Source organism: Pseudoalteromonas sp. CO348 (genome assembly GCF_004208845.1).
GTDB lineage: Bacteria > Pseudomonadota > Gammaproteobacteria > Enterobacterales > Alteromonadaceae > Pseudoalteromonas > Pseudoalteromonas maricaloris.
This window is the reverse complement of the sequence record NZ_SGPI01000027.1, coordinates 1-52541: the sequence shown is the minus strand read 5'-3', so window position 1 is coordinate 52541 and position 52541 is coordinate 1. Positions and strand designations below refer to the sequence as shown.

45 protein-coding genes, 5 tRNA genes and 1 pseudogene are annotated in these 52541 nt (G+C 43.3%); 20 read left to right on the top strand and 31 right to left on the bottom strand.

Annotation, left to right across the window (positions count from 1 at the left end; all coding sequences use genetic code 11):
- The 7 genes and pseudogenes from EXT48_RS13320 to EXT48_RS13285 form a co-directional block, all read left to right on the top strand.
- Positions 1-890: polymorphic toxin type 15 domain-containing protein (locus tag EXT48_RS13320; RefSeq protein ID WP_240703386.1), on the top strand; the 890-nt coding region annotated here is incomplete at its 5' end.
- On the top strand, positions 890-1576 hold the full coding sequence (locus EXT48_RS13315; protein ID WP_130127731.1) for a GAD-like domain-containing protein: 687 nt from the start codon (positions 890-892) through the stop codon (positions 1574-1576). The genes EXT48_RS13320 and EXT48_RS13315, both read left to right, overlap by 1 nt.
- Positions 1577-1968: 392 nt before the next feature.
- On the top strand, positions 1969-2643 hold the full coding sequence (locus EXT48_RS23880) for an HNH endonuclease (RefSeq protein WP_239360966.1): 675 nt from the start codon (positions 1969-1971) through the stop codon (positions 2641-2643).
- A gap of 3 nt (positions 2644-2646) precedes the next feature.
- Positions 2647-3174, top strand: a complete 528-nt coding sequence (locus EXT48_RS13305; protein WP_069023626.1) for an SMI1/KNR4 family protein — start codon at positions 2647-2649, stop codon at positions 3172-3174.
- A 228-nt stretch (positions 3175-3402) separates the two neighbouring features.
- Positions 3403-3504, top strand: a complete 102-nt coding sequence (locus tag EXT48_RS24090) for an HNH endonuclease (protein WP_369410225.1) — start codon at positions 3403-3405, stop codon at positions 3502-3504.
- A gap of 2 nt (positions 3505-3506) precedes the next feature.
- Positions 3507-3980: an SMI1/KNR4 family protein gene (locus EXT48_RS13295; protein WP_039495476.1), complete on the top strand. Its 474-nt coding sequence runs from the start codon at positions 3507-3509 to the stop codon at positions 3978-3980.
- A gap of 321 nt (positions 3981-4301) precedes the next feature.
- Positions 4302-4496, top strand: a pseudogene (locus EXT48_RS13285) (transposase); the annotation flags it as partial.
- A gap of 224 nt (positions 4497-4720) precedes the next feature.
- On the opposite strand, the gene EXT48_RS13280 reads toward EXT48_RS13285, so the two are convergent.
- On the bottom strand, positions 4721-5374 hold the full coding sequence (locus EXT48_RS13280; RefSeq protein WP_130164740.1) for a GIY-YIG nuclease family protein: 654 nt from the start codon (positions 5372-5374) through the stop codon (positions 4721-4723).
- Between the two features lie 146 nt (positions 5375-5520).
- Positions 5521-6030, bottom strand: a complete 510-nt coding sequence (locus EXT48_RS13270; RefSeq protein WP_130164739.1) for a hypothetical protein — start codon at positions 6028-6030, stop codon at positions 5521-5523.
- A gap of 496 nt (positions 6031-6526) precedes the next feature.
- Here EXT48_RS13270 and EXT48_RS13265 point away from each other — a divergent pair, with 496 nt between their 5' ends.
- Entirely contained in the window at positions 6527-7363 is an 837-nt protein-coding gene (locus EXT48_RS13265; protein ID WP_130164738.1) for a hypothetical protein, read from the top strand.
- Here EXT48_RS13265 and EXT48_RS13260 read toward each other — a convergent pair.
- On the bottom strand, positions 7360-7908 hold the full coding sequence (locus EXT48_RS13260) for an RNA 2'-phosphotransferase (RefSeq protein WP_130164737.1): 549 nt from the start codon (positions 7906-7908) through the stop codon (positions 7360-7362). The two genes, EXT48_RS13265 and EXT48_RS13260, sit on opposite strands and share 4 nt — an antisense overlap.
- Positions 7909-8184: 276 nt before the next feature.
- Positions 8185-9303: a DUF1570 domain-containing protein gene (locus EXT48_RS13255; RefSeq protein ID WP_130164736.1), complete on the bottom strand. Its 1119-nt coding sequence runs from the start codon at positions 9301-9303 to the stop codon at positions 8185-8187.
- 229 nt (positions 9304-9532) lie between these two features.
- On the opposite strand from EXT48_RS13255, the gene EXT48_RS13250 reads away from it, so the two are divergent.
- Positions 9533-10285 (top strand): ABC transporter substrate-binding protein, encoded by a 753-nt coding sequence (locus EXT48_RS13250; protein WP_130164735.1) that lies wholly within the window; start codon positions 9533-9535, stop codon positions 10283-10285.
- Positions 10286-10460: 175 nt separating this feature from the next.
- Here EXT48_RS13250 and EXT48_RS23720 read toward each other — a convergent pair whose 3' ends face one another.
- Positions 10461-10604: a hypothetical protein gene (locus EXT48_RS23720; RefSeq protein WP_165384109.1), complete on the bottom strand. Its 144-nt coding sequence runs from the start codon at positions 10602-10604 to the stop codon at positions 10461-10463.
- A 237-nt stretch (positions 10605-10841) separates the two neighbouring features.
- Between EXT48_RS23720 and pdhR the strand changes: the two genes are divergently transcribed.
- From pdhR to lpdA, 4 genes are all read left to right on the top strand, one after another.
- Positions 10842-11591: a pyruvate dehydrogenase complex transcriptional repressor PdhR gene (gene pdhR / locus EXT48_RS13245; protein ID WP_010370324.1), complete on the top strand. Its 750-nt coding sequence runs from the start codon at positions 10842-10844 to the stop codon at positions 11589-11591.
- Between the two features lie 70 nt (positions 11592-11661).
- Positions 11662-14328: a pyruvate dehydrogenase (acetyl-transferring), homodimeric type gene (gene aceE, locus EXT48_RS13240; protein WP_069022893.1), complete on the top strand. Its 2667-nt coding sequence runs from the start codon at positions 11662-11664 to the stop codon at positions 14326-14328.
- A gap of 11 nt (positions 14329-14339) precedes the next feature.
- A complete protein-coding gene (gene aceF / locus EXT48_RS13235) occupies positions 14340-16232 on the top strand; it encodes a pyruvate dehydrogenase complex dihydrolipoyllysine-residue acetyltransferase (protein ID WP_130164734.1) in 1893 nt (630 codons plus the stop codon).
- A gap of 211 nt (positions 16233-16443) precedes the next feature.
- The gene (gene lpdA, locus EXT48_RS13230) at positions 16444-17868 is read left to right on the top strand and encodes a dihydrolipoyl dehydrogenase (RefSeq protein ID WP_010607389.1); all 1425 of its coding nucleotides are present in this window, start codon (positions 16444-16446) and stop codon (positions 17866-17868) included.
- Between the two features lie 82 nt (positions 17869-17950).
- On the opposite strand, the gene EXT48_RS13225 is transcribed toward lpdA, so the two are convergent.
- The 4 genes from EXT48_RS13225 to EXT48_RS13210 form a co-directional block, all read right to left on the bottom strand.
- Entirely contained in the window at positions 17951-18907 is a 957-nt protein-coding gene (locus EXT48_RS13225; RefSeq protein WP_130164733.1) for a cobalamin biosynthesis protein, read from the bottom strand.
- The gene (gene mtnN, locus EXT48_RS13220; RefSeq protein WP_017217969.1) at positions 18907-19614 is read right to left on the bottom strand and encodes a 5'-methylthioadenosine/S-adenosylhomocysteine nucleosidase; all 708 of its coding nucleotides are present in this window, start codon (positions 19612-19614) and stop codon (positions 18907-18909) included. Before mtnN ends, EXT48_RS13225 begins: the two co-directional genes overlap by 1 nt.
- 108 nt (positions 19615-19722) lie before the next feature.
- Positions 19723-20313: a DUF2726 domain-containing protein gene (locus EXT48_RS13215; protein WP_010605979.1), complete on the bottom strand. Its 591-nt coding sequence runs from the start codon at positions 20311-20313 to the stop codon at positions 19723-19725.
- Positions 20314-20523: 210 nt separating this feature from the next.
- Positions 20524-22428: an aminotransferase class V-fold PLP-dependent enzyme gene (locus tag EXT48_RS13210; RefSeq protein ID WP_130164732.1), complete on the bottom strand. Its 1905-nt coding sequence runs from the start codon at positions 22426-22428 to the stop codon at positions 20524-20526.
- Positions 22429-22728: 300 nt separating this feature from the next.
- Between EXT48_RS13210 and EXT48_RS13205 the strand changes: the two genes are divergently transcribed.
- Positions 22729-23724: a YncE family protein gene (locus tag EXT48_RS13205; RefSeq protein ID WP_130164731.1), complete on the top strand. Its 996-nt coding sequence runs from the start codon at positions 22729-22731 to the stop codon at positions 23722-23724.
- 149 nt (positions 23725-23873) lie between these two features.
- Here the strand turns inward: EXT48_RS13205 and nth are convergent, their stop codons facing one another.
- The 12 genes from nth to EXT48_RS13145 all read right to left on the bottom strand — a co-directional run bounded on the left by nth (position 23874) and on the right by EXT48_RS13145 (position 34116).
- Positions 23874-24509: an endonuclease III gene (nth, locus tag EXT48_RS13200; protein WP_039491909.1), complete on the bottom strand. Its 636-nt coding sequence runs from the start codon at positions 24507-24509 to the stop codon at positions 23874-23876.
- A 99-nt stretch (positions 24510-24608) separates the two neighbouring features.
- Positions 24609-25307, bottom strand: a complete 699-nt coding sequence (locus EXT48_RS13195; protein ID WP_130164730.1) for an electron transport complex subunit E — start codon at positions 25305-25307, stop codon at positions 24609-24611.
- Positions 25304-25939, bottom strand: coding sequence for an electron transport complex subunit RsxG (gene rsxG / locus EXT48_RS13190; protein WP_130164729.1), 636 nt, complete (start codon positions 25937-25939; stop codon positions 25304-25306). Before rsxG ends, EXT48_RS13195 begins: the two co-directional genes overlap by 4 nt.
- Positions 25936-26997 (bottom strand): electron transport complex subunit RsxD, encoded by a 1062-nt coding sequence (gene rsxD / locus EXT48_RS13185; protein WP_039491913.1) that lies wholly within the window; start codon positions 26995-26997, stop codon positions 25936-25938. The genes rsxG and rsxD overlap by 4 nt, the downstream gene beginning before the upstream one ends.
- On the bottom strand, positions 26994-29831 hold the full coding sequence (gene rsxC / locus EXT48_RS13180; protein ID WP_130164728.1) for an electron transport complex subunit RsxC: 2838 nt from the start codon (positions 29829-29831) through the stop codon (positions 26994-26996). The genes rsxD and rsxC overlap by 4 nt, the downstream gene beginning before the upstream one ends.
- A 9-nt stretch (positions 29832-29840) precedes the next feature.
- Positions 29841-30395 carry an electron transport complex subunit RsxB gene (rsxB, locus tag EXT48_RS13175; RefSeq protein ID WP_045990466.1) on the bottom strand — a complete coding sequence of 185 codons (555 nt, stop codon included), beginning with the start codon at positions 30393-30395 and terminating at the stop codon, positions 29841-29843.
- A 2-nt stretch (positions 30396-30397) separates the two neighbouring features.
- Positions 30398-30979 (bottom strand): electron transport complex subunit RsxA, encoded by a 582-nt coding sequence (gene rsxA, locus EXT48_RS13170; protein ID WP_010370383.1) that lies wholly within the window; start codon positions 30977-30979, stop codon positions 30398-30400.
- Between the two features lie 597 nt (positions 30980-31576).
- Entirely contained in the window at positions 31577-33520 is a 1944-nt protein-coding gene (locus tag EXT48_RS13165) for an EAL domain-containing protein (protein WP_130164727.1), read from the bottom strand.
- Between the two features lie 187 nt (positions 33521-33707).
- A tRNA-Asn gene (locus EXT48_RS13160) sits at positions 33708-33784 on the bottom strand.
- 48 nt (positions 33785-33832) lie between these two features.
- Positions 33833-33909, bottom strand: a tRNA-Asn gene (locus EXT48_RS13155).
- Between the two features lie 34 nt (positions 33910-33943).
- Positions 33944-34020 (bottom strand) — tRNA-Asn (locus tag EXT48_RS13150).
- Positions 34021-34039: 19 nt separating this feature from the next.
- Positions 34040-34116 (bottom strand) — tRNA-Asn (locus tag EXT48_RS13145).
- A 1263-nt stretch (positions 34117-35379) separates the two neighbouring features.
- Between EXT48_RS13145 and EXT48_RS13140 the strand changes: the two genes are divergently transcribed.
- Positions 35380-36756, top strand: a complete 1377-nt coding sequence (locus tag EXT48_RS13140; RefSeq protein ID WP_130164726.1) for an MATE family efflux transporter — start codon at positions 35380-35382, stop codon at positions 36754-36756.
- The gene (gene uvrB, locus EXT48_RS13135) at positions 36756-38759 is read left to right on the top strand and encodes an excinuclease ABC subunit UvrB (protein WP_010607369.1); all 2004 of its coding nucleotides are present in this window, start codon (positions 36756-36758) and stop codon (positions 38757-38759) included. Before EXT48_RS13140 ends, uvrB begins: the two co-directional genes overlap by 1 nt.
- Before the next feature lie 75 nt (positions 38760-38834).
- Here the strand turns inward: uvrB and EXT48_RS13130 are convergent, their stop codons facing one another.
- A complete protein-coding gene (locus EXT48_RS13130) occupies positions 38835-39428 on the bottom strand; it encodes a porin family protein (protein ID WP_130164725.1) in 594 nt (197 codons plus the stop codon).
- A gap of 384 nt (positions 39429-39812) precedes the next feature.
- Positions 39813-40184: a hypothetical protein gene (locus EXT48_RS13125; RefSeq protein WP_039491923.1), complete on the bottom strand. Its 372-nt coding sequence runs from the start codon at positions 40182-40184 to the stop codon at positions 39813-39815.
- 262 nt (positions 40185-40446) lie between these two features.
- Here EXT48_RS13125 and EXT48_RS13120 point away from each other — a divergent pair, with 262 nt between their 5' ends.
- Together EXT48_RS13120 and EXT48_RS13115 are read left to right on the top strand one after the other, a co-directional pair.
- On the top strand, positions 40447-40965 hold the full coding sequence (locus EXT48_RS13120; RefSeq protein ID WP_130126788.1) for a winged helix-turn-helix domain-containing protein: 519 nt from the start codon (positions 40447-40449) through the stop codon (positions 40963-40965).
- Positions 40966-40994: 29 nt separating this feature from the next.
- A complete protein-coding gene (locus tag EXT48_RS13115) occupies positions 40995-41723 on the top strand; it encodes a Sir2 family NAD-dependent protein deacetylase (protein ID WP_130164724.1) in 729 nt (242 codons plus the stop codon).
- Positions 41724-41741: 18 nt separating this feature from the next.
- On the opposite strand, the gene EXT48_RS13110 is transcribed toward EXT48_RS13115, so the two are convergent.
- Positions 41742-42401, bottom strand: coding sequence for a hypothetical protein (locus EXT48_RS13110; protein WP_130164723.1), 660 nt, complete (start codon positions 42399-42401; stop codon positions 41742-41744).
- Positions 42402-42502: 101 nt separating this feature from the next.
- Here EXT48_RS13110 and EXT48_RS13105 point away from each other — a divergent pair, with 101 nt between their 5' ends.
- A complete protein-coding gene (locus tag EXT48_RS13105) occupies positions 42503-44659 on the top strand; it encodes a tetratricopeptide repeat protein (RefSeq protein WP_130164722.1) in 2157 nt (718 codons plus the stop codon).
- Between the two features lie 200 nt (positions 44660-44859).
- On the opposite strand, the gene lnt is transcribed toward EXT48_RS13105, so the two are convergent.
- From lnt to miaB, 5 genes are read right to left on the bottom strand one after another with little or no spacing between them, the layout of a single operon-like run.
- Positions 44860-46437 (bottom strand): apolipoprotein N-acyltransferase, encoded by a 1578-nt coding sequence (lnt, locus tag EXT48_RS13100; protein ID WP_130164721.1) that lies wholly within the window; start codon positions 46435-46437, stop codon positions 44860-44862.
- The gene (corC, locus tag EXT48_RS13095; protein ID WP_010370418.1) at positions 46415-47293 is read right to left on the bottom strand and encodes a CNNM family magnesium/cobalt transport protein CorC; all 879 of its coding nucleotides are present in this window, start codon (positions 47291-47293) and stop codon (positions 46415-46417) included. The genes lnt and corC overlap by 23 nt, the downstream gene beginning before the upstream one ends.
- Positions 47294-47315: 22 nt before the next feature.
- Positions 47316-47774 (bottom strand): rRNA maturation RNase YbeY, encoded by a 459-nt coding sequence (gene ybeY / locus EXT48_RS13090; protein WP_130164720.1) that lies wholly within the window; start codon positions 47772-47774, stop codon positions 47316-47318.
- Between the two features lie 3 nt (positions 47775-47777).
- Positions 47778-48812 carry a PhoH family protein gene (locus tag EXT48_RS13085; protein ID WP_010370423.1) on the bottom strand — a complete coding sequence of 345 codons (1035 nt, stop codon included), beginning with the start codon at positions 48810-48812 and terminating at the stop codon, positions 47778-47780.
- Between the two features lie 54 nt (positions 48813-48866).
- Positions 48867-50300, bottom strand: a complete 1434-nt coding sequence (miaB, locus tag EXT48_RS13080) for a tRNA (N6-isopentenyl adenosine(37)-C2)-methylthiotransferase MiaB (protein WP_010607359.1) — start codon at positions 50298-50300, stop codon at positions 48867-48869.
- Positions 50301-50530: 230 nt separating this feature from the next.
- On the opposite strand from miaB, the gene EXT48_RS13075 reads away from it, so the two are divergent.
- The gene (locus EXT48_RS13075) at positions 50531-51697 is read left to right on the top strand and encodes an FAD-dependent oxidoreductase (protein WP_130164719.1); all 1167 of its coding nucleotides are present in this window, start codon (positions 50531-50533) and stop codon (positions 51695-51697) included.
- A 117-nt stretch (positions 51698-51814) separates the two neighbouring features.
- Here EXT48_RS13075 and EXT48_RS13070 read toward each other — a convergent pair whose 3' ends face one another.
- Positions 51815-52369 carry a hypothetical protein gene (locus tag EXT48_RS13070; protein ID WP_130164718.1) on the bottom strand — a complete coding sequence of 185 codons (555 nt, stop codon included), beginning with the start codon at positions 52367-52369 and terminating at the stop codon, positions 51815-51817.
- Positions 52370-52455: 86 nt separating this feature from the next.
- A tRNA-Leu gene (locus tag EXT48_RS13065) sits at positions 52456-52540 on the bottom strand.
- Position 52541: the final 1 nt, after the last annotated feature.

Sequence of the window (52541 nt, the reverse complement as noted above, 5' to 3'; positions counted from 1 at the left end):
GGCAAGACCTAGGAAAACAATCCGCCACGGAAGTTAAAAACATCGTCAAAGGCCTGCGCGATTCACTCGATGACATGTCTAGCAGTTGGCACTACGACCTACTGCTTCCAGACGCCGCCATCGAAGGCATGCAAGCCACGGTAAAACGCCTAGACGATGTCACCCCAAAAATCGACCAGCATATGCAACAAGCCGCCCAAGAAATCGGGCAGCGAGTTAATAAAGCACTGGATGAATATCAAGGCCAACCACCAATTCGAGGCGTTACCGACAAACCAACCAAAGCCAAAGCCGATGAGTTGGAACCGCCAAAAGGGAATGAGCTGCCGGGGGCGGCAATAAAACGTATGCCGCAATACAATGTGCCTTGTTTTAAAAAGAATGCCAAAGGAACCGCTGTTGAATATGACCGCCAATTAAAAGGACAAATGGACGGGCTAAATAGCATGACAGTAAAACAGTATCTTGAAAATCGCGATGCTTATAAAAAGATTGGCCGAAAAGGAACTGGTAAGGCGCAGAAGGCGGCTAGAGAAAAGTTTAAGAAAAAGTTAATTGACAAATACAAATTAGAGCTCCAAGAAAGTGGAGAGTACTTCGGCGAAGAAGCTGTTAGAAAAGCTGAAGAATTAGCAAAAAGGGACATGAAAACCCTCAATGCTTTACATAACCCTGATATGATTGCAGGGGGGTTAGATGAGGTAGTTGATTTAGGTGACGCTAGTGTTAACCAATCTATTGGCGCGCGATGGAATAAAAAAGGTTTTGATGACTCAGGTAAAAAGACTAAGTTAAGTCGTGTTGAGCTAATGGATAATGAGGCAGAGAAAGCACTAAAAGCATTGGGCCCAGATGCAAAATTGAATATGAATCTACATAGGTGCAAATAATGAACAAGTTTTTTGACAATTTTTATAACTTTGGTGGGTTTGGTCCAGCGATAGAAGCGATTCAACCAACAGATGAGCAACTCCAGTATTACCAAGGTATTTTACCTAATAATTTACTAGAGTATTGGAAGGAGTACGGCTTTTGTGGTTGGGGGAGTGGTCGCTTGTGGATGGTCAACCCAAGGGATTATCAAGATATCTTGACTGAATGGTTAAGAGGCACGAAGTTTGAAAAAATGCAAAATGACGGTATAGACAGCTTCCATGTAATTGCACTAGATGCATTCGGTGAGATCTATGTCTGGGGAAAGAATTCAGGGAATAGCATTTCAATAACAAGTAGTTATGGCATGATTTTCCCGACCTTTGATAATGAAAAATATGTTAGTAGAGGTGAAACTAGAAGCCTAGACCTTTTCTTTTCTATAAAAACAACTTCAGAAATTGATTTAGACGATATCAATGATCAGCCTCTTTTTGAACGAGCTGTCGAAAAGCTAGGCCCTCTTGAAAATGGAGAGATCTATGGCTTCGCGCCTGCTCTTGCCCTTGGTGGCGAACCTAAGCTTGAGAATCTCCAAAAGGTAAAAGCCACGGAACATTTAGCTTTCCTAGCTGCTCTAGGAGAAAAACGTGTTATGGCTGATATTGTTGCACTCTCGAACCAATTGCCCCATAACCAATAGCACATTTTTAAGTCCTTTAAATACATAGATGTTGTGAGGCTAGGTTCAGTCGTCTTCCTAGCCTACATTTCTCACCACATTTCTTCTGCTGCTTTCGTTTACATTTTTAATTAGAGAAACCGAGGTAGCTAACTTTCAACTGCTTTATTGAAATGGTATGCAGTGGTAAGACAAAGCCGTAAATAAAGACCCAAGACATATCATAACCATAGTCAAAGTTATCTTAAAAAAATACCGGAGAATCGCTCTCTGCTGCGCTTGCCGTTTTACGCAAGCTCGGTAAAGGCGACCCAGTTAAATACCTAAGAGACACCAACTGGCAAGACCTAGGAAAACAATCCGCCACGGAAGTGAAAAACATCGTCAAAGGCCTGCGCGATTCACTCGATGACATGTCTACCAGTTGGCACTACGACCTACTACTCCCTGACGCTGCCATCGAAGGCATGCAAGCCACGGTAAAACGCCTAGACGACGTCACCCCCAAAATCGACCAGCATATGCAACAAGCCGCCCAAGAAATCGGACAGCGAGTTAATAAAGCACTGGATGAGTATCAAGGCCAACCACCAATTCGAGGCATTACCGATAAGCCCACCAAAGCCAAAGCCGATGAATTGGAGCCGCCAAAAGGGAATGAGTTGCTGGGGGCTGGAAACAAGCCCAAAACACTAGTATCTCGTCTACCAAGAAAAAATGGTAAGTGGGCTACAGGTGTGCCCGGTGATGGTACGTGGCAATCAACACTCAAAGAAGTAAATGAAATTACTGGTGGTCAGCCAATCACATTTAAAAATGGTAGGCCTGACTTTACACCATGGTCTAAGGGCCAAATTGCGTTCGCACCAAATGAATTAAATGGTACACGGCAAGACTTTGGTCAAGTATACAAATATATAGCTGATCAAAAAGGCCTGAAAAGTAAAAATGCCGCTAGGCAATTGCTGAGTAAGCTAGATTTAACTCCACACCACGCTAGTGCTACAATAATCCAGCTTATACCTACGAAATTGCATGGTAATATACCTCATATAGGATCAGCTTCTGATTTAAGAAAAGGAAAGTAAGTTATGATTAAGAATGTTCTTGACTCTCTTGGAGCCATGCCTTTGCATGAATGCAGCGATGAAGTTATTGATATCAATGAGCTTGAAAATAGATTTAAGTTCGAAATACCAGATGAACTAAAGGAACTTTATTCACTATTTAATTCATCAGTTATTTTTGATTCAGGTGCAAAAATTAAGCCTAATCAAGCTACCCCACTGACTGATCATGATGGCTATCAGTCGGTGGAAATTCTTTATGGTATTGATAATCAAGATAACAATATACTCCAGAAAAATGCCATGTACGAAGAACTTGAGCAAAAAGGCTATTTTATTTTTGGCTCCTCTTGTGGTGGCGATCAACTTTGTTTGGGAAAAAGAGATCTCAAAGTCTACTGCTGGGATCATGAAAGTGGTGAAAGCGAACAGGAATTTTATGAGGTTTCTACGAACCTATCTTCATTTTTTCAAGCGCTACAGCCGGATGAAGATGAAGCAACTGATCATGCCTCGAAAATAGACGAAGATAAGTCTTTCCTTTCCTTTTAAATGACTAAGAATAGAATATTGTAGTCAGATCAGTACTTTTTAAACTGGCTACATTTGGAGTAAATGATCGGGCAAATAATCGATTATCAATAATGACGATGTACTAGCACCATAATTCACTTAAAAGCTGGAGATTGCCGATGACGTCGTAGTCATTGCTGCGTTATCCAAAGTGATATAAAACTAAAAGCGACACTATCATAAACAAAATCCTTCAGATGGTTTGACATAGCATCATCAGACACTGGCAGAATGCAGCTTATTGACAGAACTACACATGATACATTTAGACATACAGGTGGTATGTCTATTTGGGGAAGAGGATATTAATTATGTTTAAATGTGAACCATATTTGTGGAAAGAAAATAAGCCGACTTATAATCCAAGTTACCTAAAGGAGCTTGAGTTAGAACTTCAGATTAAACTTCCGATAGAGTTTTTGAACTGCATGGAATTATACTTTGGAGATAAGCCTGTTTATTCATCTTTTGAAGTAGGAAAAGGACTTTGTTCAATCGCACACTTCCTTCACTGCCAAAATTTAGTAAATGATGATTTCGAAATTTATAGTATTTCAGATCAAAGAGAAGAAATAGATGAATTTCTATCGGATAAAATAGTACCTTTTGCTATAACTTTTGATTCAAACCTAATCGCTTTTGACTTTCGTCATAAAATAACTGAGCCTGAAGTTATATTTATTATCTCTTCGCAACTTGAAGATGGAGATAAAGCAATAAGGCATATTAGCTCAAATTTCCATGAGTTCTTAGCTATCCTAGAAAAAAATGAAGACGAACTTTGACCTAGCAAAGTAAAAGCCACGGGACACGGCTTTCTTAACAGACTTTGGAGAGAAGCGTGTTATGGTTGATATCGTTACGCTATTTAACCAATTACCCCATAACCAATAGCACCTTTTTAAGTCTTTTAAATTGAACACAGGTTTGATTGTTAAGGCTTAATCAAATCTGACAGTTCGCAACTGATTAATGGCCTACAAGAGCGAATAGCGGACAAACTCGTATTTGGACAGAAGTGAGTTAGAGCCAAAGGACGGCTTCGTGCCAGAAGCAGCCGTTAAATAGTATTATTAAAATCAACAATTGTGACCCCATTGATTCACGGTTATATCAACGAAGCGCAACCCATTCTCACTCGGCTAAATATAGAACCTAAGAATTGGATAAAACTCACCACGCAATTTTCTCGGGTATTTCACGGTGCTGTTGGCCGAGAGCGAGAAATAACCGCTTACTGCCAAACGCTTCAAAAACGACGACGAACAAACCTAGCAAACTGCGAGCGCTTGTTGGCTTAGTAAACCGAACAATCTCAACTCTAAATTTTGAACTGCTGTATTTAAAGTGCGTTGTCGTGGGCGATAAAGCAGTTTTAATGATGGGATACGCTTGAACGCTAAAAGCCCTTCCATTTGTTAGCACTTTTGACCTCTGAGAATGATGTGTTTCAACCCTTTTTTAAAATTTATTTTCCCTGCATAAGTGAAAATAGTGGTGGGTGTCATTGATTCTGTTGTTAGCACTATTTCTTGCTTGGTTTTGCTAATGAGCTATACACCAAATCTACAAACGTTACCCCATGCCAATCCTCATCAAGTGATGGATTAATCGTGTCAGGAGTTTTGCCGAGTAACTTCTTAACTTGCTTATATGCGTTAATACGCTCCGCCAACCTAAGCATTTCGTGCTGATGCTCAGGTGGCAACATTTTGTTTCGATACCAAGTATTAAAAATATGATCACATAGCTCTTGGTTACAAGAAAACCATTCACCTTGGCGTCGTAACCTTGCAAACTTTTTATGTAATTCCGTTTCTCGCTTGGAGCCACCAGGCTCAAGCGCACCAATTACCAACTGACCAAAAGTACCGGTTTGTAAGTTTCTTAATCGCGTCAATACATTTTTTGAGCGCCCGATTTTGACGAACAGTCCTTGAAATGGATGGGTATTTTCATGTGGTCCAGCCCATGTATCAGGGACTTGAATTATGTAGTAAATACTATCAATCGTGCCAAGGCACACATGATTAGCCCAATCTGACCAAGTTGAAATCCAGTTTTCAGCAAGTTCATAAGTCTCAAATTCTTGAGTTGTGAAATAGTATTCTCCACTGTTATAGTGAACATCAGCGACAAACTTACCATTCTGATTCTTTTTGATATTCTGAACGTTCAACGTTACTCCTAATAGTGCTAACGCCCTGTTAAGGTGTGAGCAACGCAATACCGATGCCTCCGCATGCCACCTTAAACACTAAACGCAACGCATTGCAAAATGCCAAGCATTACAAATAACTCTTAAACAGATTGTTAAGCGTCAACTCAAAGCATGCTTATCAATGCCGAAGCTCCTGCTCCAATAACGCTTCCAACAGTACTGTTTTCTAACAATTGTTTAAGTAAGCTTTTTGCTTCAGGATCATTACTTCTTGCAACTTCTTCGACCAACTTTTGGACATTGATAGTAACTGATTGAGTGTTATTGTTACCAACTTGAAGCTGCTCGCCTGAGATACTACCAATATTAAAAGTTGTATTGCTAGAGGAGCTTGTTTTGTGTGGTTGAGAAGTCGAGTTTTCCACATGTAAGGTCAACATATGAGGATGATTAGTACCGATATTTAATGTGCCACCCTCTAAAAATTGAACGTCTAGGACTTTCAAATGGATTTCACGTTTACCGGACTTTTGCGTAATTACATCGCCTATCCCTACATCAGGAGTCTCAGTATAAGGTACCAAAACCTGCCCTTTAGACATATTACGTTGAGCTTTATATTCTTGCCCTTCAATGAAAACCACTTCTGGATATGCCAGTGCATCGAAATCCATAAATACTCCTAGTTTAAAAATTGCCACATTGACGCTTAACTGCTTATTCTGTCCCACTTTGGTAGTTTATAACGCACCAAAACGGCGAGTAATAATGTTATAGGACAAAATCCGGCACTTTGTGTCAAAGTTGCATAACTTTGCTCGCTACTAATGTCCGTTCTTCGCTCAAAGCCACCCTTAGACCATTTACGTTAACGCATTTTGGGGCAGAAACGAGTTGACTGAACGGCCACTTTGTAGGATGAAGGTAACATTGACGACCGTCTTTTGTTCGCTCAAGGCCACATAGCCATAATGATATGCAAGCTCCAGCAGTAGCAGAAGAAATACTTAATTCACTGTCTGGAATTAGTTGACCACTACAACATACAACAACAGCAAATAATTGGATACTTTCCAATAACCGGGAGCTCGTCACCACCAGTTTTCACATTTAAAAATGAGAATGAATGGGCAAAATATATCAATCAATTAAAAAGGATAAACGTCTATAATGGTAAGTAGTAAAGCAGAGCACCTAATTAAATTATGTGATACCTATTGCTCATATTTAGAATCAAACGGCCTAAAAATGAAAAGGGAATTATGTGACGCACTTAATGCATACGGAATGGTTCATCACCAAAAGGCACTTAAAGCCTACTTCGAAGCAGGAACAAATATTTCTATTGAAGTAGATCTGCTTGGAGGAGGGGTTTGCTATGTAAGCGAGATACCACCTAGTAGTGCAGAAGCAGGAGAGTTATGGTTTGATCCTTATGAGTTAGTCTTTATGGTCAAAACTACTAACCCGTTAGGTTTTGGAAAAGGTGTTATAGGTTGGCTGTCAATACACCCAGTATTCTACTGGCAATACCATGTGTTCCAGCGTTTAGTAAAGTATACAGTTAGAGATGACTCGTTTTTACAAGTTGATGATATACTTACATCTCGCCCTTTTGGTATAGATAAGTCTGATTATGCAACGGATATCTATAGTGAAGAGGCAAAAGCCTATGCTAAATGGCATGGTAAATGGCTCGCTTCAAACATTCGGATTGAGGCACTGCTACAATCTTGGAATTATCAAAGTAGCCCTGAAATTTTTGATACTGGTATTTATTACTGGGATAACTCGTTTGGTGGAGATGAATCAAAAAGGTTAGTCTTCGGCTTCAGTGATAAAAATTCTTTGAACCAAGGTCAAGTAGCTGAATGGTTTAGAGGAGATAATATTGGTATTGTCACCGCTATCGTAGACCAAGTCGGGTTGACAAATATTGAGCATCTTCCAAGAGATTCTGGTGAGTGTTTAACTCTTATTAATTGCGCTAAAAAGGTTAACCTTTAAATGCATATTAGTTCCGCGGGTACTTGCTTAGTCAACCAAACTTCATTTTCAGAGAGATAAAATTTAAAACCTGATTCGTACATAGCTCGGGCTTTTATTTTGAGAATTATAGGTTTTCCGTATCGTTGTCCTGCTGCTTTTGCGGTATCAATATTCGACGAAAGGTGAACATACAGGCGTTCTTGGGGGATCAAGCCCTGAGCCAATATGTTATCCAAAAAACGTGTAGCTGAGCCGTGGTACAAAAATTCAGGAGGTTCCATCTGCCTTAGCTGCAAATCAACATCAACAGAGTGACCTTGATTTGCTCGTATGCGTAAATTATCGTCAGAAATTATGAATCGTTTTTTTTCGTTAGTTTCTACAACTTGTTGGATTAGATCAAATGATAAATTACTTAAACCATTTGAGGTATACGCCTTACTTATTAACTCATTAATGTTAGCCCAGCCATATTGATCTAATTCCAATCCAATGGCATCGGGCTTGTGACGAAGTACAAAACTTAGAAATTTACTTACTTTATTTAGCTGATTAGATGTCATTAAGGTACTCTTTTAGCCGTTGCTGGTTCAGCTCAATAGTGTTTGACTTCAGTATTATGTTATAAACATTAACTTTACCCCAGTGGTCTCTATGTTTCTAGAGTTTTGGCTGGAGTTGAATACATAAGTTTATGTGATCTATTTTTTCAATTCGCATTTGTATTTAGCGAGCGCATTTTTGCAAAAAATGAACTCGATACGCATAAATGCGTTTTCAGATATATTGTGATAGGGGGTCTAGTCGGGGTGTTATATAACCTGCGCTCACTCTCGGGGCTATTGCCATGTACCGCTTTGAATTTGGCGAGGTGTGTTACGCCATCCCTCAAATTGTGATTCGACGTTTTCATTAAAATTACGAAAGAGCTGCTCGATATTTTGTGCAGGTACAATATTGCACGGGTTGCTGCTTTCTTGTCGTAAATACTCGAAAAAAGCGTTGCTGTTGTGCTCGACCATAAATCCGGTAAACAGGTAACTATTGGCATATAAGGTGGCACTTTGCATGGTTTGCCACTGATTTTCGCTATTGAATAGGGTGTTAATATCAAGCTTGGCGAAGCGCGATTTCAAAATCCCTTCTTTCGTCAACCAATCTTCGTCAGAGAGGTAAACTGAAAATTGACCTGTTTCGGTAATTCTTAGGTGCTCAAAATACTCGGCTAAGCCTTCCGTTACCCATCGAGGGGTTACGCCGAAATAGTAAAAAACGAGGGCGTGCACGGACTCATGAATGAGCGTTCTTAGCGTTTCTTCTTCAGTGCGATCGCCATTGATAAAGCCTTGGTTTTGAAACAAGAAGTACATGCCCAAGGTGCCTGCGGGTTCTGCATCGCGAGAGAGGATTAACTCATTGTAGTCAGCGTCATTGGCGGCAATATGCATGTTCAACTGGATGGGAGATAAGGCTTTTTTATGCGCTAGCTGGTTAAAAAAGTGCTTAAACATCATATACACCACGTTGAGGGCTTGCTGCGCCTGATACTCAACATAAGGGCTCACGGGTTCACCCGTTAGATTAAGTTTAAAATTTTCAATGTCGTTGAATTGCGTTTGCAAGGAAAATACTTCGCGCTTTAGTGCCCCGCAGGTAGGTGTTGAGATACCGCTGAACATATTAACAATATCACTGTGCCCGTTTAGATTATGAAAGGCTTTTTTTGGTACTTCAGGTAGCTGTTGTTTCGTTACTTCTGGTGGTGCAACCGTTAGGTGAGTAGTAGTGCCTGGCTGACTTAAACGTTTTTCTATATGGGCGTCTAGCTGTATGCCAAATTCCGTCAATAAAGGTTTGATAGACCTGATCGAGTTTGCTGCTGCACTTGGATAGATAAAATAAAGCGCAAACAATATCAGCGTGATGATAAGTAGTAGGACAAAGACCCGCCAAACCAAAGTGATATCCTTGTTTAATACATACCCAGAGACTCTGGTTATACTCGATTATCGGTAAACTTGGCAATGGGTAATTTGATTATCGGCATACTCCCATGGCATTAAATACCATCTACTTTAGTGTGTCATAGCGTATCGTTTGCATTATTTGCCATTCTTTTTTCTACAACAATGTACCCATAATCTAATTCGTTGCCTATACTTTTTGAAAAAATAACAGAGCATACAGATGAAAGTAGTTTGGTCGTTGATTTTACTGTGTTGTGTGGGCGGGAGTGCGAGCGCGCTTGATACTCAGGTGAATATTACGACGGGGCAATGGCCGCCGTACTTAGATCAAGCGAAACAAGATCAAGGTTGTGTGGCTGCGGTGATCCGAGATGTCTTTGCGCTCTCTGATATCAAAGTCCGATTTTTATTTATGCCTTGGGAACGCGCCTATCAAGAGGGAATGAAGGCAGCTTACATTGGTAGTGCTTATTGGTATTACAGTGAGCAAAGGAGCAAAGACTATATTTACACTCAACACCCACTTACTGAAGAAACGGCACGCTTTTATCACCATCGAGATTTAGCGTTTACCTATACGAGTTACGCAGATCTTAAGCCATTTAGATTGTTGCTCAATCAAGGGTTAACTTATCCGCCTTCTCTGCTAGAGGCGATAGAGACGCTTGAAATCAAAACTTCATATGCCACGTATACCAGTAAAAATGTGGCACTGATCCTACGAAACCGTGCGGATATTATGATTATGGACGAAAAATCGGCGAAGTCTTATCAGCAGGAACTGCCAGCAGAGGAAGCGGAGTTATTAGTGGCGCAAGCGATCCCTGCTTTTATCCAAAAAGGCTATTTGCTTATCAATAAGCATCATAGAGAATATGTCGAGTTGTATAACGAAGGGCTAAAAAAACTATGGGCGGATGAAGACTATGTTGCTCAGTATCGTGCTCGCTGCTCTCGTGTGTTTACCGATTGATTGCTTTTTGGCTTTGCTAAAACCAAATAATGTCCTGATTCGTTGCGAAATCATTCATAAGTTAGAATCCAAATTTGTTTTTAATGTTTTTCATAGCCTGTTGCCTATTTTGACGGTATATAAAGTACAAAGAATGTTATTACACGTAAAGCCTAATAGTGTATTCAGTGGGATTTTAGAGCATGCTTTGCAGACAACAATCGTAAAGACTATCTTGAATCGTCATTGGCTGCTTTAGATTAAGACTTGCCTTATCCAAACCGCCTTTCTGGCAGCTTGATTTTACGTTAAATGGTAAATGCGTATCTGGTCTGACCATTTAAATCACCTTTTAAATTTGCCCGATTCTTGGTTAAAGTTTATGCACGCCAACTGTTGTTTTTACACTCAGCTAATTATTGAATTGGGCTGAATTTTGACAGTTGTCATGGATTTTGATAACGTATTGTGTAAATTTGGTATGACCAATTTACCTATGAAGTTAATTCTTACCAAATTGATTAAAATAAGTCAGCGATCTGGCTAGGTCACATCATAAAAAATTGGCGTTATTTCAATGTCTTTAAAGATTAAAGCAGCAAAATTATCCGACGTAATACTAGAACAGCTTGAGAATATGATCCTCGAGGGCTCGTTATTACCCGGTGCAAAGTTGCCGCCTGAGCGTGAACTAGCTAAGCAGTTTGAAGTGTCGCGTCCATCACTTCGTGAGGCTATCCAGAAATTGGAAGCTAAGGGGCTTGTTACCCGTCGGCAAGGTGGTGGCACGTATGTTAAGAATCAGCTAGAAGAAGGGCTGACTGATCCGTTATTCGACTTGATCAGTAAGCATCCAGAATCTCAGTTCGATTTACTTGAGTTTCGTCATGCATTAGAAGGCATCGCCGCCTACTATGCGGCACTCAGGGGCACAGAGAATGACTTTGCAAAGGTACAACAAAGCTTTGACAATATTGCAGAGATAGGTGATGACCTGATGCAAAAGGCAAGGGCAATTAATGCTTTTCACTTTGCCGTTGCAGAAGCGTCACATAACGTCGTCCTGCTTCATCTTGTAAAAGGGATGCAGTCACTGCTTGAGCAAAACGTGTTGCAAAACTTAACGGTCTTGGTGCAAAAATCAGATGTGAGTGAGCAGCTCGGTGAGCACAGAAAGTTGTTATTAGATGCGGTGATCAATGGTAACCCTGAACAAGCAAGACTTGCTAGTAACGCCCACTTAGCGTTTATCGAAGAAGCGTTATTAGAAGCCGGTAAAGAGCGTTCGCGAATAGAACGTTCACTGCGTAGAACAAAACAGCAGTAATCGGACTTGATTCAGTAAGAATTGGCACAAATAGAATAAATTCGTATTTTAAACATAAGGAACACTCCATATGTCTGAAGTCAATAAAATTGACGTAGACGCGCTAGAAACCCAAGAATGGTTACAGGCGCTTGAGTCGGTAGTAAAAGAAGAAGGCGTAGAGCGCGCTCAGTTCTTGTTAGAGCAAGTATTAGAGCAAGCGCGTCTTGATGGCGTAGATATGCCAACAGGCACTACGACTAACTATGTCAACACAATCCCAGCAGATCAAGAACCTGCGTATCCAGGGGATGTGAACCTTGAGCGTCGTATTCGCTCTATCATCCGTTGGAATGCGATCATGATCGTACTTCGTGCTTCGAAGAAAGATCTTGAGCTGGGCGGGCATATGGCCTCTTACCAGTCGTCAGCTGCATTCTATGAAATGTGTTTCAACCACTTCTTCCGTGCACCAAACGAGAAAGACGGTGGTGACTTAGTGTATTACCAAGGTCACATCTCTCCGGGCATTTATGCTCGTGCATTTGTTGAAGGCCGCCTAAGCGCTGAGCAGCTAGATAACTTCCGTCAGGAAGTAGACGGTAACGGTATTTCTTCATACCCACACCCTAAGCTAATGCCTGAATTCTGGCAGTTCCCAACGGTTTCTATGGGTCTAGGTCCAATCGCGTCTATCTACCAAGCGCGTTTCCTTAAATACCTAGATGGCCGTGGTCTAAAAGATACGTCTGAGCAACGCGTTTACGCCTTCCTTGGTGATGGTGAAATGGACGAGCCAGAATCACGTGGTGCGATTTCATTCGCTGCTCGTGAAAAACTAGACAACCTATGCTACCTAATCAACTGTAACCTACAGCGTCTTGACGGCCCAGTAATGGGTAACGGTAAGATCATCCAAGAACTAGAAGGTCTATTTAAAGGTGCTGGTTGGAACGTGATCAAAGTCGTTTGGGGTTCTGGTTGGGATAAGCTACTTGCCAAAGACACTACGGGTAAATTGCTGCAACTGATGAATGAAACAGTTGACGGTGATTATCAAACTTACAAAGCAAAAGATGGTGCCTTTGTACGTGAACACTTCTTCGGTCGTTACCCAGAAACAGCAGCGCTTGTTGCTGATATGACTGACGACGAAATCTTCGCGTTGAAGCGCGGTGGTCATGAGCCATCTAAGCTATTTGCTGCATTTAAAGCGGCACAAGACACCAAAGGTCGTCCAACGGTTATCCTAGCTAAAACGGTAAAAGGTTACGGTATGGGCGCTGCGGCTGAAGGTAAAAACATTGCTCACCAAGTTAAGAAAATGGACATGACACACGTAGCGCACCTACGTTCACGTCTAGGTTTAGATGACTTGGTATCTGATGAGCAATTACAAGATCTACCTTACTTGACGCTAGAAGAAGGGTCAAAAGAGCACGAATATCTACATGCACGCCGTAACGCGCTTCACGGTTATACACCTAAGCGTCTACCTAACTTCACAGAAACGCTTACGCTACCTGAGCTAGATGCATTTAAACCGCTTCTAGAAGAACAAAAGCGTGATATCTCAACCACAATGGCATACGTTCGTGCACTTAATATCTTGTTAAAAGACAAGAATATCGGCAAGAGCGTTGTTCCAATTATTGCTGATGAAGCGCGTACTTTTGGTATGGAAGGTTTATTCCGTCAAATCGGTATTTACAACCCGCACGGCCAAAACTACAGTCCAGAAGACCGCGATATCGTTTCTTACTATAAAGAAGCAACGTCAGGTCAGGTACTACAAGAAGGTATCAATGAGCTAGGCGCGATGTCTTCATGGGTTGCAGCGGCAACGTCATACAGCACGAACGACCTACCAATGATCCCGTTCTATATCTACTATTCAATGTTTGGTTTCCAACGTGTAGGTGATATGGCGTGGATGGCGGGCGACCAACAAGCGCGTGGCTTCCTATTAGGTGCAACTGCTGGTCGTACAACGCTAAATGGTGAAGGTCTGCAGCACGAAGACGGTCACTCACACATTCAAGCAGGTACAGTGCCTAACTGTATTTCTTACGACCCAACGTTTGCTTACGAAGTAGCGGTTATTCTGCAAGATGGTATTCGTCGTATGTACGGTCCAGAGCAAGAGAACGTGTTCTACTACCTAACGCTAATGAACGAAAACTACCATATGCCAGCAATGCCTGAGGGCGCTGAGGAAGGTATTCGTAAGGGTATTTACAAGCTTGAAAGCTACACTGGCGACAAAGCACAGGTTCAGCTAATGGGCTCGGGTACTATCCTGAACGAAGTACGTAAAGCGGCGCAGATCCTAAGCGACGACTACGGTATCGGTTCAGACGTATTCTCTGTAACGTCATTTAACGAGCTTGCTCGTGACGGTCAAGATGCAGAGCGTTTCAACATGCTTAACCCAGAAGCAGAGCAAAAAGTGGCTTACATCACCAGCGTACTTGGTGATGCGCCAGCAATCGCTGCTACGGATTACATGAAAAACTACGCTGATCAAGTACGTGCATTTATGCCGAGCGCATCTTACAAAGTACTTGGCACAGACGGTTACGGTCGTTCAGACAGCCGTGAAAACCTACGTCGTCACTTTGAAGTGAATGCCGGTTACGTGGTAGTTGCTGCACTTGGCGAGCTAGTTAAGCAAGGCAAAGTTGAAAAATCAGTAGTGACTGACGCTATCAAGAAATTTGATATCGACACCACCAAAACTAACCCACTTTACGCATAAGAGGACGAGTGATGGCAATCGAAATTCATGTTCCAGATATTGGTGCCGATGAGGTTGAAGTAACCGAGATCCTAGTAAGCGTAGGTGACACGGTTGCAGAAGAGCAATCGCTTATCACTGTTGAAGGCGACAAAGCATCAATGGAAGTACCTGCCTCAGTGGCGGGTACAGTTAAAGAAATCAAAATAGCGGAAGGCGATAAAGTATCGACTGGCTCTTTGATTATGATCTTTGAAGCGGCAGGTGAAGAAGCACCGGCAGAGCAACCAGCAGAAGAAGCTAAGCCAGAAGCAAGCGCCTCTGGCAAGACAGAAGTGAAAGAAGTTCACGTACCAGATATTGGTGGCGATGAAGTTGAAGTCACTGAAATCTTAGTAGCTGCGGGTGATGTTGTTGAAGAAGAGCAATCGCTTATCACGGTTGAAGGCGACAAAGCCTCAATGGAAGTACCAGCACCATTTGCAGGTACTATCAAAGAAGTGAAAATCAACGCGGGTGACAAAGTGTCAACCGGTTCATTGATCTTCATCTTCGAAGTGGCAGGTAGCGGTGATGCACCTGCGACTACCGAAGCTGCAGAAGCGCCAGCTGAAGAGCAAGCACCAGCTGCATCAGCTGAAAAAGAAGTGCATGTACCAGATATCGGTGGCGACGAAGTTGAAGTCACTGAAATCATGGTTGCTGTTGGTGACAGCGTTGAAGACGAACAATCTCTTATCACGGTTGAAGGCGACAAAGCCTCAATGGAAGTACCAGCACCGTTTGCAGGTACAATTAAAGAGATCAAAGTCAATGCCGGCGACAAAGTATCAACGGGCTCTTTAATCTTCGTATTCGAAGTAAAGGGCGCGGCACCTGCACCTCAGGCAGCAGCTAAAGCTGAAGAAAAGCCTACTCAATCAGCGGCTCCCGCGGCAAAATCTGAAGCACCAAAAGCATCAGCACAAAAAGATGATTTTGTGGCGAATGATCAGTATGCCCACGCCTCGCCTGTGGTACGTCGTTTAGCGCGTGAGTTTGGGGTTAACCTAGCTCGCGTTAAAGGTACAGGTCGTAAAAACCGTGTACTAAAAGAAGACGTACAAAACTACGTGAAAGAGCTGGTTAAGCAAGTTGAATCTGGTCAAATCGCAAAAGGTGGCAACACTGGCGGCGGTGAGCTTGGTCTTATTCCTTGGCCAAAAGTAGATTTCAGCAAGTTTGGTGAAATTGAAGAGAAGAAACTTTCTCGCATCAACAAGCTATCGGGTGCAAACCTTCACCGTAACTGGGTACAAATCCCACATGTTACGCAGTTTGACGAAGCAGATATCACAGAGCTTGAAGCGTTCCGTAAAGAACAGAACGTGCTAGCTGAGAAGAAGAAAATGGGTGTGAAGATCACGCCATTAGTATTCGTGATGAAAGCGGCTGCAAAAGCACTTGAAGAGTTCCCAACGTTTAACTCTTCACTATCTGAAGATGGTGAGAGCTTAATCTTGAAGAAATATGTTCACATCGGTATCGCGGTTGATACACCAAATGGTCTAGTGGTTCCTGTTGTTCGCGACGTGAACAAGAAAGGCATCATTGAGATATCACGCGAGTTGATGGAAATTTCTAAGAAAGCACGTGATGGTAAACTGACGTCTGCTGATATGCAGGGCGGCTGTTTCACTATTTCAAGCCTAGGCGGTATCGGCGGTACGGCGTTTACGCCAATCGTTAATGCTCCTGAAGTTGCGATTTTGGGTGTTTCTAAGTCAGACTTCAAACCGAAATGGAATGGTAAAGAGTTTGAGCCGCGCCTAATGGTGCCGCTAAGCTGTTCATACGACCATCGTGTCATTGACGGCGCGCTAGCAGCTCGCTTTACTGTGACACTTGCAAACTACCTAAGCGATATTCGCCAGCTAGTAATGTAAGAATAGAAACCGCATGACTTAGGTGATGCGGTTTTCTTGTATTTTGTTGTTCCGCTTGATAATTAGGCGGGACAATAGAGAGTGTGAATGATACACTTTCGAGCAATAATAACTCTCTCTGCCCTGTGCCCCGAATCGGGTGTTTGGCAGGCACTTTGGGTCGGCTACTCTCGACGAGTAAACCCGTTCAAATAACAGTTAAGGTAATAACATGAGCAACGAAATCAAAACTCAAGTTGTTGTACTAGGCGGTGGTCCTGGTGGTTACTCTGCAGCATTCCGTGCAGCAGACTTAGGTTTAGACGTTACACTAATCGAATCTCGCGACACGCTAGGTGGTGTGTGCTTGAACGTTGGTTGTATCCCTTCAAAAGCCCTTCTTCACGTTGCAAAGGTAATTGATGATGCAGCAGAAATGGCTTCTCACGGTGTTTCTTTCGGTGCTCCACAAATTGACCTAGACAAAATCCGTTCATGGAAAGAGTCTGTTATCGGTCAACTTACTGGTGGTCTTGGCGGAATGGCTAAGATGCGTAAAGTAACTGTAGTTAACGGCTACGGTAAGTTCACAGGTTCTAACACTATCGCTGTTGAAGGTGCTGACGGTGCGAAAACAGTGACCTTTGATAACGCAATCATTGCAGCGGGTTCTCAGCCTGTAAGCCTTCCTTTCATTCCTGAAGACGAGCGTATCATCGACTCTACAGGTGCACTTGAGCTTAAAGACGTGCCTGAAAAGCTACTTGTACTAGGCGGTGGTATCATCGGTCTTGAGATGGGTACAGTTTACCGTTCACTAGGTTCAGCGATCGACGTAGTTGAGTTTGCTGATCAACTAGTACCAGCGGCTGACAAAGACGTTATCAAGATTTACCAAAAGTACGTTAAAGACAAGTTTAACGTAATGCTTTCTACTAAAGTGGTTGCTGTTGAAGCGAAAGAAGACGGTATCTACGTATCTTTCGAAGGCAAGCAAGCACCTGAAGGCCAAGTTCGTTATGACAAAGTACTAGTTGCTGTTGGTCGTACACCAAATGGTAAGCTAATTGACGCTGACAAAGCGGGCGTAAATGTTGATGAGCGTGGCTTTATCAGCACTGACAAGCAAATGAAGACTAACGTTGATCACATCTTCGCTATCGGTGACATCGTAGGTCAACCTATGCTTGCGCACAAAGCGGTTCATGAAGGTCACGTTGCTGCTGAAGTTATCTCTGGTAAGAAGCATTACTTCGATCCTAAGTGTATTCCTTCAATTGCATACACAGATCCAGAAATCGCTTGGGTTGGTGTGACTGAGAAAGAAGCAAAAGAGCAAGGTCTAAGCATTGAAACTGCGGTATTCCCGTGGGCTGCTTCTGGCCGTGCAATCGCTTCTGCACGTACTGAAGGTTCAACTAAGCTTATCTTTGATAAAGAGTCAGGCCGCGTGATCGGTGGTGCTATGGTTGGTATCAATGCAGGTGAAATGCTTGGTGAAATCGGTCTAGCAGTAGAGATGGGTGCTGACGGTGAAGACCTAGCGCTTACTATCCACGCTCACCCAACGCTGAACGAGTCAATCGGTCTAGCTGCTGAAATCTTTGAAGGTTCAATCACTGACCTTCCAAACAAAAAAGCAGTGAAGAAAAAGTAAGTTTTTCTGAGCATTCAAAAACCCAGCTTTGTGCTGGGTTTTTTGTTTTTGGCTAAGTGGGGAGCTTATTTTTCTAAGTATCCTAAGCCATCAGCCTGAGAAAATTAATAATTACAAGTAGTAAGGCGGAAGTGGCAATAAATAGCCAGCGCATCTGATTGAGGAGCCCGAGTAAATGCTGAATATGCTCAGCTGAGGGCTGCGCTTTTGCACCTACCCGCATCACCTCATAACGTTCACCAAAATAAAAGCGCGGCCCTGCGAGCTGTGTATGTAAATTTGCTGCAAAAAAGCTCAGTGCCCATCCAGTATTCGTTTGGCTAAAGTGACGGCCGTAGTATTTAATGTAGTGCCAAGTTTGCTTTGGTCTAAGTAGCAATGAAAAGCAGGTAATTAATAATCGAATAGGCACAAACTCAATGAGCCAAATCATGCGGGAAAGGCTTGCCATAAAACGGCTTGAGGGGAGCATTACTTGCCGCCAAGCATGGTCACACAGTAGTAACAGTTTATAAAATAGCGCGAGATAGGGGCCTGCTGTTAGATACAGTAAAGCAATGACAAAAAAATGGCGCAGGGTATTTAATGCGGTGCTATCTATGGTGGCTTTACAAATACCAAGCTCTGTTAGCTTCTCTACATCTCTTGCTACCATTCCTTGCAACACGGCTCTTGCAGTCACTTTTTGCTTTGACTTTATCAGCGCGGAAATGCGCTTAGCACGGCTTTCATGGCCAATATCTAAGCATAAAAACAACACCAGCCCACCGAGCCAATTAGGATAAAAAGCAAAGCTAATAATCGCATAAGTTAATACGGTGATGGTTAATATAGGGAGGAAGAATCCCAGTGTGCCTGATAATAGTTGATAACTAGAAGCCGCTTTGGGGCGATAAACTCTTTCGGCAATGGCTTTAAAAACAAGGCTAAGAATAAGATTAGGGTGATAAAGTGTTGATAACCTTACCCCTAGGCTGGCAAAAATCGCCAGTAAGAAAATGATCAGGCCTTCATGGGCCTGAAGCAAGCTGTCGAGCACTAAAGCGTAACCTTATCCAGCTTATTAAGTAGTGCCATCACCATTTTAGAAGAGTTAACCGAAGCGACTTCTAGATACTCCTCGAATGATTGCGGTGATTCTTTGCCGGCGATATCAGATAGCGAGCGGATCACAACAAATGGCGTGTTTAGAGAATGACAAGCCTGCGCAATTGCTGCGCCTTCCATTTCTACTGCTAACATAGTAGGGAAGTCTGCACGCGCCTTGTCGATGCGTACCGGATCGCACATAAATGAGTCACCCGTACAGATCAAGCCAACCATAGTTTGAATGCCTTCAAGTTCATGTACGCTTTGCTCTGCTGCCTCAACTAATTTTGCATGCGAAGTGAACGCAGCAGGCATTTGTGGAACTTGACCAATTTCATAGCCAAATGCAGTAACATCAACATCGTGATGACGTACTTCATTTGAAATAACCACATCGCCGACGTTTAGTGAAGGCTCAAAACCACCAGCAGAACCCGTGTTGATCACGCAATCTGGCGCAAAGTTGTCGATAAGCAAAGTTGTCGCAACTGTTGCTGCCACTTTACCAATGCCAGACTGTACAAGCGTTACGTCAAGACCAGCTAGTTTGCCGGTATAAAAAGTAAAGCCACCTTTGGTCAATGTTTGCGGGTTTTCCATGGTGTTACGCAAAATGGTAACTTCTTGCTCCATTGCGCCGATAATGCCTACTTTCATCAAAAGATTCCTAATTTGTGGTGGGGAAAGCCCCAGTGTCAAAATTGCTTTTATTATACGAAAGGGGTTTTGATAGGTAAAACAAAAAACGGGCTGACGCCCGTTTTGCTATATTTCTGCCAACTGAGTTGACTGTGCTTTTGCCTGTGAAGGGGACAGTACCGCAGGTTTGTAGGTGCGATTTCTGGTTTTCTTTGGCATCTCCACTTTTTGGCCAAGCTTGAATAGGATTGCCGCACGAACCTCAGCACTTTGGTAGCCACTTTTGATTTTCATGCGAATGTGTGGAATACCCGCAGATTCCAGAGCGCCACTGACAAACCAATCTTTTTGTGCTTTATGGCCGTTTTTATTGGCGTTGTTAACTAAATCAACAGCGGCAACAATTTTCAGTGTCTCTTTATCTACCAAGACATAATCCAGCTGTTTGTTCTTAGCTTTAGTTACCGCGGCACGACGTGCTTTTGGAGAGATCCCCGGTTTGCACTCAATCACATCAATGAGTTTAATGCGGCTTACGATTTTATATCTATCGCCAACAGCACGTTCTAATAAATGTAGAAACGATGCTTCAACGGTGGTAAAAACAGATTCTTTACGATTAAACGGATAAGGATTGCCACCCACATCGGTGTACTTAGAAGCGACAATGGAAGCAACGACCACTAGAGCCAAAATAGCAAGTAACGCAAATTCCATACAAAACTCCAAATCAAAAAAATGACATCTGTGGTTTTATAAGCAATAGGTGTGCCAAACGAGCGCTTAAATTAGTGGGTGGTTAACATTAAATCGGTGAATCAGTATTTGGGATATGGAAAGAAAAATAAAGTGCTTTAAGTTGTTTATACTAGGCAGCGATATCTTACAGCAGGGCTGCCTAGTACTGGATTATGATATTAGCTCGCGTTATTTGTCCTCTTTAAGCACATAGATCTCACCATCGAAACTACCTTGAATGGTCAATCCTTGGCCTGCCAGCTCCTTGAGATATTCAATATGCTCTTGGGTAATATGTTGGCCCGGCACCAAAAGCGGAATACCCGGAGGATACGGGGTGACTAAGCCTGCACAAATTCGGTTGTTGCTCTTGCTAATAGGTACAGATTCACGCTCGCCGTAGAAGGCATCACTAGGAATACAAGCAAGGTCAATTGCGGGTAAGTTCTCAGGTAAGCGTGAGCGTCGCGTTGACTTCGATAGTTTTACCTTGCCGCCATCAAGTTTCTTTAAGGCATTGTATAAACGAATGATCTTTGAGCGTGTACCACCCAAGGTTAGTAAGACTAAGATGGTACTGTGCGTATATTTCTCAATCTCCAGCCCAATTTCGTCTAACAGGAATTTATGAATATCCTTTAACGAATATGGTAGTTCACTAATATCTATGAGGATTTTAAGCGGATCATGCCCCATATTATCGCCACTAAAATGTGGGAATATGTTCATAAAGTCTTGCTTATCAAGCACTTTAATATGTTTGAGCGAGGCCATCTGCTGTTTGAACTCTGCAACATGGTTCAGCAGCGCATTGAGTAACTTATAGCCTTCCATCTCCAACTGCTTCTGGCACACATCCAAAGACGCTATAAGTTGGTATTTGGGCGAGGTGCTGGCGTAGATACTGTAAATCTCACGGAAGAAATCAGCATCAAAATCAGGGTCGTTAATATGGATATAAGATGCCTGCGAAAATGCCGATACGACTTTATGCGCCGAATGAGTGACATAATCGGCACCTGCATGAATGGCGGAATAATGGCGCAAGCTAGGGTGAAATAGCGAGTAAGCAAACCAAGCTTCATCAATAAAGACTTTGATGCCATGCTGATGGGCAAATTCTACGACTTGTTTCAGGTCGCTCAGCAAACCATCATAGGTACAGCCGGTGAGCACCAGTAGTTTTGCATCGGTATTTTGTTCAATCGCTTGCTTAATATCGGCCAGTGAAGGCGGTGCAAATATGCCATATTTTGGATTTAAGATACTCGACAAATAGATTGGGAAACTGGCCGATTGCAAAATGCCATAGTGCACAGACTTATGACAGTTGCGGTCGATGATCACCTTATCGCCCTTGCGAAGTAGGGTTTGCAAAATAATTTTATTCGAGGTGGACGAACCGTTGGTCACGAAGTAGGTGCGTTTAACCTCAAACGTTGCCGCAGCGGATTCCTGAGCGCGGCCAATGGTATTGGTGCTGTCTGACAGTGAACCTAACGAATCAACCGATACAGACAAGTCTCCGACAAAGACATTACGGCCATAGAATTGATAAAAATCTTTGATATAAGGAGAGTTTCTAAAGCTCGAACCGCCGCTGTGACCCGGAGTATGCCAAGAGTCGTTCGCTTCGCCGACATAACTGCGATACGCGGTCCAAAATGGCGTCTCGGCTCTGTCATCAAAGTCATTGATCATATATCCCAAAATGGCTTCAGGATCTGAGATAACTTCATCTTTAAAGAAGAAAGACTCGATTTCCTCGGATTCGTTGACTATCTCAAGCCCTTTAGTGTCATCGCCAATAACGTAAACCGGTAATTCTAGACGAATACTTTTTAATTGCTCGATAAAGCGACTATAGGTTTGTTCGCCACTTTTGTTGTGCACATCCCAACTCAGCACGACAGCTTGAATATCACCATCTTCAGTGACATGCTCCAAGGCTTTTGAAAGTTCGAGGCATTCAATAATATCGATTTGAACATCCTCTCGCTCAAAATTAGGGATCGTTTTTGACAGATTGCTTGAGAGCGATTGCAATACAGCTGGCTCTTGTTCTATCAACAAGATACGAAGGACAGGTAGCATAATGATATTCGCATTAAAATTTAAAGACTTTCATTAGCATAAAGAAAGCGTAGTGATTTGTGAAATCAATACTTTGAAAATGTTCCAGAAATTGTAAAACGGATGTAGGCGAGGAAGTTGTTGCGAGTGATGGAAAGTGTGCTATTCAACATAGGAAACAGGAAGGTTTCGAGTATCAGGCGTGTCTGAGTTAAATTTGGGATAGGGTGTTTTTGAAGGCTGTATTACGATTGCTTTTCAATGATAAATACAGTAGTGATAAAAACAACAGTACTAGCTAACAGATCAAAAGGAGTCAAAATGAGATTGGTTAATTATGTTGTGTATGTGTTCTTATTTGGGTGTTTAATCAGCTTCCCTTCATGGGCTGATACAAATAACTTGTCGGGAACATTGGTTGTTGTAAATAAAAAGGGGAACTCGGTTGATTTCATCGATCTTAGCAGCCGAAAAATTAAGCTGACGCTCGCAACCGGCAGAGGACCACATGAATTAGCAATGAGTGCCGACGGGCATACGGCTGTTGTCACTAATTATGCACGTGGCAATAGTCTAAGTGTTTTTGACGTTCGGCAAGCAAAAAAAGTAAAAACCATTGATTTGTCTCGTTATCCAAGGCCACATGGCGTGTTGTTTTTAAAAGACCAAAAACGCGTTGCAGTATCGTCTGAAGGCTCCGACAGTGTGGTAATCGTTGATATAGAGTCGGGGAAAATTGATAAAGTAATAGCAACAGAGCAAAGAGGTTCTCATATGGTGGCGCTGCCGGCGTCTAGCGAGCGTGTTTACACCACAAATATGCGCGCAGATTCAGTGTCTGAATTAGATGTAAAGTCAGGTGCCTTACTTCGCAAAATTTCAATGCCAAAAGTACCAGAGGCTATCACCATAAATAAAAGTGGCTCAGAGCTCTGGGTTGGTAGCAACGATGATGGCTTAGTTACCGTGTTTGATGTAGCAAATGAGCGTATAATTAAGCAATGGAAAGGCTATAGCTTTCCATACCGTGTGTTACTTACCCGCGATGAGCAGTTTGCTGTGATCCCAGACTATAGGAATCACACCCTTGATGTGATCGATGCAATGCACAAAGAAAAGCTGCGTCAAATAAAGTTTGAGCCGGGAACAGGACCAAAAGGCGTGATCCTCCATCCAGACGATCGCACTTTATTTTTATCCGCTTACCAAAAAAATAAGGTCCTTGTTATAGATATTGTATCTGGCAAAACCTTATTTGAACTCCCTACTGGTAACGGACCAGATGGAATAGGGTATTCAGCAGTGGTATTGCCTTAGGCTAGCCATCACGTCGATACGAATGTGGCGTGAAGTAGGAGCTGCTTTACGCAGCGAGCTGTGTTTTCATATCGCTTGAATAATTTTACGAAACAACAAATTCACGGTAACCACCACAAATAAAAGTTGTGCTTATGCTAAAACAAAGATTAGCTATCAGTCTTCTCTTTAAACTCACACAAATCTTCAATCAAACAGCTGCCACATTTAGGTTTACGCGCGGTGCACACATAGCGGCCATGGAGAATTAGCCAGTGGTGGACATCCACTTTAAACTCTTTTGGTACAACCTTCTCTAGCTTTTGCTCGACTGCCACCACATCTTTACCCATGGCGAACTTGGTGCGGTTGGAGACGCGGAATATATGGGTGTCTACGGCAATTGTCGGCCAGCCAAAAGCGCAGTTTAGTACCACGTTGGCGGTTTTGCGACCGACCCCCGGCAGTGCTTCTAGTGCTTCACGGTTTTCAGGAACTTCGGAGCCGTGTTTGTCGACGAGGATCTGACACATTTTATAGACGTTATTGGCTTTTGAATTAAATAAACCAATGGTTTTGATATAGTCTCTTAAGCCTTCAAGGCCAAGCTCCAGAATTTTCTCAGGCGTGTTGGCAACAGGGAAGAGTTTGCGTGTCGCTTTGTTTACCCCAACATCAGTGGCTTGTGCTGAGAGGGTAACGGCAACTAAAAGCTCGAAGGGTGACGAGTATTCTAGCTCAGTTTCAGGGTGCGGATTTTCGTCCCTGAGTCGCGTGAGTATTTCTATACGTTTTTGTTTATTCATAAGATTTACTTGCTAATTTCAATGACGGTAGCATGCGGTTATTTTCATTAAACAGCGATAGTGACGGTATCGCTGCTTAATGGCATCATTATTACCGCATTAGTTTAAGTTAGTGACCCGTGCTCTTGGGCCTTTTACTTCTTCGGCTGTTGGCGCAGCTTTAGCTTTGAGCTGAGCGTCGATAATGTTTTTCGCAGCAATCAAAAAACCAAGGCCTAAAAAGGCGCCCGGTGGCAGGATTGCAACTAAAAATTGATGATCGAATGAGAAAATCTCAATACGCAATACACTTGCCCAGTTGCCAAGGAGTAGCTCGGCACCATCAAATAGTGTTCCTTGACCAATAAGTTCGCGCATTGCACCCAGTACAAATAGCACCAGTGCAAAACCCAGCCCCATCATTAAACCATCCCAAACCGATAACAGTGGACTATTCTTGGAGGCGAATGCCTCGGCACGACCAATAATGGCGCAGTTGGTTACGATTAACGGAATAAATATACCAAGGGATTGATACAGACCAAAGGTATAAGCGTTCATGAGTAGTTGAATAACCGTAACAAAGGCGGCGATGATCATGACAAACACGGGAATACGAATGTCTTTTGGCACCCCGTTTCTCACCACGGATACGGTAAAGTTAGAACCAACCAGTACCAGTAATGTGGCAATACCAAGCCCTAAGGCATTGGTTACCGTTGAAGTCACCGCGAGGAGCGGACACAGGCCCAAAAGCTGCACTAAAGCAGGGTTATTTTGCCATGTACCTTCTTGAAAGAGCGATTTTAACTGACTCATTGTGACACCTCGCAAGTATTAGGCGCGTTAAATAGCGCATCAAAATGAGTTTTGGCAAACCATGCGGCCTGATTTACCGAGGTTACCACAGCGCGTGGGGTAATGGTTGCGCCGGTAAATGAATCAAATTGACCGCCGTCTTTTTTCACATTCATTTTAGGGTCTTTTTCACCTTCAACTTGAACGCCGTTGAAAGTCGTTACCCAAGCCGACTTTGCCAGCTCTACCTTATCACCAAGGCCTGGGGTTTCTTCATGGCGCGTTATACGCACACCTGAGATCAGACCTTGTCTATCGACAGCGGTTAAGACATCAATATTGCCACTGTAGCCTTTCGGGGTGATATGTCTCACTAAAAGAGCTGAGGGTTCACCATTGAGTCTGGCTCTGTAAATTGTGTGTGGACCGCCTGGGCCAAGTTCTAAGGCGTTGCTGGTGGTGCAATCCAAATACAGAGTATTGTCGTACTTATCTGCTGCAATCACCTGAGAAAGTAGTTGCATCAGGTGCTGTTGCTCTTGGCTGGCAATTTTATCTTTGGTGAGGTCATTAATCAGTGCGACCGCTCCTGTTGTTGCCAGTGCAAATGCCGCGAGGATCAGGCCATTTTTCTGCATCGATTGAATTATCATGATTTTGCTCCATGACCATAAGTACGAGGCTGAGTGTAATGATCGATAAGTGGCACTGCCATATTCATGATCACAACTGCAAATGCAACGGCGTCTGGATAGCCACCAAATTGGCGAATCACATAGACAGTAAAGCCGATTGCCGCGCCGTAAATCAGGCGACCTAAGTTAGTGGTGGAGGCCGACACCGGATCGGTGGCAATAAAGAAGGCACCAAGCATAGCGCCGCCACTTAACAAGTGGAATAGGGTGCCGGGCTCTGACTCAGGAGCAATGATATAGCCAATCGCACTAGCAAGGCCAAGACTGGCAATAAAGGCTACAGGAATATGCCAGTTGATCACTTTGGCTTTTAGCAGGTAAAGACCACCTAGCAAAAAGGCGAGGTTAACATATTGCCAACCAAGTCCTGCAAGCGCTCCAAAACCCTGCTTACTCATCGCCTCATTCACGGTTAAGCCTTGTGAGACAGCGGTTTTTACCGAGTCTAATGGCGTTGCACCAGTCGCACCGTCAATCACGCCTGCACGCCATACGTCAAGTGTAACACCTTGGCTGGTGGACTCGGTAAAGATCATTGCGAGTTGGTCGACAAAGCTTAGCGACTCTAGCGTGAGCGCTTGAATAGGTGACCACGAAGTCATTTGTACAGGGAAGGAGATCAGCAACAATACATAGGCCGCCATGGCCGGGTTGAAAAGATTAAAGCCTAGGCCACCGTATAGCTGTTTTACAATAGCGATGGCAAAAAATGCACCAATGACGGTTATCCACCAAGGGGCTAGCGGCGGAATACTGATGGCCAGCAACACAGCGGTGAGCCAAGCACTGCCGTCGCTGAGGCTGGGCCATATCGCTCGACCTCTTAGCTTTAGCACTAGCGCTTCAGCAAGGCTTGCGGTAATAAGCGCCAAAGCCAACTGGATCAATACACCAAAACCAAAATAGTAGGTTTGGACTAAGATCCCGGGAATACAGGCTGCCATGACGGTCATCATGATTTTGTTGACCGACTTATGGCTATGATTGTGCGGGGATGAGGCCATGGTTAGTTTCATGACGGTTCATTTCCTTCTTGTTCTTTCGCTTGCTTCTTCGCTTTTGCTCTTGCAATTGCGGCTTTAACGGCGGCTTTTTTACGTGCTTCAGGGCTAAGTGCTTGTTGCTGCTCAGATGTGCCCTCAGCATCTTGCTCTGTACGGCTGGAGTCTGTTTCTGATCCCGCCGTTGGCTCATTTGTTTCTTCGCCTTGCTCATTCACGCTTTCGCCAGCTTCTTGTGCCTCTTTAGCGGCTTTTTTGGCCTTAGCTCTGGCAATTGCGGCGGCAACGGCAGCTTTACGTGGATCTTCCTCGGCGCTTGCCGTTGGAGCGGCTTCTGCTTGTTCGCTCACGCTTGCGCCTGCTTCTTCAGCCTCTTTAGCTGCTTTCTTGGCCTTAGCTCTGGCAATTGCGGCGGCAACGGCAGCTTTACGTGGATCTTCGTCAGCACTTTCCGTTGGGGCGGCTTCTGCTTGTTCGCTCACGCTTGCGCCAGCTTCTTCCGCCTCTTTAGCAGCTTTCTTGGCCTTAGCTCTGGCAATTGCGGCGGCAACGGCAGCTTTACGTGGATCCTCGTCAGCACTTTCCGTTGAGGCGGCTTCTGCTTGTTCGCTCACGCTTGCACCAGCTTCTTCCGCCTCTTTGGCGGCTTTCTTGGCCTTAGCTCTGGCGATTGCGGCGGCAACGGCGGCTTTACGTGGATCTTCCTCGGCGCTTTTCGTTGGAGCGGCTTCTGCTTGCTCGCTCACGCTTGCACCAGCTTCTTCCGCCTCTTTGGCGGCTTTCTTGGCCTTAGCTCTAGCAATTGCGGCGGCAACGGCGGCTTTACGTGGATCTTCGTCAGCGTTATCGGTTTGAGCGCTTTGGACAACCTCAACTTGCTCGCTTATGCTTTCACCTGCTTCTTCCGCTTCTTTAGCGGCTTTCTTGGCCTTAGCTCTTGCAATTGCGGCGGCAACAGCGGCTTTTTTATCGCTTGGCGCTGCATTGGCTTCTGGTTCAGCTGTGTCTTCTGCGGCTGCTTTTTTGGCTTTAGCCCGGGCGATTGCAGCAGCTACGGCTGCCTTTTTATCATCTGCTGCGGCTGGCTCAGATTCAGGCGCAGTTTGGGCCGCGGCTTTTTTCGCCTTAGCGCGAGCAATGGCGGCGGCTACTGCATCTTTTTTATCTGTGCTTTCAGGCTGGTCAGTTTTTTCTTCTTTATATTTACGCGCCTGCGCTTTGCGTTTTGCACGCTCTTCAGCAATGGCGCTGTTATCCGGCTCTAACTCGCCGTTCTCACCTCGTTTGGCTTTGGCGCGTGCAATCGCAGCTTGGACCGCGGATTTATCTGACTGCTTATCTTTAACGCGTGAGAGTGCTTCTTGCACTTTTTCTTTATCTGCGGCTTTTGGTGCAGCGCCCGCCGAACGGCGTTTATGTTTATTTTGGCGTTCTTCTTGTTCGCGCTCTAAGCGCTCTTTTCTTGCCTCAAAACGCTCTTTAGCACGCTCTGCTTTGACTTGTTCGAGCTTTTGTTCGCGAATATCGGCTTTGGCTACACGATAGTATTGCACCAAGGGGATTTCGCTCGGGCAAACATAAGAGCACGCACCACATTCGATACAGTCAAAGAGGTTGTATTCCTCTAACTTTTGGTACTCTTTGCCTTTAGCAAACCATTGTAACTGCTGTGGTAATAAGCTTTGAGGGCAGGCATCTGCACAGGCACTACAGCGAATACATGCCTTTTCATCACCCGGGATCGCAAGTTCTTGGTTGTCTGGCGCGAGTATACAGTTGGTGGTTTTGACCACAGGGATCCTAACCGATGGCAAGGTAAAGCCCATCATTGGACCGCCCATGACTACACGCTGCGCCTCTACTGGCGAAAAGCCTTGTGAGTCTAGCAGGTGCTTTATTTCAGTGCCGAGTAAAGCCCACACGTTGCTTGGCTGAGTAATGGTATTACCGGTCACGGTAACTACACGCTCAATAAGTGGTTTACCCTCAAAAATGGCTTGCCAAATTGCGAACAGTGTTCCAACGTTCTGCACCAGTACGCCGATATCCGCTGGTATTCCAGCACTTGGTACTTCTTTGGAAGTTAATAGCTTGACCAGTTGCTTTTCACCACCAGAAGGGTATTTGGTTGGCACACTACGGACTAAGATATCCTGATTATGCTGAGCCGCTGCGGTGATCGCCGCAATGGCTTCTGGTTTATTATCTTCAATGCCAAACAACACTTTTTGTGGTTTCAATATACCTTGTAGCACTTCGACGCCTGCGATGATTTCTTTGGCGCGCTCACGCATCAAACGATCATCGGCTGTAATATATGGTTCGCACTCAATGCCATTGACGACTAAAAACTCAATGGGCTTTGGGCTGTCTGCTTTGACATAGGTTGGGAATCCCGCACCGCCCATACCGGCAATACCAGCTTGGTGGATAATATCGATAAGCTGTTTGTTATCAAGCGTGCTAATGTCGCTAATTGGGTTCAGTGGTGTCCACTTATCTTCACCGTCTGGGCGCAAAATAATACTGAGCTCAGGTAGCGCGGATGGATGCGCCGACGGCATCGGCTTTATCGCTTCAATGGTGCCAGATGTGGGAGCGTGGATGGGCAGTGACCAGTTCGTGCCGGGAGCCGTCAATGCTTGACCCTTAAGGACGTGATCGCCAGAGTTAACCAACAGGCTACCATTGGCACCAATGTGCTGCTTTAGGGGCAGAATTAGTTTATCAGGCAAAGGTAAACGAGCAATCGGTTGTTGGTTGGATAATGTCTTTTGCTCTGGTGGATGGATGCCACCTGGGAACTGCCACAGTTTTCCACTTTCTATTTGTTCAAGTAATGTTTCCACTTAAACCTCTTAATCAATCTGTGTCACAGGAATGGCGTCTAGCTGCCACTTCCACGTTTGCTTGGTCTGTGCAACCGGGATCATATCAATACAATCGACCGGGCAGGGCTCGACACACAGATCGCAGCCTGTGCACTCGTCGATGAGCACGGTGTGCATTTGTCTGGTTGCACCAACGATAGCATCCACGGGGCAAGCTTGAATGCATTTGGTACAGCCAATACATTCGTCTTCACGAATGTAAGCCACTTTCTTGACCGGCTCTGCGTCTTCTCCGCCAGCTAGTGGCTTTGCTTCTACGCCCATTAAGTCCGCCAGTTTTTTCACTGTAGCTTCACCGCCGGGAGGGCATTTATTTACGTCATCGCCATTCGCAATCGCTTCAGCGTAAGGTCGACAGCCGGGATAGCCACACTGGCCGCATTGAGTTTGTGGCAGAATGGCGTCTATCTGCTCAACAATGGGGTTGCTTTCAACTCGGTATTTCACTGCGGCATAGCCAAGTACAATACCAAACATAAGCGCCAGCGCACCCAGCGCAAGTAATGCGTAAAGTAATGTCATATCTAAAACTTAACCAATCCAGAAAAGCCCATAAACGCAAGCGACATAAGTCCTGCGGTGATCATCGCTATCGATGCGCCTTTAAACGGTGTCGGCACGTCGGCGACAGCTAAACGCTCACGCAAAGCGGCAAATAGCACCAAAACCATGGAAAAGCCAACCGCAGCGCCAAAACCATAGACTGCAGACTCTAAAAAGGTGTGGTCTTTTTTGATATTAAGTAGTGCGACGCCTAGTACAGCGCAGTTGGTGGTGATCAAAGGTAAGAAAATCCCCAGTAACCGATACAAGGTTGGACTGGTTTTACGCACCACCATTTCCGTAAATTGTACAACTACCGCGATAACCAAAATAAAGCTCATCGTTCTTAAAAAAGTGAGGTCGAGAGGCAATAAAATATACTGATTGACCAAGTAGCTGGTGACTGAGGCTAGCGTAAGAACAAAGGTGGTCGCTAACGACATTCCCACTGCGGTATCCAATTTTCCAGATACCCCCATAAATGGACATAAGCCCAAAAATTGGACTAAAACGAAGTTATTCACCAGCACTGTGCCAATGAGCAACAAAATGTATTCGGTCATTCCTGCCTCTATAACTTATTCACTTTATGCGGGTTTTCCCGTCAAATCGAGGTGATAGTTAACTGTATTAAAGAACTTACTAGGTGCAAGTTTTGACTGGATTTAATTTTGCTAAAAATACTTTTTAGTAGAATTAAACCGATAGCACCGTTCTGCTTTGAATTTTTTAAGTGAAAACATGTGCCTTGCTATCATTTAAGCTAGCCTCTCAAATAGTGTGAGGCTGTAGCTTGTCATGTAATGCTGACAGTTTTCATTCAGTTATTAGCAAGTAATCCTGATTCAGAGTTTGTTTATCAGGCTAAATATATGAGCTTTTAGCAATAAAATCATGGTGATAGAGTGATTTTATTGCTAGATCTTGGATTACCGCTAGCGCCGAAATAATCTTCAAGCTTATCTTTGTGAACTTCTTCGATCGCATGGATAAATTTGAATGATAATTCCTGCCAATAGTAACACAGATTGTAACTGGTGTGGCAAATGATAGTGTACGAAAATCAGCGCAATGGCAGCGGGAAAGGGAAGGGCAAATACGTTGCCCTTGGAACTTTCGTTAAACTTAGATAATGGGAGAATTATCCAAGCTCAGGTTTCCTAGATTTCTTTTGGTTTTTCGATGTAATAGCCTTGTACACCGTCCAAACAAAGCGTTTCGACGATGTGTTTCTCTTCTTGGCTCTCGATACCTTCGGCAAATACGTTGACACCGATACGGTGTGCAAGGTCAACCATTAAACGCATAAAGTATTGATTATTCTTGTCTTCTTCTAGACCACGAGTATAGCTTGCATCCATTTTGATATAGTCAGGCTTTAAGTCTCTAAAGAACTTAAACGACGTTAAACCCACACCAAAACGCTCGACGGTGATACGAGCGCCGGCACGATGAACCATATCAATAAAGCGCTTACTGGCTTTAATATTTTGTTGTAAGCCAAACTCGCTAACTTCAAATACCAGTTTAGAGGCCAGATTGGTTTCTTTTAACAAACGACGCTCTAACCAGATCACAAATTGATCATTATGAGCACTCGATGCGGTAACGTTGATCCCAAAATACTTTTCATTAAAGTTACGCGTTTTGATAAGTTCTAGCGAGGTGTCGATGATCAGCTGATCAATCTCAATGGCCATTTCTAGCTTTTCCGCCATGGCAAGGAAGGACGCAGTTGGTAGCATTTGTCCTTCTTCGGTTTTGAAGCGGGATTGGATCTCTGCATAGGCCTTAGAGTTTTTACCAATTGGCATGATATTTTGCATCATCAAGCTAACACGCTTGCTGTTGATCACATCGCGGATCACGCGACGCCAGTTTTGATTGCCAAATCCAGCACTGACATTATTCACTAAGTCAGACTCACGTTGAATATGCCAAGCATTGGCTTGTTTGCTTTGCGCCATGCTCATCGCATTATCGACGACCGAGAGTAGTTCTCCAAGTGGTTTACCGTTCTCATAAGGCACGATCCCAGTGTTTGCAACTGATGATAGTTCTTGGTTTTGCTGGAACTGAGTAAAGCGGGCTTGCAGTGTTTCACCAAACTCTTCCGCTTCCTTACTTGGCACATTGGGTAATATCACTGCAAAATCCGAGCTATTTAAACGGAACACCTGGCTGCCAGCATAAGTGCCGGTGACGTGCTTGATGATATCCGATACTGACTTAATGTATTCATCGCCTTTTTGATAGCCGCGGGTTTGGTTAATGACCTGCAATTCAGAACAGCGGATCATCGCCAGTGAGCCAAATGCCTTTTTGGCAGACGACTCGATATATTGCTCGTAGTACTCAACAAACATATTACGGTTGCCAAGATCGGTGACCACATCTTTATACGCTTCTTGCTTGATAGAGTGGGCGGCATTTTTGATGTCTTCTTGCTTTGACTTTAAAAAGCTGGCTAAGCGTTTAAAAGAGGGGATTAAATCTTGGCCGAGTTCTGCAACTTTGCCATCGTTAAAGTCAAATTCAATATTGTCGGTAGCTTGATTTTGCGTGATATATGAATCTACCGCATTGGCCACTGTCATACTAACGTTGCGATTCAGCTTTTTATACACGCCTTGCATAAAGAAAACAGGAATAAAGGCAACTAACGCTGAAATAATGATAAGTAGCAGTAGGGCTTGTTGTAGTAATTGTGCCTGACTTTGTGCATTGATCAAGAATTCGATTTTGATGTCTTTGCTATCGTTAACAGCAAATTGGGGGCGAATAGCATTGATATTTGATTCTATGAGTTCGGCGATAAAGGGGAGGTTGCTCGGTGTATTGACTTGCAAAACGGTTTGACCGTTAAAGTCTCGTACAATAAAAGTTGAGAAAACATCTCCGCTATTTAAAGCTTGGCGGATATGTTCAGGAGTAACTTCAGTGAGTTTCTTATCCTTTATATACTCTGTCACCATGGTATGGGCACTTTGTTGTGCTTTGTTGATTGCAGAGTCAAAACTTGTTGCGAAAAAAAAGCTACCAATCAAGGAGAATAATAGCCAAGAGGTGACTTGGAGTACGATAAGTTTTTTAAAACCAGCCATAGTACGCTTCTTAAAGAGGGTTATTCCATAGTATCGGGTGCATTGCCAATTTCTTTATCAAATTCATCGGTTTGATTTTTGTCTGGTCGATAAATTACAGAGAAGGTTGTTATTTGAGCAAATGCAGTGAGAATATTGCTTGTAGAGTAGTGTAAATGCAGGAAAAAGTCTAATGCTTTCGTGGAATTGGCTCCCCCTCCCCGACTCGAACGGGGGACCTGCGGATTAACAGTCCGTCGCTCTAACCAACTGAGCTAAGGGGGAACAATTTGGAACTTTGGGAATGCTCTTTTTGAGCAATATCTTATTGATTGGCTCCCCCTCCCCGACTCGAACGGGGGACCTGCGGATTAACAGTCCGTCGCTCTAACCAACTGAGCTAAGGGGGAACTACAATAAGATTTTGACTTTCCGGTAAAGGAGTGGCTCCCCCTCCCCGACTCGAACGGGGGACCTGCGGATTAACAGTCCGTCGCTCTAACCAACTGAGCTAAGGGGGAATAGTCAAGTGTGAGAATTTGGCTCCCCCTCCCCGACTCGAACGGGGGACCTGCGGATTAACAGTCCGTCGCTCTAACCAACTGAGCTAAGGGGGAAGCGTATCTCTCAACGGGGCGAAATATTAATGACGACATTGCAAGGTGTCAACCACTAAAATCACAGAAACGTAAAAAACTCTACTAAGCGATGAATTAATGCGCTATTTGTTGGCTTTTTAGCTAGTTTTGGATTCTTGATATAGGGCCTATTGACCTTTGCTGTACGATTTTGGCTCCCCCTGAGTGGGTTTTGATCGCAGCGCTCGACTTGCCGCCTAGTAATCTAAGCAAAAGTTGAGCAATACGTAATTTATCCATCGTTCATATAATGACTCTCAGTGAGTTTTGATTTCAATATGCCTACATGATGAAAATCTGCAAAACATGAAAGATAGGGCTGTTGTATAAAATTCCTAAATCACCGTATAGGGGATGTCGAATAAAATTAACATATACAGTGTTTACTGTTTATCTATACAGTGATATATTCTGATTAATGTATTTTTTGAACGTTTTGTTTGAATTATATCCCTAACTGCTCATTTTATGATGTTTTCTTGAGATCTTTAAATCATTGCAATTATCACGTGAATGAGATCAATGAGCATAAATAGTGTGGTATTGATAATCTCTATCTAAACGCGGCGTGACAAACAGTAAGTAGTTACTATCATTAAAATGAGAATCAATGATTTAATAAAAAGTTGAATTAAAACAGTTGGATATGTGTTTCTTATTATTTTTAGTCGTTAAATGCTTTTTACTTCCAGAAGCAAGGTTAGCCTAGAGATCTAAATTGATCCAGTTGTTGTTTTAAGAATGATCACACTAAACACGCCATTGATCAAAATTACTCCAAGCTGAAAACCTTTATTCTATTGGCTTGGAGCGACTTATCCACGGAATCTGTGGATAACATTGTTTATTATTATTTGAGAAGTATTGCAAGACTATGAAATTAGGGCGCTGCAGCCGTTTCAAGTAAAATTCGATAAATATTTAATTTTAATAATATCAATGGCTTATATTTGGTTGGTTATTTTTGTTTATTTGTTGTTCAGTGTGAAGCTTTTATGAACTTTTTACCATTTTGGCTGTGCAAAAAACATGCTACTTTGCAAGCTGGATTGTAACTTTTTTGTCAAAACATACTGAATCGTTATTTTTAACACTAAACCTCAATCCTGTAGCGTAATACAAGCTTTTTATAGGTAACTGTTGCTAATTTAGACTTTATAACGACTCTTAACGTTTACCGCATAGCGTCAACATCTTGAATAGCATACAATGAGCCGCTTAAAGTATCAGAAATAGGTTGTTATGACTCAAGCTAAGTCAAATTCCAATGGCAACGATATCCTTTTTGGTGATATTGGGGCGACTTTAAAGCGAATGACGATCCCCATGATATTCGGGATGATCACGCTGATGATGTTTAATCTCGTTGATACTTTCTTTATTAGTATGCTTGGCACCGAGCCGCTCGCGGCAATCAGTTTCACCTTTCCTGTTACCTTTACTGTAATTAGCTTAGCCATCGGGTTAGGTATTGGAACATCCGCCGTTATCGCGAAGGCTTTAGGTAGCAATTTGCTCGAGGAAGCCAAATTTGATGCCGCAGTAGCTATTATTATCTCTGCGATATTCGTTTCATTACTTTCTATTCTCGGTTTCATTTTTGTCGATGAGATCTTCATTCTTCTCGGTGCTGGTGAAGCGGTTATGCCATTTATCCACGACTATATGTCGGTGTGGTTCATTGGTTCGATTTTATTGATAACGCCGATGATTGGTAATTCAGTGCTGCGCGCCAGTGGTGATACCAAAACGCCAAGCTTAATTATGGGACTCGGGGGATTAGTAAATGCGGTGCTGGACCCGATATTAATCTTCGGATTTGGGCCTATTGATGCAATGGGTGTAAAAGGGGCAGCAGTGGCCAGTGTGTTGTCTTGGAGTCTAGGGGTAACTATTATTTTATATTTGCTGATAGTTAAAAAACGTCTTATCTCACTGTCTGCAAAATACACCAGCTTCACAAACGCGGCGAAAAAAATTCTCACCATTGGCCTGCCTGCAGCTGGCGCAAATATGCTAACGCCGTTAGCAATGGCGGTAATGACAGCACTTATAGCCAGTTATGGACCTGAAGCTGTGGCCGCATTTGGTGTTGGAAGTCGTATTGAGTCTATCGCAAGTCTGGTGGTATTAGCGCTTTCTATGACCTTGCCTCCCTTTGTAAGTCAAAACTTTGGTGCAAAGCACTATCAGCGTGTGTCTGATGCCTATACCCAAACACTTAAATTTGTACTTGGTTTTCAATTTGCTGTCTACTTATTACTGGTATTGAGCGCTTACTACATTAGTCATACTTTTGGTAATGAGCCTGCTGTTGTTGAAACCATACAGCTATTTATTTATATCATGCCGCTTGGATACGGTCTTCAAGGCGTGATCATATTAACTAATTCATCATTTAATGCGTTGCATAAACCGATGAATGCGCTCATTCTAAGTGTGATCCGACTGTTCATATTTTATGTACCTATTGCTTATATAGGCTCACAGTTGGCTGGGTTGCCAGGGCTATTTGCAGGCGCTGCTTTGGGGAATTTATTTACCGCAGCCATTGCCTACAATTGGTTTAAGAAAGTGATTAATGAAATTGCAGCAAGCGAGGTTCAAAAGGAGGCGTAATGGAAGATAAGTTTCAGCTAGTTTCTGAGTTTCAGCCAAACGGAGATCAACCAACAGCGATTGCTCAGCTGTGCGATGGTTTAGAATCAGGCCTTGCACATCAAACCTTGCTGGGGGCTACGGGAACGGGTAAAACCTTTACCATGGCTAACATCATTAATAACCTTAACCGCCCGACAATTATTATGGCGCATAACAAAACGCTGGCAGCGCAACTGTATGGCGAAATGAAAGAGTTCTTTCCTCATAATGCAGTTGAGTATTTCGTCTCTTATTACGACTATTATCAACCCGAAGCCTATGTCGTTGCCAGCGACACTTTTATTGAGAAAGACGCGTCTATCAACGACCATATAGAGCAAATGCGTTTATCCGCGACCAAAGCCTTGCTTGAGCGCAGAGACACCATCATCGTTGCCTCAGTTTCAGCGATTTATGGCCTTGGCGATCCCGACTCTTACATGAAAATGATGCTGTTATTGAAAGTCGGTGAAACTATCGATCAGCGTGATATGTTAAGGCGTTTGGCTGAACTACAATATACGCGTAATGATATGGATTTTAGTCGTGGTACCTACCGAGTTCGCGGTGAAGTTATTGATATTTTTCCTGCGGAATCGGAAACCATTGCGGTACGGGTTGAGATGTTTGACGATGAAATAGAGCGGATCAGTTTATTTGATCCCTTGACTGGCGCTGTTGAAAAACACCTAGTTCGCGCGACTATTTATCCAAAAACTCACTATGTAACGCCAAGAGAAAAGATCCTTGATGCCATTGAGCGCATTAAGGTGGAACTCAAAGACCGCCGCACTCAATTATTGGATAAAAACCGCTTAGTCGAAGAACAGCGCATCGCTCAACGTACACAGTACGATATTGAAATGATGACAGAGCTTGGCTATTGCTCTGGTATTGAAAATTACAGTCGATATTTATCGGGACGAGCACCAGGCGAGCCACCACCAACTTTGTTAGATTATTTGCCGGATGACGCGCTTATGATCATCGACGAATCCCACGTTACCGTTTCGCAGGTGGGGGCAATGTATAAAGGCGATCGCAGTCGTAAAGAAAACTTAGTTGAATATGGTTTTAGATTACCGTCTGCGCTAGATAATAGACCACTAAAGTTTGAAGAGTTCGAAGCGATTTCGCCGCAGACCATTTATGTTTCGGCGACACCCGGTGATTATGAATTGAATAAATCAGCGGGTGATGTTGCCGAGCAAGTGATCCGCCCAACAGGGCTATTAGATCCAGAAGTAGAAGTGCGTCCAGTTGCAACTCAAGTTGATGATTTGCTCTCTGAGATCTACAAACGGGTGGAAGTGAATGAGCGTGTACTGGTTACTACGCTAACAAAACGCATGTCAGAAGATCTGACCGATTATCTTAACGATCATAATGTTAAGGTGCGTTACTTACACTCTGATATCGATACCGTTGAGCGTATGGAGATCATTCGAGACCTACGCAAAGGCGTTTTTGATGTACTAGTCGGCATCAACTTGTTACGAGAGGGCTTGGATATGCCTGAGGTTTCATTGGTTGCCATACTTGATGCAGATAAAGAAGGCTTCTTACGCTCGACGCGCTCTCTAATTCAGACAATTGGCCGCGCGGCACGTCACTTACATGGTAAAGCTATTTTATATGGTGATAGGGTGACCAACTCGATGCGCCAAGCTATAGATGAAACGCAAAGACGTAGAGAAAAGCAAGAGGCGTATAATGAGGCTAATGGCATTACACCAACGGCGCTCAATAAGAAGATCACGGATGTAATGGATCTTGGTGAGGAAGTGGCTGATGACAAAGTGGTGGATATCGATGCCAAATTTAAACCAGGTATGCCTGCAATGGATGCGAAAGAGATCGCCAAAGAAATAGACCGACTTGAAGCACAAATGATGAAGTTTGCCAAAGAGCTTGAGTTTGAAAAAGCAGCTCAAGCGCGCGATCAAGTTCAGATCTTACAAAAGCGTTTGATTAAAGCCTAGGGCTAAAACGTCGGCTTTAAAGAATAAAAAAGCATGTGTAGACCACATGCTTTTTTATTGGTTGGGTAGGTTGCTTTAGAAACGGTAGCTGACACCTAGAGATAGGCTCGATGTATCCAAATCACCCATATCAAGGTACTTGTAGCCAAGGTTAACTGCCATACCGTTATCCCAGTCATATTGCCAACCGGCTTCAGCGACAAAGCCGATACCATCGTCGGTAATTAATTTAGTGCGGCCACGAGTGATTTCGTAATCGTAATAGTTTGCACCTAATTTGCCATAAAAGTAGCTGTTGTCGGAAATTTGATAGTAGCCTTTTGCAGCAACGACAAAGTTATCAAATTCTAAGTTATTAGCACCAAGACCAAACAAAGTTTTGTTATTTTGTGTGCAGGTAAACTTGCGATCATTTTCGTCTTCACACTTCCAATCATCTAAGTCTTCACCGCTGTTATAACCTAATTCAAGTGCCAAAATTGGCGTAAAGTGATAGTTGTAATACAGGTAGGCTTGGCCTACACCATCACCATCTTTACTTGAGCTTTTATAAGAAGCGCCACCGCCTGAGATGTCTAAACCAACGCGATGCGTCTCATTATTTTGATCTGCAAAAGACGATAAACTTGTTGTGAGTAATGCAAGAGATAAGAGCGCTTTAATTTTCATAATCAATGTCCGTTGTGGTTAACTTGAGAACAGTATAAATAGTGGGGGTGTCAAGGTCTGTTGGGGGGCTGTCATAAAGTGTAATAAGGCGTCGAATTTGGTTCTTATTATTTTACAAATATAAATAACCTGAGCTGCGGATAATTAATGCCTTTCTAGCAGCCAGTTTTAGCGCTAACTGCGTTGAATTCACTTCCAATAGCCAGCTATTGGTGCGTAAATTCGCCTTGCCTACAGGATGTAGGTACCTTAGCGAGAGCAGGACGCGGAAGCGGTGTTTTCCCTAAAACTCTCTGGCTAGACAAGGAGAAAACTAAGTTGTGCTTTAGCAACAATGAGTTGGAACATTTCTTATCCAAACCTCAGGTTAAATAGTTGCACTTGCTAAGTGCTTTTAGCTGTCTTAGGTTTTGCAATGAACGTTTGGTATTTTAGTATGGTCGTCAATGTCAAAATCGCAGCAATAAGCCCACTCCATATGTGATGCATGATCAAATGACTTGCAATGAACATAGGCACGTCTTGCCAACCATCAATTAACAAAAGTTTACTCACTAGCAGCGAGTAACCGAGCAGGTGCGCGAAGAGAACAAACTTAAAGGATTTAATAAATTTGCTTTTTGCATTGACTGGCAGGGCTGGGAGGTTGAGGCGTAACGCGACGATAAAGGCTACCGAGAGCACAATACTGACTACTCCTAACCCGAGTAATGAGGTTTTTATCAACACCATGGAGTAGATAAAAGCAAGTAACATGAGCCTGCCTAACAATTACGGAAAACGCAGTTTATATACGCTTAGGTTTTGAGTCTATTCGAATTATTCTAAGGATTAGGTAGTGATTTTCTGAGTGATCGCTCTATACTAAAAGCCGATTTTATCAATAGTTTGTAAACCGATGTAACATTGCCCTATATTTTCGCGGCATGTTTCGCTATAAATGCAATGTTATGTCGTAGTAAGTTCGAATAAAACAATAATTATTATAGTAATTAAGACCAAGTTGGGAACTAGGGAAATGAAATTCGCTTTTAAGGATTTTTTGTTTGATAGCAAAGAGCTAAAGCTTTATAAAGACGACAGAAAGCTAAATTTAAAACAAAAACCTGCTCAGATATTGGAGCTATTTTTATCCGCTCCTCAAACTATCCACAGTAAAGAAGACATCTTAGAGAAAGTATGGCCAGATCGAAAAGTCACAGATCAGGTCGTATTTCAAAATATTGGCCATTTACGAGCTTTGTTCGGTGATGATGCTATCAAAACCTTTTCACGAAAAGGATATCAATGGCAGATCCCTTGTACGGCTTTTGAAGGGACTGCGGAAGCTCAGGCTTCATCGCAGGCTTCACCTCAAACAGCGACCAATGAGTCGACTAAAGTGGATGTACAACCGGAGGAGGACGAGGCTGTAGTGACTGAATCGCCTTCTGAAGTGCTCGAAAGACCAGAATCTATTGGTCGCAAACTGCCTATGTTTGGGCTTGCGGGTGCACTTGTGTTGCTAGCCTTGGGTATCTACTTTACGTTATCGTGAGTCAAATTTACTTGAGTTGAGGTTGTGTCATGTTGCAAACGTTGTATATCACAGGTGCAGGGGTGAGTGCCGAAAGTGGTATTCCAACTTTTCGGGGAGAGGATGGCTTTTGGACGATAGGTTCGGCTAATTACACTCCTCAAGAAATGGCAACGCGCGCAATGTATAAATCGCAACCGGCAGAATTCTTAAAATGGTATTACCATCGTTTTGTGACTTACCGTAATCACGGCCCCAATCAAGTTCATCAATGGCTTAGTGATAAAAATGTGATCACGCAAAATATTGACGGTTTAGATGGTAAAGCGGGTAATAACCACTTTATTGCGATCCATGGACGTGTTGATCAGGTGACACCCTTTCATACCCAAGGTGAGCCCACGGAGTGCTTTACTGCCCCTTGGGATGAGGTAGATGAAAGTCGATTAGCTGAGTCGTTGTTAGCACTTTTCAAGATTGCTCGACGCGGGCCTGAAAAAGGCGTGTCTCTTAAGCCATATGTATTGTTATTCGACGAATACTACACCGATCTGTATCGTATTAGCGAAGCACAGTCACGAATGTATGCCGCGGATCGAATAATTTTTATGGGTACTTCCTTTAGTGTCAATATCACTCAAATGGCCCTGGAAATAGCAAGGCACAAAGCAATTCCGATAGAAGTGGTTGACCCAAACCCTGCGCACTTACTTTACGAACAAGTCACCTATCACCGCATGACGGCAAGTGAATACATCGCCAGTTTGCCAACCTCTTAATTTAAAGCCTGAGGAAAGTTAGCCTGCATTGTTTTGATAGTAAGTGGCTAGCAGAAATTGTTTATATTCACTGAGCCGGTGTTGTTGTAGGAGGTGTGATTCAATCACTTTGGCGTTGTGGCTTCCCACTGCGCTTGTATGTCGCCTTTCGATTTCCATCAAGCCAAGTAAAGCGCTTAATTCTTGAATACTCAGTGGCGCAGTATGGCTATTAAAAGCTAAGTAGCATTCTAGAGGTGTTAACTTTTTTGCGTTTCTTTGACTCAGTGCATTTTGAAGTAGCTCTTTGCTTTCAAAGTGCAATAAGGTTCTAAGATAATTTAGACCGTTATCTTTCGCGGGCATTTGCGATAAAAGAATATGTAGTATGTTATTTCCTTGCGGGTTAAGATTATTGATTTGCTCAGCTTGGATCAAAGGTGTTGAGAAAAAGGCAAACTTCTCCAAGGAGTTAATCGCAGCTATCATCGCTTCTGGAAAGCATGCTGCTTGTAAGCAAATACTCGCTATATCTTGATAGTGGCCATAGAGTGCAGTGTTACTCTGCGCACTTTGAAAAAGAAACTTGAGGACTTCAATCTGCTCGTCTTTGGGAGCGTGTGCGTACACGGTTTTTATTTTTTCTATATCCGCGCTTTTTAACGCTAGCAAAAACTGAGTTAGACTATTATTCGACATACATAGAACCACAATTTATTATTTAATGCTCACGCAATATGATAGCCTATTCGCCTGCTGTTTTGCTCAATTTATAACGATAATAACAAAGAGACGATTACGTGTTGCACTTTAAGATAATACTGCTTACTTGTTGCCTACTATTAAGCCCGCTAGTTTATGCCAATGAGCGTTTATACGATGCTTTTATTAAAGAAATTCAGCAACAAGAAACACGTGATAGCGCACTTCAAAAAGTCGACCAAGTATTAGAGTCGGGCTTAACACCGGAAGAAATTGCAGACGTTCACCATAAGACCACGGTTGCATTAAAAAACGGTTTCCAGCTCGAAGAGGCATATAAATGGGCGGAGCGCTTTAAACAGGTATTACTCTCGCATCATTTACCCGAATATGAAGCTAAATACTCTTTAACGTATGGTGACCTCATGCTCAAAGAGGGGAGATTTAGCGACGCGATTAGTTATTTAAACCTAGCCGTATCTCAGCTATCTGCGCTTGATATGCATCGATTGTTAAGCCACGCCTATCGCTTTCGGGCTGCTGCTTACAAAAGCAATGGCAGTTATAAAGACTCGATAGAGAGTTATGAACTCTCAATTGAAGTGGCAAAGAAGTATGAACTCCCAGATTTGCAAGTGTCTGCGATCACTCAGTTAGCAGATGTTTACTCGGATCTTTCATTACCGGACAAGGCACTTGAATTACTGCAGCAATCGATAGCTGTACTAAAAAGCCAAAAACAGGAAAATACGGTTTTACTTGGACAAGTTTACTATAACCTAGGTGGTGCACATCAAGTGATTGGCGACCATGAAAAGTCGCTTGAAGCCTATCAAACCGCATATGACTATGACATTAAAGCGGGCAATATCGTTTATTCAGCTTACACGTTGATCCGCATTGGTCGTGAACAAATGAAACTCAGCCAATATGACAATGCACAAGCGTCATTTGAAAAAGCATTTACGATTTTCGAGGAGAATGAGCACACCAGAAATCAGGGCTGGGCGCTGAGCAATTTGGCTGAAGTTAAATTAAAAGCAAATGAAAAAGCTCAGGCCAAAGAATATGTTGAACAGGCGTTAGAGTTAATTGATCCGGTACAAAGTAAAGTGCTTTATCAAGAGACGATGACTACCTATGCGCAAATTGTTTTACCTGAACGAGCTGATTTTTTTATTCAAAGTATGGAGCAAATTATTGCTCAAGATGAGGTTTATCTTGGCCTCAAGGAAACCGCATTACGAGTGTTAAAGGACGCCTATAGCGCGAAAGGTGACTTTGAGTCTGCGCTTAATTATCACTTGCAATATGCGGAATCTAAGGTTTCTCAGCTTGAAAAAGAAGCCAGTCAAAAAGCCTTGGCTTATCAGATGGATACCGAGTACCAGAAAAATCAATATGAGCTACAAAGTCTAAAAACACAGCGTGATGTAGAACTGGCTGAACAGCGCGTAGAACAAATAGTAACGGCAGCAGTGGTGGGAGTTTTGGTCGTTCTACTGAGCGCGTTCTTATTACTTGCGAGAAACAAACGTCGGGCACTTGAACTCGAGAAGCAGCTTCTCAACAAAACTTTGGATTTAAAGCAGCAACTACTTGCAGATATTTCTCATGAATTAAGAACACCGCTTACCGTACTTAAGCTGCATATTGAATCTCTGGAACATAATTTGGTGGAAAATCCAAAGCAGAGCTACAAAGTGCTTAACCGCCGTCTCGATACTCTTAACACATTAATTAAAGATATCTATGAACTCGCGCAGGCAGATACTGGCAGCCTTAACTTGGCGTTAGAGCGTGTCAATGCCAAACAAGCGTTTATTGGTCTTGTTGAAGATATTGATGACTTTGTGACGGATGAAGGGCTTGAGTTTAATGCCAATATAGAATTACCAGATGAACTGGAAATCGATATTGATGTAACTAGATTTGCTCAGGTATTCAATAACTTGGCTCGTAATAGTGTGAATTATACCGACAAGCCAGGAGAAGTCTCCGTGAATATTAGCTACCAAAGCCAGCAAATCCAATGTGTTATTGAAGATTCAAGTCCAGGTGTGGGCGATGAAGCTTTAGGGAGATTGTTTGAACGTTTGTTCCGCTGTGATAAATCACGTAGCCGAGATCTTGGTGGCTCCGGCTTAGGTTTATCTATTTGTCAAAAACTGGTTGAATTACATGGTGGCAGCATTGCCGTTGCGCATAGCGAATTAGGTGGGTTGAAAGTGAGTGTTATTATACCTTGTGAGTAATAACACAAACCTGCTTTTACATCGCGATAGGGCACAAAAGATCGCCGCGTAAAGCGGCTCCCACCAGTGGTTACTTATTGCATGTAGGAGCGATTTTACATCGCGATATAGTAAAAGCTTGCCGCGTAAAGCGGCTCCTACCAGACGTTATATATTACGTGTAGGAGCGATTTTACATCGCGATAGGTACAACACCGCAACTACAAAAAGTTGCGTTCAAATCGCTTAAGCACTATGGGCTTTACCTTTGCAGCGGTGAGTATCAGCATAATAAAAGCGACAATAAACCAGATGGGGCGATTACCATGCTCTGCATACCAGCTCACTCCACTAATGAGTTTTACATCACTTTTCAGTATGTTGGCTTCGAATTGTGGAATGGCATGCTGAACTTTGCTAAGCGGATCGTAAACACCAGTAATACCATTATTCGTTACTCGAATTAATGGGCGCTGTAATTCTAAGGCACGCATGCGAGCGATCTGCATATGCTGATGCGGGCCGTGGGAATCTCCAAACCAAGCGTCGTTGCTCACAGTAAAAAGAATATCTGACTCAGAGGTAAAGTTACCTCTAACAAGCTCGCTAAACGCGATTTCGTAGCAAATAGCGGGTAACACATGCAAACCGTTCGCAAGTAGGTTTGGTTGTACCGCATCACCTCGAGTAAATGACGACATCGCTAAGTTAAAAAGAGGGGCTATAGGACGCAATAGGTCTTCGAACGGTACAAACTCACCAATAGGTAACAATTGGTGCTTCTGGTAGCGGTTTTTGTGCAGGTAGTGATATTGCCCTTCGCTGTCTTCTTGTTCCTTTTTACCAAGGGTGATCAGCGTGTTGTACGCGGTTCTGGTATCAAACTGATAATCGGGAATGCCCGTTATCAGCGCCGTGCCATTAAACGCGGCGGCTTTGTCCAGCCCTTCTAAAAATGGGTAGGCGATATCTTCAAATTCAGGAATAGCCGCTTCTGGCCACACCACTAAATCAACGCCTTGCCAGTTAGGTCTAGTCATATCTCGATATTTAGACATGGTAGGCCAAAATTGCTCAGGCTCCCAGCGCAGACTCTGCTTGATATTACCTTGTACAAGTAAAGTGGTGATTTCATCTCCCGAGTATTTTAGTGGGCCTTGAATGACTGGCACACTGTATAAACCGGCAATGCCAGCAAAGCAGACTATGGTGAGATAAATCGCACGTTGTTTAAGTAGATAGTAAAGGCTTGTTGTCGCTAGAATAACTAGCAATGTTAAGCCAAATTCACCGATCCAAGGGGCTAAACTGCCCAGAGGCGAGTCAGTTAACGTATAACCAAAGCTAAGCCAAGGGAAGCCCGTAAGCATATGGCCTCGTAGCCACTCGGTAATAGCAAACCCCGCAACAAGTGCCAACACCCGTTGCCAAGGTGTGCGAGTAAAGTAGCTGGCAAAAGCAAATGCCAATGTTGGGTAGATGGCAAGATAAGCACATAGTAATGCCATCAACAGCAATGAGACAGGTAAGGGTAAACCACCAAATTCAGCGATAGAGACATGCACCCAGCTTATGCCAAGGGCAAACCAGCCAAAGCCAAATAAAAAGCCATATTTAGCCGCGAGCTTTGGACTGGGTTTATCGGTAAGCCAAGTCGCTATAATCAAGCTGACAAACGCGATAGGCCAAAAACCAAAAGGGGAATAAGCAAAAGTAAGCGCACAGCCAGAAATGAGTGCCAGCCATGCAAACTTATCTTTTGCGAGGTTACTCAGGTTAGATACTAGAGTCTTCAACATGTTCAGATTTAGGTACACTTACTTGAATTTGTAAGATCCTCCGGTTATCGGAGTTAGTTACCTTAAACTGAAGGGGATCTATGTCTATAGTTTCACCACGGCTTGGCATATGGCCAAATGCATGAAGAATAATACCGCCAATGGTATCTGCTTCTTGGGTGTCGTAGTTGGTTTTGAAGAATTCGTTGAATTCATCCAAGGGCGTGAGTGCTTGCACAGTATAAACATGTTTAGACAGCTGACGAATATCTTGTTGTTCTTCGTCGTCATCATGTTCATCTTCGATTTCACCAACAATGGTTTCGAGAATATCTTCGATAGTAACCAGTCCAGATACACCGCCGTATTCATCAATCACGATAGCCATATGGTAACGTTTTTGACGGAATTCGTTGAGCAGGGTATCGACACGCTTACTTTCAGGCACGACCACAGCGGGACGAAGATATTCGCGGATACTTGGCAAATCGCTCTCTTCGCGCAAAATCAAAGGTAAGAGATCTTTGGCAAGTAAGATGCCTTCTACGTGGTCTTTGTCTTCACAAATCACAGGAAAACGCGAGTGTGAAGATTCTACCATCATAGGGAGTTGAGCACTGAGCGGCTCATCTACATCAAGTGTAATCATTTGCGAACGTGGGATCATGATGTCACGTACTTTCAGCTCTGAAACGCTGAGTACACCTTCCATCATATCTTTGGTTTCTGGGTCAATCAGCTGGCGCTCTTGCGCATCAGCGATGACTTCAGCCAGTTCTTCTTTATTTTGGGGTTCCCCTTGCAGCATCTGTGTGATGCGTCCCAGCCAGGTCTTGCTAGAAGAACCCTGACTACTTTGCGAGTTATCGTCGCTCATTAGTTGTGTCTGCTCCGTTAATTTAACAATCGTCTCTGTAAGGATCTGCGATATTCAAAGAAGCGAGAATGTGCTTCTCTATTGTTTCCATTTCTACCGCGTCTTGTTCATTTATATGGTCAAATCCAAGTAAATGCAAGCAACCATGGATAACCATATGGGCGAAGTGGTCATGAAAGGTCTTTTCTTGCTCTATGGATTCTTGGTATACCACTTGGGGACAAATAATTAAATCACCAATAAGTGGCAACTCAATCCCCGGTGGCGCATCAAATGGGAAAGACAACACGTTGGTTGGCTTGTCTTTGCCCCTATACTGGCTATTGAGCTCTTGGCTTTCGTGCTCGTCAGCGATGCGAATCGTTAATTCCGCTTCTTCGCGAAATTGCGTTAATGCATGTTCTGCCCATAATTGAAATTGTGCTTCGGATGGCAAGTTTTCAAACTCACAAGCCAATTGCAAATCTAGCATTAAGTCCATGGTTTATTCCTCAGAAGGTTGCTGTTTCGCCTGATGCTTTTCAGCTTTAGCGAGACGCTCTTGTTCTTCTTTCTTCTCGTATGCTTCGACGATACGAGCAACCACAGGGTGTCTAACTACATCGTGAGATTTAAAGAAGTTAAATGAAATTTCTTCTACATCATTGAGCACTTCTATCGCATGACGAAGTCCAGAGCGCGCACCACGAGGTAAATCGATTTGCGTGATATCGCCGGTGATCACCGCTTTTGAATTAAAGCCAATCCGCGTTAGAAACATCTTCATTTGTTCAGTCGTGGTATTTTGGCTCTCGTCCAAGATAATAAACGCGTCATTGAGTGTTCGACCGCGCATATACGCCAAAGGTGCAACTTCGATGACATTTTTTTCGATTAAGCGCTCAACTTTTTCAAAACCAAGCATCTCGAATAGGGCGTCATAAAGTGGACGAAGGTAAGGGTCGATTTTTTGTGTTAAATCACCCGGCAAGAAGCCCAGCTTTTCACCAGCTTCAACCGCTGGACGAGTGAGGAGGATGCGACGTATTTCTTGACGTTCTAGCGCATCAACCGCTGCTGCAACAGCAAGATAGGTTTTACCTGTACCCGCAGGACCAACACCAAAGGTAATATCGTGAGTTAAGATATTAGCGACATATTGGCTCTGATTTGGGTTACGAGGCTTAACCACACCGCGACGAGTCTTAATATAGACTTCTTTGTCCCACACGGTTGGGGCGTCTTGCTCAAGTACGTTCGCTTCTGTGATGGCCAGATGAACCTGATCCGGTTCGATTTCTGTCATTTTTCCTTTCACAGGCTGAGTATCAACATATAGAGACTTTAGAATATCCACAGCTGCTTTTGCCGTTACCGCTTGTCCGGTCACTTTAAACCAATTGTCACGGTGCGCGATTTCAACTCCAAGGCGACGTTCTATTTGTTTTAGATTTTCGTCGAACGGACCACAAAGTGAAGAAAGGCGGTGGTTATCTGCGGGTTCTAAGTAAATTTCTATATTCTTTATCTGATTACTCAAAATGTCTTCCTATAAAAATGACGCTAGCCGAAGCTAGCGCACAATTTAAAAATGCTAGGGGGTAAAAGTACCAACACCTAATTCATTAATTTCAGGTTCTTGTGGTGCTTTATTTAAGATATCCGACGGTTTTACGTCACGACGTAAATCCATTTCTGCTTCAGTACGGATAAGTTCACCACGTAACGAGTTTGGTAATGCCTCAGTAATACGTACATCGACGAATTGGCCGATCACTGAGTGTGGACCTTCAAAGTTTACAACGCGGTTATTTTCGGTTCTACCACGCAGTTCCATTGGGTTTTTCTTCGATGGGCCCTCAACCAAAATACGCTGCTCGGTATCGTGCATCTTGCGACTGATATCCTGCGCCATTTGGTTGATACGGTTCTGTAGCAGATACAGGCGTTCTTTCTTTTCTGATTCTGCAACATCATCAGGTAAGTCGGCTGCTGGTGTACCAGGTCGCGCCGAGTAGATGAAACTAAAACTCATATCAAAACCGATATCATTAATCAGGTTCATCGTTGCTTCAAAGTCTGCGTTCGATTCGCCTGGGAAACCAATGATGAAATCTGAAGACATGCTTAGGTTCGGACGGATCTTCCGTAGCTTGCGGATCGTTGATTTGTACTCAAGCGCAGTATGACCGCGTTTCATTAGGTTTAGAATACGGTCTGAACCACTTTGTACTGGTAGGTGTAAATGGTCAACAAGCTCTGGCACATCCGCATAGGCTTCAATGATATCTGGTGTAAATTCAACCGGGTGAGATGTTGTATAACGAATACGGTCAATACCGTCAATTGCTGCAACGTAGCGAATTAAGTCAGAGAAGTAACAAATTTCACCATCGTGCATTTCACCACGGTAAGCATTTACGTTCTGACCGAGTAAGTTCACTTCACGTACCCCTTGCTCCGCAAGCTGAGCAACTTCAAGGATCACATCATCTAAAGGACGGCTTACTTCTTCGCCACGCGTGTATGGTACAACACAGAAAGTACAGTACTTAGAGCAACCTTCCATAATTGAAACAAATGCACTCGGGCCTTCAGCCTTTGGCTCAGGGAGGCGGTCAAATTTTTCAATTTCAGGGAATGAAATATCAACGACAGCACCTTCTTTGCTTTGCACCTGTTTGATCATCTCTGGCAGGCGGTGCAATGTTTGTGGGCCAAACACGATATCAACAAATGGAGCGCGCTGACGAATGGTGTCGCCTTCTTGTGATGCTACGCAGCCACCAACACCGATAACAAGATCTGGGTTTGTGTCTTTTAGTAGTTTCCAACGACCAAGTTGGTGGAATACTTTTTCCTGTGCCTTCTCACGAATCGAGCAAGTATTGAGTAGGATCACATCAGCTTGCTCAGCTTCTTCTGTAAGCTGATAGCCATTTGTTGAATCCAAAAGATCCGCCATTTTCTGGGAGTCATACTCGTTCATCTGACAACCCCAGGTTTTAATATGCAGTTTTTTACTCATTTAAATATTGCCTCGTTTACAACTCGGTGTTTAGCACTACGCGTTTCTCGTGCAGGCGATGCTGAATTGATATCATTATGCCTAAAGGACGCGTATTTTATATGACCTATCTTGTCTAGCCAAGTATAGATTTTAACTTTCAAAATGTGGATCAATACAGGGTGTTTTAAGCAAACATCTGTTTTTATATGCGTTACAATGCGCAAAGACTCAATTAAGTGGAATATGGCATGAAAAACAAGGCTCTGATAGTCGGTGGTGGCATGGTTGGTGCAGCGTGTGCTGTTAAGCTAGCGAAGCAAGGTGTTGACGTAACCATTATTGAACATTCTCCCATCTCAGCTGATGCAATACTCGCAAGTGATAAGGTAGATATTCGCGTTTCTGCTATCAATCGCTTTTCCGAGCAGTTACTAGATGAGCTTGGTGCTATGCCTGTGTTAAGAAGCACCAGAGCCGCGGTTTACAAGCAGCTAGAAGCCTATGAGGATAAGCCAGGACAATTGATCTTTGATTGTGAAGCGCTAAACGCCTCGCACTTAGGCCACTTAATTGAGAATAACCTCATCCAAGCTGCATTGTGGCAACAGTTTGAGGAATTTGATATCAAAGTGGTTTCACCAGAGGGGATCCCAAAGCGCATTGTTCATAATGAGGATTCCGTGACGATTGAGTATCAAGCAGCATCCTTTACCGCTGATTTGTTAATTGCTGCTGATGGTGGCCGTTCTATCGTCAGACAAATGAGTGGTATAGGCGTGACGGGGTGGCAATATGAGCAACATTGTATGGGGCTGCTGATTAAACTCGACGCGCCGCAACAAGAAAAAACATGGCAGCAATTTAAGCCATCAGGTCCCATTGCCTTTTTACCTATGCAGTATCCGTATGCCAATCTGATTTGGTATGACAACGGCAATAAACTCAATTTACTTAAGCAACTAGATAAGCAGGCGCTAAAACAAGAAGTAAAGGCTGCATTTTTTGAGCTACCCGGTGATTTTGAGATTGAAGAAGTGGCGGTTTTTCCTTTAGCAAGGCAACATGCTAACCAATACGTGAGCGAACGAGTGGTATTAGTAGGAGATGCAGCTCATACCATTAATCCGTTAGCAGGGCAGGGAGTAAATCTTGGCTTTAAAGACGTAGCGGCACTTGCCGAAGCGATTGAGTCAAAAGAAGATATTGGTGACAGCAGCGCACTACATCATTACGAGTCAAAGCGTAGAAAAGACAACCTCTTGATGATGAGTATGATGGATGCGTGTTATTTTGGCTTTTCGAATCAAGTAACACCGTTAAAGCATTTGAGAAATCTGGCGCTGAATGTGGCGAATAAAGCCGGACCGTTAAAAAAAGAAGTGCTTAAGCACGCCATGGGAGGAGTTGGTTTTTAATCTTTGTTCTCTACACTGAGCGTGTTACACCAATTTACTTAATTAAGTGATCTTTTTGAAGGGGCAAGTATTAAGATAAATTGGTATTACTGCACGCTTCATTATTTAGTGCCGAAATCATCTCATCAGTGTTAGCTTATCGACGACATACATCAAGGTATTAATATCAAATTTGCCATCTAGCCTTAATAACCAATCACTGTTGGGCTGCAAAATGTAAGCAGTTTGAACTCCTGAAGGTCTGATAGAAGAAAAAATATGTTTTGCTCCGTGAGTAGCGGTAAACACATTTGCTTCGTCTATAACGCCAAGCTCAGCACTGACTTTCTGCATGTCTTCACTCTGTATATCAAAGGTGCCATTGAAAGCTCGTGTCATAAACTCAAGAGGTGTTAAATCGTACTTGTTAGGTAGACCAGCAAGTGCAGTCGCGCCAGTTATCCAGCTTAACGTTAGTTCAGAAGAGTTGTCGCTAATTACAACTGAGTAGGTATCGCTAGTAAAAGTTTGAAATGAAACTTTATTTGCCTGCTCCGAGGGCTGACAGTAGCTAAAATGCTTGAGTGCTATTTCTATGTGTGATGGAGAGCAAATCGAGCTAGCCTTTGCTTCTACAAAGCTAGGTATACTGAAAATGATTAATGAGAATAAAAGAAATAAAGACTTTAGCACTTTCTTTCCTAACATGGAGAAAGTATAAAAATAACATTAGAAAAATGAGCTAGGAATGAATAGATAGGAAAGAGATTGTTACTAAATGGTGCGGAAAGAGAGACTTGAACTCTCACATCCGAAGATACTGGAACCTAAATCCAGCGCGTCTACCAATTCCGCCACTTCCGCA

Bases quoted from the DNA above. Each gene is read 5' to 3' on its own strand.
- EXT48_RS13315 (WP_130127731.1), top strand. From the start codon at position 890: ATGAACAAGTTTTTTGACAATTTTTATAACTTTGGTGGGTTTGGTCCA.
- EXT48_RS23880 (WP_239360966.1), top strand. From the start codon at position 1,969: ATGTCTACCAGTTGGCACTACGACCTACTACTCCCTGACGCTGCCATC.
- EXT48_RS13305 (WP_069023626.1), top strand. From the start codon at position 2,647: ATGATTAAGAATGTTCTTGACTCTCTTGGAGCCATGCCTTTGCATGAA.
- EXT48_RS13295 (WP_039495476.1), top strand. From the start codon at position 3,507: ATGTTTAAATGTGAACCATATTTGTGGAAAGAAAATAAGCCGACTTAT.
- EXT48_RS13270 (WP_130164739.1), bottom strand. From the start codon at position 6,030: ATGGATTTCGATGCACTGGCATATCCAGAAGTGGTTTTCATTGAAGGG.
- EXT48_RS13265 (WP_130164738.1), top strand. From the start codon at position 6,527: ATGGTAAGTAGTAAAGCAGAGCACCTAATTAAATTATGTGATACCTAT.
- EXT48_RS13260 (WP_130164737.1), bottom strand. From the start codon at position 7,908: ATGACATCTAATCAGCTAAATAAAGTAAGTAAATTTCTAAGTTTTGTA.
- EXT48_RS13250 (WP_130164735.1), top strand. From the start codon at position 9,533: ATGAAAGTAGTTTGGTCGTTGATTTTACTGTGTTGTGTGGGCGGGAGT.
- EXT48_RS23720 (WP_165384109.1), bottom strand. From the start codon at position 10,604: ATGGTCAGACCAGATACGCATTTACCATTTAACGTAAAATCAAGCTGC.
- pdhR (WP_010370324.1), top strand. From the start codon at position 10,842: ATGTCTTTAAAGATTAAAGCAGCAAAATTATCCGACGTAATACTAGAA.
- aceE (WP_069022893.1), top strand. From the start codon at position 11,662: ATGTCTGAAGTCAATAAAATTGACGTAGACGCGCTAGAAACCCAAGAA.
- aceF (WP_130164734.1), top strand. From the start codon at position 14,340: ATGGCAATCGAAATTCATGTTCCAGATATTGGTGCCGATGAGGTTGAA.
- lpdA (WP_010607389.1), top strand. From the start codon at position 16,444: ATGAGCAACGAAATCAAAACTCAAGTTGTTGTACTAGGCGGTGGTCCT.
- mtnN (WP_017217969.1), bottom strand. From the start codon at position 19,614: ATGAAAGTAGGCATTATCGGCGCAATGGAGCAAGAAGTTACCATTTTG.
- EXT48_RS13215 (WP_010605979.1), bottom strand. From the start codon at position 20,313: ATGGAATTTGCGTTACTTGCTATTTTGGCTCTAGTGGTCGTTGCTTCC.
- EXT48_RS13210 (WP_130164732.1), bottom strand. From the start codon at position 22,428: ATGCTACCTGTCCTTCGTATCTTGTTGATAGAACAAGAGCCAGCTGTA.
- EXT48_RS13205 (WP_130164731.1), top strand. From the start codon at position 22,729: ATGAGATTGGTTAATTATGTTGTGTATGTGTTCTTATTTGGGTGTTTA.
- nth (WP_039491909.1), bottom strand. From the start codon at position 24,509: ATGAATAAACAAAAACGTATAGAAATACTCACGCGACTCAGGGACGAA.
- EXT48_RS13195 (WP_130164730.1), bottom strand. From the start codon at position 25,307: ATGAGTCAGTTAAAATCGCTCTTTCAAGAAGGTACATGGCAAAATAAC.
- rsxG (WP_130164729.1), bottom strand. From the start codon at position 25,939: ATGATAATTCAATCGATGCAGAAAAATGGCCTGATCCTCGCGGCATTT.
- rsxD (WP_039491913.1), bottom strand. From the start codon at position 26,997: ATGAAACTAACCATGGCCTCATCCCCGCACAATCATAGCCATAAGTCG.
- rsxB (WP_045990466.1), bottom strand. From the start codon at position 30,395: ATGACATTACTTTACGCATTACTTGCGCTGGGTGCGCTGGCGCTTATG.
- rsxA (WP_010370383.1), bottom strand. From the start codon at position 30,979: ATGACCGAATACATTTTGTTGCTCATTGGCACAGTGCTGGTGAATAAC.
- EXT48_RS13165 (WP_130164727.1), bottom strand. From the start codon at position 33,520: ATGGCTGGTTTTAAAAAACTTATCGTACTCCAAGTCACCTCTTGGCTA.
- EXT48_RS13140 (WP_130164726.1), top strand. From the start codon at position 35,380: ATGACTCAAGCTAAGTCAAATTCCAATGGCAACGATATCCTTTTTGGT.
- uvrB (WP_010607369.1), top strand. From the start codon at position 36,756: ATGGAAGATAAGTTTCAGCTAGTTTCTGAGTTTCAGCCAAACGGAGAT.
- EXT48_RS13130 (WP_130164725.1), bottom strand. From the start codon at position 39,428: ATGAAAATTAAAGCGCTCTTATCTCTTGCATTACTCACAACAAGTTTA.
- EXT48_RS13125 (WP_039491923.1), bottom strand. From the start codon at position 40,184: ATGTTACTTGCTTTTATCTACTCCATGGTGTTGATAAAAACCTCATTA.
- EXT48_RS13120 (WP_130126788.1), top strand. From the start codon at position 40,447: ATGAAATTCGCTTTTAAGGATTTTTTGTTTGATAGCAAAGAGCTAAAG.
- EXT48_RS13115 (WP_130164724.1), top strand. From the start codon at position 40,995: ATGTTGCAAACGTTGTATATCACAGGTGCAGGGGTGAGTGCCGAAAGT.
- EXT48_RS13110 (WP_130164723.1), bottom strand. From the start codon at position 42,401: ATGTCGAATAATAGTCTAACTCAGTTTTTGCTAGCGTTAAAAAGCGCG.
- lnt (WP_130164721.1), bottom strand. From the start codon at position 46,437: ATGTTGAAGACTCTAGTATCTAACCTGAGTAACCTCGCAAAAGATAAG.
- corC (WP_010370418.1), bottom strand. From the start codon at position 47,293: ATGAGCGACGATAACTCGCAAAGTAGTCAGGGTTCTTCTAGCAAGACC.
- ybeY (WP_130164720.1), bottom strand. From the start codon at position 47,774: ATGGACTTAATGCTAGATTTGCAATTGGCTTGTGAGTTTGAAAACTTG.
- miaB (WP_010607359.1), bottom strand. From the start codon at position 50,300: ATGAGTAAAAAACTGCATATTAAAACCTGGGGTTGTCAGATGAACGAG.
- EXT48_RS13075 (WP_130164719.1), top strand. From the start codon at position 50,531: ATGAAAAACAAGGCTCTGATAGTCGGTGGTGGCATGGTTGGTGCAGCG.